The organism is Halorubrum laminariae, from assembly GCF_024494655.1.
Classification (GTDB): Archaea; Halobacteriota; Halobacteria; order Halobacteriales; family Haloferacaceae; genus Halorubrum; species Halorubrum laminariae.
The window spans coordinates 565723-609746 of the sequence record NZ_JANHDL010000001.1; the positions used below are offsets into that span (position 1 = coordinate 565723).

Genomic DNA, 44024 nt, shown 5'->3' on the forward strand with positions numbered 1-44024 from the left:
GAGGCGCATCCGGGCGCGAACTACGTTCGACGGCCCGACGGCCGCCGCCTGAAGGTGACCGAAAAGAACTGTGAGGAGCTCGCAGAGAAGGTCGAGGCCGACTGGGAAGTGAACCGCCACCTCGTTGACGGCGACATCGTGATCTTCAACCGGCAGCCCTCGCTGCACCGGATGTCCATCATGGCTCACGAGGTCGTGGTGATGCCGTACAAGACGTTCCGGCTCAACACCGTCGTCTGTCCGCCGTACAACGCCGACTTCGACGGCGACGAGATGAACATGCACGCACTCCAGAACGAGGAGGCCCGTGCCGAGGCGCGCGTCCTGATGCGCGTCCAAGAGCAGATCCTCTCGCCGCGATTCGGCGGGAACATCATCGGTGCGATTCAGGACCACATCTCCGGGACGTACCTGCTCACCCACACGAATCCCGAGTTCACGGAGACACAGGCGCTCGACCTGCTTCGAGCCACGCGCGTCGACGAACTACCCGAAGCAGACGGCGTCGACGACGACGGCAACGAGTTCTGGACGGGCCGGACGCTGTTCTCCGAACTGCTTCCCGAGGATCTTTCTCTCGACTTCAGTTCGTCGACCGGCGACAAGGTGACCATCGAGAACGGCCAGCTGATCGAGGGGACGATCGACGAGGACGCGGTCGGCGCGTTCGGCGGCGAGGTCGTCGACACGCTCACGAAGGAGTACGGCGAAACGCGCTCGCGCGTGTTCATCAACGAGATCGCGTCGCTAGCGATGCGCGCGATCATGCACTTCGGATTCTCGATCGGGATCGACGACGAGTCGATCCCGCCGGAGGCCGAAGAGCAAGTCGACGACGCGATCGGAAGCGCGTACGACCGCGTGCAGGAACTCATCTCGACGTACGAAGCCGGCGAACTGGAATCGCTGCCGGGACGCGGCGTCGACGAGACGCTGGAGATGAAGATCATGCAGACGCTCGGAAAGGCCCGCGACTCGGCCGGGGAGATCGCCGACCAGCACTTCGGCGACGACAACCCGGCGGTCGTGATGGCTCGCTCCGGCGCGCGTGGCTCGATGCTGAACCTCACGCAGATGGCCGGATCGGTCGGTCAGCAGGCGGTCCGGGGCGAACGGATCAACCGGGGATACGAGGACCGGACGCTCTCGCACTACAAGGAGAACGACCTCTCCGCGGAGGCGCACGGATTCGTGGAGAACTCCTATCGCGGCGGGCTCACGCCCGAGGAGTTCTTCTTCCACGCGATGGGGGGCCGCGAGGGACTCGTCGACACGGCGGTCCGGACCTCCAAGTCCGGCTACCTGCAGCGCCGCCTCATCAACGCGCTCTCGGAACTCGAAGCGCAGTACGACGGGACGGTGCGAGACACCTCGGGCCGGATCGTCCAGTTCGAATTCGGCGAGGACGGCACCTCGCCGGTGAAGGTGTCCTCCGGCGAGGGCGACGGTATCGATGTCGACGATATTGTCGACCGCGTCGTCGACGCGGAGTTCGACTCCGACGACGAGAAAGATCGGTTCCTCGGCGAGCGCGCGCCGCCGACGAACCTCTCGGAGCACGCGGGTCCGGGGCTGAACAAGGCCGCGGGCACGGGGGTGGAGTCCGATGACTGACTACGACCACGTCACCGACGACATGGAGGCGGTCGTGGAGGACACGGAACTGCCCGCGCGCCTCAAAAGCGAGGTGTACGAGGCGATCGACCGGAAGGCCGCAGAGGCCGGAGAGGTCACCATCGAACAGGCCGCAGACATCGCGACGGGCGTCGAGAACCGGTACCGGGAGACTCGGGTCGATCCGCTCGACCCCGTCGGGACCGTCTCCGCGCAGTCGATCGGCGAGCCCGGAACGCAGATGACGATGAACACGTTCCACTACGCCGGCGTCGCGGAGATTGACGTGACGCAGGGGCTCCCGCGGCTCATCGAGCTCGTGGACGCCCGGAAGACGCCGGACACGCCGATGATGACGGTCCACCTCGAAGGCGAGTACGCGACGGACCGACAGAAGGCTCACGAGGTCGTTTGGTCCATCGAGGCAACGCGGATCCTCGCGCTTGGCGACGTGTCGACAAACGTCGCCGACATGCTCGTGCGGATCGATCTCAACGACGACACCCTGCTTGAGCGGTGGCCGACCCACTCGGATCCCTCGGAGGTCGCCGCGATCATCGCGGAGACGATCGAGGACTCGCTCGGCGTCGACACCCGACAGTCGGGAACGGTGATCGAGTTCGGCCCGAACGAGCCGAGCTATCGGGAACTGCTCCAGCTCGTCGAGCGGCTCCGCGACATCGTGTTCAAGGGGATAGAGGAGATCGAGCGCGTCGTCATCCGCAAAGAGGAGATCGACGGCCGAGAGGAGTTCGTCCTCTATACCGAAGGATCGGCGTTCGGCGACACCCTTTCCATCGAGGGCGTCGACGCCTCGCGGACAACGTGTAACAACATCCACGAGGTGTACCGCAACCTCGGCGTCGAGGCAGCCCGCGAGACGATCATCGACGAGACGAAGAACACGCTCGAAGAGCAGGGGCTCGACGACGTGAACGTCCGTCACCTCATGCTCGTCGCCGACATCATGACGAACAACGGCGAAATCGAGTCGATCGGCCGCCACGGAATCTCCGGGTCGAAGGACTCGGTGCTCGCGCGTGCGGCGTTCGAGGTGACAGTGAATCACCTGCTCGATGCCGCGATCCACGGCGAGTACGACGAGCTCGACGGCGTCATCGAGAACGTCATCGCCGGCAAGCCGATTTCGCTCGGCACGGGGGACGTCGACCTCCGGATGGGCTCGCGCGTCGTTTCGGACGGCGGAACGCCGACCGACGAGTAATGCGCGTCGAGCTCTCCGACGAGGCGCGACGGTACATCGGTCGGTTCGACGAGCTGACTGGGATCGCGCCGATCGACTGCCTCGTGGAGAGCGACCGACTCGTGTTTCTGGTGCCGGCCGGCGAAATGGCCGCAGCGATCGGACAGGCCGGCGAGACGGTCGAAGAAGCTGAGCGGCGGCTCGACGCGTCGATCGGACTGGTCGAAGACGCCGACACGCCGGAGGCGTTCGTCGCGAACGCGCTCTCCCCGGCGGCGGTGAACGCGGTGACGATATCGGAGCAGAACGATCGAGTCGCGTACGTCGAGGTGGCGGAGGCGGACCGCGGCGTGGCCATCGGCGCAGACGGGGCCAACATCGAGACGGCCCGCCGACTGGCGAAGCGTCACTACGACATCGACGATGTGCAGTTGACCTGACGGTCGAACTCGTCGTCATCGAGGCGGAAACGACGCGTTCTCGCCGCTGCTTATCGGCTCAGCGATTCTGTGCGACCGTCCTTCGATCGTGAAACCGCCTCAGATCCGTCGAGAGGTACCGTTCGAACGATCTACGGGCGTTTCTCCAAGCCGAAAGACGACTCTTAAGTACCTCCGTTCGGAAGTAGACGTACGATGGCGAACGGCAAGTACGCGGCCCGTAAGCTCAAGCAGGACCGGCAGAAGCGCCGCTGGTCCGACTCCGAGTACGCTCGGCGCGAGCGCGGGCTCAAAAAGAAGTCCGACCCCCTCGAAGGTGCCCCGCAGGCGCGCGGGATCGTACTGGAGAAGGTTGGAATCGAGGCAAAGCAGCCGAACTCGGCGATCCGAAAGTGTGTCCGCGTTCAGCTCATCAAGAATGGGAAGCAGGTCACCGCGTTCTGTCCCGGTGACGGCGCTATCTCGTTCATCGACGAGCACGACGAGGTCACGATCGCTGGGATCGGCGGAGCCAAGGGTCGCGCGATGGGCGATCTCTCCGGTGTCAACTACAAAGTCGAGAAGGTCAACGGCGTGTCGATGATCGAACTCGTGCGCGGAAACGCGGAGAAGCCTGTCCGATGAGCGGAGAAGAATCCGAGGTGGCGTCCGAGGAGGACGTCGCCGCCGACGAGCCCGACCCGGACGCGCCTGCGTCGAGCGAGGCTGCCAACGAGAACGCCAAACTGTTCGGCGTGTGGGACGTCACCGAGATCGCCTACGAGGACCCCTCGACGAAGCGGTACATGACCGTGACGCCCATCGCGCACACGATGGGTCGACACGCGTCGAAGCAGTTCAAGAAGTCGGAGATCTCCTTGGTCGAGCGGCTGATCAACCGCCTGATGCAGACCGACGAGAACACGGGAAAGAAACAGCAGGCGACGCGGATCGTCCGCGACGCCTTCGACATCATTCACGAGCGCACCGAGGAGAATCCGGTCCAGATCCTCGTTAGCGCCGTCGAGAACGCCGCGCCCCGTGAGGAGACCGTCCGTCTGAAGTACGGCGGGATTTCGGTCCCGAAGGCGGTCGACGTCGCGCCCCAGCGCCGCGTCGATCAGGCGCTGCTTTTCATCTCCGACGGCGTCGCCAGCGCGACGTACAAGTCGAGCACCTCCGCCGCCGACGCGCTCGCGAACGAACTGGTCACCGCCGCCGACTACGACGCCGAGCGTTCGTACTCCATCTCGCAGAAGGAAGAGCGCGAACGCGTCGCCGCCGCGGCTCGCTGATCCCGGCGCTCGCGAACCGGCGGCCCGGATTTTTCTGACGAGGCGTTTGGTGAGCGGCGGTGCTCGGAAGCGACGGTGAGCGCACACTCGACTACCGAGAGCGGCTGCGCTCCGTGTCGATGCGAAAAATAAAATATGTCGCAGATCCGCGGGTGCTCAGTCGTCGGCCGGGGCAGCGTCGGAGCCGTCGGCGTGCTGCTGTTTGACCCACGAGAGCTTGCCGCCGGCGGCGAGGATCTCGCGCTCGCGTTCGGAGGCGTCGAGTTCGGCGGTGAACTCCCAGTCGTCGTTCACGCGCGCGGTGAACTCCGTCTGGCCGGAGTTGACACCTGCGGGCACGTCGTCGACGATCTCGATGTCGTCGCCCTGGTCGATCTGCTCGTACGTCTCCGCGTCGATCGCGAGCGGGACGATACCGAAGTTGAACAGGTTCGCCTTGTGGATGCGGGCGAAGCTCTGTGCGAAGACCGCCTCGATGCCGAGGAACATCGGACAGAGGGCCGCGTGCTCACGCGAGGATCCCTGTCCGTAGTTCTCGCCGGCCACGAGGACGCCGCCGTCGGCGTCGAGCGCGCGCTGCGCGAACGTGTCGTCGACGCGCGAGAGCGTGAACTCGGAGAGCTTCTCGATGTTCGATCGGAACTTCAGGATGTCCGCCGTCGCCGGGATGATGTGGTCGGTGGTGATGTTGTCCTCCATCTTGAGGAGGGCCTCGCCGCCGTCCACGTCGATCCCGTCTTTGAGCGGCACGTCGCCGATGTTCGGGCCCTTGACGAGGCCGTCGTCGATCGCCTCGTCGGGCGAGATGATGTCGGAGTCGGACTTCCCCATCCCGGGGCCGTACTTCGTCCCCATCTCCAGACCGGGTGCTTCGAGGTCGCCGAGCTCGTCGGCGAGGTCCCGTGGGTCGACGATCTCGCCGGTGATGGCCGCCGCGGTGGCGACCTCGGGCGAACAGAGGAAGACCGAGTCGTCTTCGATACCCGAGCGGCCCTCGAAGTTGCGGTTGAAAGTGCGCAGCGAGACGGAGTCAGAAGCGGGCACGTGGCCGATACCGATACACGCGCCACACGTCGCCTCGGAGAAGTTGACGCCGGCCGCCATCATCTCCGCGGTCCAGCCCTCGCGGGCCAGCATCTCGGAGGCCTGCTTGGAGCCGGGTGCGACGATCATCTCGGTCTGTTTCGCGACCTCGCGGCTCTCAAGCATCTTCGCGCTCGGGAGGATGTCTTCGTAGGCACCGTTCGTACAGGAGCCGACGATGACCTGCTCGACGTCGGTTCCCTCGTACTCGCTGACGGGGGCGACATTGTCGGGCATCGAGGGCGCGGCCACGAGCGGTTCGAGGTCGTTGAGGTCGACCTCGATCGTCTCCGCGTACTCGGCGTCCGCGTCGGGCGAGAGTTCGACGAACTCGCCTTCGCGGTCCTGACGCGCGAGCCAGTCTTTCGTCTTCTCGTCGGTGCCGAAGATCGAGGAGGTCGCGCCGAGCTCCGTTCCGAGGTTCGTGATCGTCGTCCGCTCGGGGATCGAGAGCTTCTCCGCGCCGGGGCCGGTGTACTCGAAGATTTTGCCGACGCCGCCCTTGACGGTCAGCTCGCCGAGCAGGTGGAGCGCGATGTCCTTGGCGGTCGCCCACTCGGGAAGTTCGCCTTCGAGGTGGACGTTGACGACCTCGGGCATCTCGACATAGTAGGGGCCGCCGCCCATCGCGACGGCGATGTCGAGGCCGCCCGCCCCGATTGCGAGCTCACCGAGCCCGCCGGGGGTCGGCGTGTGCGAGTCAGAGCCCAGAAGCGTCTTCCCGGGCGCAGCGAAGTTCTCCTTGTGGACTTGGTGACAGATGCCGTTACCGGGTCGAGAGAAGTACGCGCCGTAGGTGCCGGCCGCAGAGCGGAGGAAGCGGTGATCGTCCGTGTTCTTGAAGTCAAACTGATACGTCTGGTGGTCGCAGTACTGCGCGGCGAGTTCCGTCTGGATCTCGTCCATCTCCAGCGCCTCGAACTGGAGCCACACCATCGTCCCCGTGGTGTCTTGGGTCAGCACTTGGTCGATGTCGATGCCGATCTCCTCGCCGGGCGTCAGCTCGCCCTCGACGAGATGCTCATCGAGGATCTTCTCGGTAATTGTTTGTCCCATATCATCCGGAGTTGGCCTTCCCGTGGATATAAAACCCGCGAGTTTTCCGAAGATCGACCGTGTTAGATCGGTCGAGACAGCAATTTTCGGGCCGAAACGCGTATGATATCATACACCACGAGAAAAATAGGCGTAACGAGTGTATAAGGCTCATAAAGGCGAATATCTGCGTCTCAGCCCTCGACGCGGCGGTGGCGATCAGCGGCGTGTTCGACGGATCGAGAGGTCGATACGGTTTAGTCTCGCCCGCGGATTCGAGTGGGTATGTTCGACCCAGGTGCAGCAGTCGCGGCGGCGCTCGAAGCGGGTGACGCCGACCTCGGCGACGCACAGCGACAGCCGAACGGCGTCGACCTCACGCTCGGCGCGGTCTTCGAACAGGCCGAGTCGGGGTTCGTCGGCCGCGACGACAAGCGCGTCGGTGATCGCGAGGAACTCGCACCCGACAACGATCGCTACCGACTTGACGCGGGAACGTACGTGGTGCGGTACGGCGAACCGGTGCGGATCCCCGAGGACCGTATCGGGTTCGTTCTCCCGCGGTCGACGCTGCTTCGGAACTCGTGTACGCTCGACACCGCGGTGTGGGACGCGGGCTACGAGGGAATCGGCGAGGGGCGTCTCGACGTGGGACACGCGATCGAGATCGAGCCGGGGGCGCGGATCGCGCAGTTGGTGTTGGCGAAAGCGGATCACGATGGGACGTACGCCGGCGCGTATCAGGGCGAGAATCTCTGACGGGACGGCGAGTGCGGTCGGACACGACGAACGGTAGGAAACGGCAGCGTGGCTCGTCGTGTCGAAAGGAACGAACGGCGCGCCGATGCCGGGAAAAGTGGCACCGGCGCGCCGTTCAGTAGGTCCCCGCTGACGCTTCGGCCCTCCAAGCGAAGCGTCACCTGACGCAAGTGCGGGAGCGCACTTAACAGTGCCGGGGGCGGCAGCGTTGGTGGCAGAGATGGCAGCAAAGAAATCGGGATACCGACCCGTGCTCGCGGCCGCTACGGCGACGGCGTCTCCGGCGAGGAGACGTACGCGGCAAAGTCGGAGGTAGTGATGATTCCGATTGGCGTACTACCGTCGACGACGGGTACGTGATGGATTCCGTGCTCGACCATCGTCGCCGCGACGGCCGCGACGGAGTCCTGTGCGCTCGCCGTGATCGGGTCAGTGGTCATGTACCGCTCGACAGTCGTCTCGGCTTTCGGCTGGCTCTTGGCCACGATGTCGACGAAGTCGGTCGTCGTGAGAATCCCGGCGAGCGTTCCGTCGTCGTCGACCACGAGCGCCGAACTGACATCGTTGTCGAGCAGCACCGCCGCGGCGTCTTCGACGAGCGTGTCCGGGGAGACGGTGTGGAGGTCGGTTGTCATCAACCGCGCGACGAACACGTCTTCGATGTCGTCCATACCAGCAGATTCCGCCGTCGACGTATAAGGGTTCTCACGCCACGTGGTACCGCGCGGTCGGTTCGGAGAGTAGCGGTCGAGCCGGGTCGTCAGGCCTTATCCGAACCATGAGAGGCCCGACTGCCGGCGTGGCCTGCCGCCGTCCGGTTCAGCGACCCACGCGGTGCGCTCGTCACGGAGGCGTTTTGCGTCGATTGACGGCGGATCGGCCGAGTCGAACTCGGGACAGGTGTCACCGCAGTCGCGTCCCGGGTCGACGACGCGGTCGAAGTGACCACAGCGGGGGCGGCCGTCGTCGGTCGTCGTCGCGTGTACACAGCGGGGCGGGTCAGGCCGCCATCCTTTCCCGTAGGCGCGTTCGGCGAGCCGCCGGCGCTTTCGGGCCTTTGACGCGGGATCGACGAGCGCCACGTCCGTCCGGAGCGCGCGCTCGTCGCAGATTTCGACCCCCGGCGCGTCGGGGTCGAGCCGGCCGGATTCGCGGACCACCTCGCGGTCGCCGGTATCGGGATCAAACCGCCAGACACCGACGGTGTCCGGGATCCGGTTAAGGTGCGCGCGGGTGACGTACGAGGCAGTCGCGAGCACGACCTCGTCGAACAGTCCGAGGGCGACATCGTACCGCAGTTGGGCGGTCAGGTCGCCGGGCGTCGAGAGGTCAGGCTTGTTTTCGATCGCCGTCAGCGCGCCGAACCAGTCGTCGGGATACCGAGCGGTCGCGCGGACGACCGGCCGACCGTCGCGACGCTCGCGTTCGAGGTAGCCCGCTTCGACCGCGCGGTCGACAACCGCGGCGGCCCTGTCCGTCGGGAGGTCGAACGCCGCCGAGACGGGAACCGCCTCGCCGGGCCCGACGGACGCCTCGATGGCGGCGTCGGGAATCCGATCGGGGGTGATCGAGGCACGCTGATCAAATCCGGGACCGGGCGTGAGCACGCAGACGTCGACGATCCGCCCGCCGGGGTTCGTGACGCCGGCACCGAGCTGTCTCGCGACGACCGTATCGGGCGATTCGAGCGCGGCACACAGCGCCAGCTCGAATCGATATTCCATGCCTGTGCGAGGTTCGCCGTCGGCTAAAACGCATCGGGGGCGGGCGTCGGGGCTACGCACGTCGGCGGGCGAAACCGGTATTCCGCCCCGGTGCCAACGCCGAGTATGCGCCGGGTCACCCGGAATCTCGTCGTCGCCATCGCCTTGGTCGTCGTCGCGCTACTCGCGTTGGGCGCGCTCCCGAGTTACCTCGGCAGCGGCGACCCCTACTACCTCACCGCCGAGCCGATCGAGACCGACGAGCCGACGATCGACGTGACGAACGTCTCCGAGAGCCGGTACCCGTACCTCGTCGGCGCGCTCACGAGCGAGGACGGCCGCTCGGACGGCTACCAGACCGATCCGTACGGGATCAAGGAGCCGTTCACCCACAGCCCGTTCGACGAGATCGGATCGCTTGCACAGCAGCGGCCGGCGGCCGCGACTGAGGAGACGGCGCGCGTCCGCTACGAGGGCGAGACCTATCGAGTGGAGGTGGTCCGAGCGTGAGCGACGGAATCGGCGGGAGCAACGGAACCCGCGATAGCGACAGAACGAACGAGAGCGACGGGGCAGAGAGAACCGTCGGCGAGGAGTTCGAGGACATCCCGGCGTTCACGGACGGCCGTACGCACTCGCTTCCTGGCGAACCGGAGTGGCCGGTCAGGGAGGTCGTCGTCGAGTACGACGAGGGCTGGTTCGTCGGCGGCTACGACCGCGTCGAGCAGCCGGACGGGTCGGAGAAGAAGTACTACTGGGCGGAGCTGTCACCCGCGACCGTCGTGATCGCGGTCGCCGACGGCGACGTGCTGTTCGTCGAGCAGTACCGTCCGACGGTGCGGAACACCCAGTTGGAACTGCCCGCGGGGATCGTCGAACCCGGCGAGACGTACACCGAGGCTGGCGCGCGCGAACTCGCCGAGGAGACGGGATTCGCGCCCGACTCGACCGAGCTCCTGCAGGAGGTGTGGTGTTCGACCGGCGTGCTCCGTCACACGCGCGGCTACGTGGTCGCAGAGGGGCTCGATCCGGTCGACGTGGAAGCCGACAGCAACGAGTTCCTCGAACCGCGAGCGGTGCCGATAGAGGAGGCGCTGTCCGTCGCGCGCTCGACCCCGACGAACGACGCGACGCTTGAGGGATTGCTGCTGGCCGAGCGCGACGGGTATTTGTGATCATCTCACGTGGTATCGTTCCACTCGAAACGGAGCCCGCGTCTGGCTGACGAGCGTCTGACAGGGATAATCGATCGCAATGAGGCCGCCCACGCGAATCGCAAAACGGACTCGAGACGCTCCATACCGCTGATATATTCACTTTCACTGCGGTTGCGGACGTTTTAATACTAAGAGGACCCAACCGCCGTACGCCTCCCAGTGAAACAAGACCGGAGGCGGAGACACCCATGAGCGAACTGCGACAGGAAGCGGAAGCGATAGCGGAACAGTTCTCGGACCACCTCGACGTGGCCCCCGACGACGTCGAACAGCGGCTGGAGACGCTCGTCGACGAGTACCGCGTGCCGCTCGACGAGGCGAGCCGGAGCGTCACCAACAGCTACCTCGAAGACGCCGGCATGGAGCGCGACGAGATTAGCCGCGGCGGCAGCGAGGAGGTCCTCGTCAACGACATCGACGAGGACGAACAGTGGGTCGACTTGCGCGTGAAGTTGGTCGACCTCTGGGAGCCCAGAAGCGACTCCATCTCGCAGGTCGGTCTCGTCGGCGACGAGTCGGGCACGATCAAGTTCGTCGCCTTCGAGACCTCCGATCTCCCCGAACTGGAGGAGGGCGCGTGCTACGATCTTTCGAACGTCGTCACCGACGAGTACGAGGGCAGCTACTCGGTGAAGCTCAACCGGACGACCCAGATCACCGAGATAGACGAGGAGATCGAGGTCGGCGACAACGCCGACACCGTCGAGGGAGCCCTCGTCGACATCCAGTCCGGCTCCGGACTGATCAAGCGCTGTCCGGAGGACGACTGCACGCGCGTCCTCCAGAACGGCCGGTGCTCCGAACACGGCCAAGTCGACGGCGAGTTCGACCTCCGGATCAAGGGCGTCCTCGACGACGGCGAGACCGTCACCGAGGTCATTTTCGACCGCGAGGCCACGGAAGGCCTCACGGGCATGACCTTAGAGGAGGCCAAGGACATGGCGATGGACGCGCTCGATACGACGGTCGTCGCCGAGGAGATGTCCGACGACGTACTAGGTCGGTACTACCGCGTCACCGGCCCCACGTTCGGCCGGTACGTCCTCGTCGATGAGATGGAGAATCCCGGACGCGTGGATGCAGAGAGCGCGCTGATCGAAGCGAGGTCGATATAAATGAGTCAGTCAGCCCCAACCCGAGAGGTCGCCCGCCGCGTCTTCGCGAGCGAGTTCAACGACGCCGGCTTCACGTTCACCGAGTCCGACGACGAGCGCGCGCCCGTCTACGCGCTGCTTCCGACGGGGGAGTCCGCGAACCGCGTGTTCTTCGTCGGCACCCTCACCGAGAAAGAAGACGTCGGCGAGGACAGCGAGTACTGGCGCGGCCGCATCGTCGATCCGACGGGCACGTTCTTCGTGTACGCCGGCCAGTACCAGCCCGAGGCCGCCTCGAAGCTCCGCGAACTCGACGCGCCCGCCTACGTCGCAGTCGTGGGGAAGCCCCGGACGTACGAGACCGACGACGGCACGGTCCGCGTGTCGGTCCGTCCCGAGTCGATCACTGAGGTCGACGCCGACACCCGCGACCGGTGGGTTGTCGAGACCGCAAACCGGACGATCGAGCGCGTCACCGCCTTCGACGACGGGAACGAGTACGCGCGGATGGCCCGCGAGGAGTACGACTTCGACCCCGAGACGTACAAGGCAGCGGCGCTGTCGGCGCTCGAAGATCTCGACGAGAGCGGCGGTGACGAACTCGCCGGCGACGGTTCCGCGGGCGGCGACTCCGCGGTCGACGAGACGACCGAGACACCGGAGCTGTAACGCGGGACGCTCACCGGTCGCTCGGCCGGTCGGTCTGCCACCGGCCGAGCGACTGCGGCTACCGTCTGATCGAGCGGACGGACCCGTTTCGAGCCGATATCGGACTGATCCTGCGATCGTCTGACAAACGTTTAAGTATTTTGCGTGACCTATTGCCCGATAATGGGCAACAAGAACAAGACGATCTCGTTTCGCGTCAACGAGGACGCGTTCGAGACCCTCCGCGACATCGCCGAGGAGCGGGATATCTCGCTTTCGGCGGTCTTCCGGGACTACGTGGATACGCTCGTTGCCCACGACGGACAGGTCCGGGTCGTTCCGGAGGCAGAACTGGACAGCATGGGCGAGAGCGGGGAGTCGTTCCCGCCGAAGATCGAGGTTCCGAAGAGCTTCGTCCGTGAGCACGAGCGACTGGAGCTGGAGGCGGATCACCTCCGCGAGCAGTTGGAAGAGCACAAGCGCTACGTCAACTACCTCCGCGAGCAGTTGGAGGACGGAGACGACGAGGTGATCCAGCTGGAAGACCTCGACGGCGAGCCGGACGAGCCCTCCTTCCGGCTCGGCTGACTCGTCGCTGGTGGTGACGCCGCCGGCACAGGTGTCCCCGCCGACGGTCGGCAACCGAGTTTGACCGGTTTTCTCCGGGATTCAGTGGACGAACCCGCGTCGATCCGAGATATTTCTGTCCGTCTTCCGGTGCGTACGAAACCAATATTACCCGTGCGATGGAGGATTCGAGTATGAATCGGAGGGCTCGGCCGTGACCGTGTTCGACAGGCCGTACGACGATCCGGTCCGCGTGCTCGACGAGGACGGAACGGTCGTCGGTGACCTTCCCGAGGTCGACGAGGAGACGCTCGTCGAGGCGGTCCAGTACCGGTTCGGCGCGCATACGACCGCCGACAACCCCACGATCTACCGCGACGACAACGAAGTCGAGCGGTGGAGACGGAAGGACCCGATCCCGCGGCTTGAGGCGTTCCTCCGTTCGGAGGGGGTCCTCGACGACGAGCGCGTCGCCGAGATCGAATCTGCGGTCGAGACGCGGGTCGCGGACGCCATCGAGGCGGCGGAGTCGACGGCGCGGCCGCGGCCGCGCGAACTGTTCGAGCACGCGTACGCGGAGGTTCCAGCGGAGCTCGAACGACAGTACGACGAACTCGCCGCGCTCCGCGAATCGCGCGGCGACGCGGCGTTCTTGGAGGAGTAAATGACCGAGACACAGAACCTCACCCTAGTGCAGGCGGTGCGAGACGGACTATACACTGAGATGCGCGAGGACGACGACGTCCTCGTGTTGGGCCAAGACATCGGGAAGAACGGCGGCGTCTTCCGGGCCACCGAAGGACTGTTCGACGAGTTCGGCGGTGACCGCGTCGTCGACACCCCGCTCGCGGAGTCGGGGATCGTCGGCTGCGCGGTCGGCATGGCCGCGATGGGGCTCCGCCCGGTCCCGGAGATTCAGTTCTCCGGGTTCATGTATCCCGGATTCGACCAGATCGTCTCGCACGTCGCCCGGTTCCGCGCGCGCAGTCGCGGGCAGTTCACGGTTCCACTGACGCTGCGCGCGCCCTACGGCGGCGGCATCCGAGCGCCGGAACACCACTCCGAGTCGAAGGAGGCGTTCTACGCCCACGAGGCTGGCCTGAAGGTCATCATCCCGTCGACACCGCACGACGCGAAGGGACTGTTGGCGGCGTCGATCCGCGATCCCGACCCCGTGATATTCCTCGAACCGAAGCTCATCTACCGGGCGTTCCGCGAGGACGTGCCCGAGGAGCCGTACACCGTGCCGATCGGCGAGGCAGTCACGCGTCGCGAGGGCGACGACGTGGCCGTGTTCACCTACGGGGCGATGACCCGGCCGACGCTGGAGGCGGCCGAGACGCTCGCAGAGGAAGGGATCGACTGCGCGGTCGTCGATCTCCGGACCGTCTCCCCGCTCGATCGGGAGGCTATCATCGAGGCGTTCGAGACGACTGGTCGCGCGGTCGTCGTCCACGAGGCACCGAAGACAGGGGGACTCGCCGGCGAGATAACCGCGATCATCCAAGAGGAGTCGTTGTTGTATCAGGAAGCGCCGATCGGGCGTGTGACCGGCTTCGACGTGCCGTATCCGCTGTACGCGCTGGAGGACTACTACCTCCCGACGGCGGCGCGCATCGAGGACGGTATCAAGGAGGCGGTGGAGTTCTGACCATGTCCGTCAAGGAGTTCACGCTGCCGGACGTCGGCGAGGGCGTCACAGAGGGCGAACTCGTCAGCTGGCTCGTCGCGCCCGGCGACCGCGTCGAGGAGGACCAGCCGGTGGCGGAAGTCGAGACCGACAAGGCACTCGTGGAGGTGCCGTCGCGGTACGACGGCGTCGTCGAGGAACTGTTCGTCGACGAGGGCGAGGTCGTCCCCGTCGGCGACGTGATCATCTCGTTCCGCGTTGACGAGGAGGGAGCACCAGAGGACGGTCGCGAGTCGGCTGACGCGTCGAGTGAGGGGGGCGGATCCGAGTCCGGATCCGAGTCCGACTCCGAGGGCGAATCCGACTCCGACACCGGGGACGAGCCGGCTCCCGGCGTCGCCGCCGGCCGGACGTTCGCCCCGCCGTCGGCACGCCGGATCGCCCGCGAACTGGGCGTCGAGATCGGTGCGGTCGACGGAAGCGGTCCGGGGGGCCGAGTGAGCGAGGCAGACGTGCGGGCGCACGCCGAGGAAGATGGCACGAGCGACGATCGCGTGGACATCGGCGATCCCGACGACGCGCCGACGCCGCGGTCCGCTCCCGGCGACACGGACGACAGGAAGACTGCGGTGACGAAGCGGAGCGAGACGGGAGCCGAGACCGGGGGATCCACGCCGGAGCGCGCCGGCCGCGACACCACGCTTGCGACGCCGGCGACCCGGAAGGTCGCCCGAGAACTGGGCGTCGACATCGACGACGTGCCAACGGATCAAACCCGCGACGGCGAAGCGTTCGTCACCGAGGCCGCCGTGCAAACGTACGCCGACGCACTGGAGTTGAAAGGGGTAGCAGGCGACGCCGAGGCGAGTGCCGAAGCGAAACCGGCGTCGCCTCGATCCGTCGACCTCGACGCAACCGATTCGGCGACTGCGTCGGCGGCCGAGTTGGCTGGCGCGTCGTCGGACGCGACCGCGTCGGAGCCCGAGACGGTCGCCGCCGGATCGGAGACGGTCGGCGACAGTGAGGAGACGGACGGCAACGACGAGAAAACGATCCCGTACCGCGGCGTCCGTCGGACGATCGGCAAGCAGATGGAGCGGTCGAAGTACACCGCGCCGCACGTCACCCACCACGACACCGTCGCGGTCGATCGGCTCGTCGAGGCTCGCGAGCAGTTGAAGCCGACCGCCGAGGAGCGCGGCGTGCGACTCACTTACATGCCGTTCGTGATGAAGGCGATCGTGGCGGGGCTCAGAGAGTACCCCGTTCTCAACAGCGAGCTGCGCGAGGAGGACGAGGAGATCGTGTTGAAAGACGAGTACAACCTCGGAGTCGCCGTTGCGACCGACGCCGGGCTGATGGTCCCGGTCGTCGAGGACGTCGACGAGAAGGGACTCTTCGAGTTGGCCGACGAGGTCTCAGATCTGGCGGCCCGCGCCCGCGATCGGACGCTGAAGCCCGGCGAGATGAAGGGCGGTACCTTCTCTATCACCAACTTCGGCGCTATCGGGGGCGAGTACGCCACGCCGATCATCAACTACCCCGAGACCGCCATTTTGGGACTCGGGGCCATCGAGGAGCGGCCGGTCGTGCGCGACGGCGGCGGGAGCGACCGCGACGATAAGGGGGGCGGCAGCGAGGTCGTCGCCGCCCCGACGCTTCCGCTGTCGCTGTCGATCGACCACCGCGTCGTCGACGGCGCGGTCGCGGCCGAGTTCGCGAACACGGTCATGGAACACCTTGAACAGCCGCTGCTGTTATTGAACGAACAATGGTAGTCGGAGACGTCACGACGGGAACGGAGGTACTGGTCATCGGCGCGGGCCCCGGGGGCTACGTCGCCGCCATCCGCGCCGCACAGGAGGGACTCGACGCGACGCTCGTGGAGAAGGACGCCTACGGCGGTGCCTGCCTCAACCGAGGGTGTATCCCGTCGAAGGCGCTCATCACGGGGTCGGGACTGGCACACGAGGCCGGCAACGCGGAGTTCATGGGCGTCCACGCGGACCCCGCCGTCGACCTCGACAAGATGGTCGAATGGAAAGACGGCGTGGTCGATAGACTGACCGGCGGCGTCGAGAAGCTCTGTAAGGCCAACGGCGTGAACCTAGTCGAGGGGACCGCGTCGTTCGTCGACGATCACACCGTCCGCGTCGCGCACGGCGGCGACGGACAGGGCTCCGAGACGATCGAGTTCGAACACGCGATCGTCGCGACCGGGTCGCGCCCGATACAGATCCCTAGTTTCGAGTTCGCCGACGACCACGTCTGGAGTTCGGCAGACGCGCTCGACGCCGACGCAATACCCGACCGGCTCGGCGTCGTCGGCGGCGGCTACATCGGCATGGAGCTTGCGACGACGTTCGCGAAGCTCGGAGCCGACGTGACCGTGGTCGAGATGCTGGACGACGTGCTCGACCCCTACGAGGAGGACGTGAAGCGACTCGTCCGCACGCGCGCCGAGGAACTCGGCGTGGAGTTCCACTTCGGCGAGGGCGCGAGCGGGTGGTCAGAGGGCGGGGACGGTGGGTATCTGCTCCACACCGAGACGGAGGCCGGCGAGGAATCCTCGTACCCCGCGGACAAGATCCTCGTCGCCGTCGGCCGCCAGCCGGTGACCGACAGTCTCGATCTCGAAAACGCGGGTATCGAGATGAACGAGCGCGGGTTCATCGAGACGGACGACCGAACCCGCACCGCAGTCGAGCACATTCACGCGGTCGGGGACGTGGCGGGCGAGCCGATGCTCGCGCACGCGGCCTCGAACGAGGGGATCGTCGCCGCCGAGGTGATCGCGGGCGAGCCGGCGGCGCTCGACAGGCAGGCGGTTCCCGCCGCCGTCTTCACCGATCCCGAGATCGGCACGGTCGGGATGACCGAAGCGGAGGCCGCGGAGGCCGGCTTCGACCCCACGGTCGGCGAGATGCCGTTCAACGCCTCCGGCCGCGCCATGACGACGGGTCACACGGAGGGGTTCGTTCGGATCGTCGCCGACGAGGAGACCGGGTTCGTGCTCGGCGGCCAGATAGTCGGTCCCGAGGCATCCGAGTTGATCGCGGAGGTCGCGCTCGCGATCGAGATGGGCGCGACGCTGGAAGACGTGGCGGCGACGGTCCACACCCACCCGACGCTTGCGGAGGCGGTGATGGAGGCCGCGGAGAACGCCCGCGGACAGGCGATACATACCCTGAACCGCTAGCCCGGCGCTGCGGGCGTGGCGGACGCTACCCCGACGCCTCGTATCCGGCATCCTCGACCGCGCGAACGAGCGCGTCGGGGTCGGCGTCGCCCTCGACGGTCGCAGCACCGCGCTGGCGGTCCGCACGGGCGTCGATAATAGTTCGACTCATGACACGGGTCGGTAGACGACGGAAGATTTTGTGCGTTTTCTCTTCGGAATCGGACCTCAGATCGCTTCGCGAATTTCGATTCGAAAGTATCACCGGCAACGCTCTTGTGCCTGCCGGACTTTGGACCTGCAATGCGAGACCTTGACGAGACTGACGTAGAGATTCTCTCGCTTCTGGCCGCGAACGCTCGGCGGTCGTTCAGCGAGATCGGCGAGCGCGTGGGGCTGTCCGGGCCGGCGGTGTCGGACCGCGTCACGCGGCTGGAGGAGACGGGCGTCATCGAGGGGTTCACCGTCGACGTCGACCGGACGAAGCTCCGCGGGGGCGTCCCCGTCATGGTCGACGTCGACCTCGCGGCCGACGCCGGAGTGGGGGGTGAAACGGCGCTGGAGTCTGCCCGAGAGCGCCTCCGCGAGGCCGACGCCGTCGAACACGTGTTCGTCACCGTCGAGGGCGATATTCGGTTGTACGCCCGGATCGGAGGGAATAGCGTTCGGGAGTGGCTCGCGGGGACCTTCGAGGGGCTCCCTGTCGACGACTGGACGGTCACGCTCGTCGACGAGGTCGAGTGGACCCCCTCGATCGATGGCATCGAGTTCGCGCTGACCTGTGCGGAGTGTTCGAACACGGTCGACAGCGAAGGCGAGACGACTAGGATCGACGGCGAAGTGTACCACTTCTGTTGTTCGTCCTGTCTGTCGCGGTTCCGCGACCGCTACCAGCGGCTCGAAGAGGGCGCGTGACGCCCGCGGCAGTCCGCTTGGCCGCCGCCGGCGGGCGGTCCACGAGCGATCCGGGCGGACACCGCAGCGACGCGGCCGAATTTCGGTTCGGGTGCGCGCGCGAGCGAACCGGTCCGCGTTTCGGGCTGACCCGGCCTCGATGGGCGGTCGAAGCGGCCCCGATCGGCGGCGAGCCGACGGACACAGGCACAGATCGACAAGACATGCGTACAGCCGCGTTAACCGGGACACAAACCGGATTAAACCGCGTTAAGGGAGTTCGCTTTTTATGTGGTACCGACGGCACGACCCGAGTGGACATGAGCGACAGAACGATTGGAACGAAACCGATTGCGCTGCTTTTGGTCGCCGTCGTCGCGCTCGGCGCGACGGCCGGCGTCGCGGCCGCCGACGGCGAACTCGGCGTGACCGTCGACGACGTTGACGGCGAACCGACGGTGACGGTCACTGAGAACGACACGGCACTCGAGAACGCGACGGTGAACGTCACGGTCGCGGATCCGGCAAACGAATCGTACGCCGGAGCGGGCGAGTACACGACTGATGAGAACGGCACGGTGACGCTACCCGAACCCGAGGAGAACGTCACGGTCGACGTGACCGCGACCGCTGACAATCGGAGCGCGTCCACGACGGCCGATCTCGAAGCGTCGGCCGGGCTCGCACTCGACGTGGTGATCGACGACGGCGAGCCGGTCGTCTCGGTGACGGACGACGGCGACGCGGTCGAGAACGCCTCACTCAACGTCACCACGGCCGACGGGCAGAACGTCACCTACGTCGGCGAGGGCGACTACGAGACAGACGAGAACGGCACGGTGACGCTGCCCGCGCCCGAGGAGAACGTCACGGTCGACGTGACCGCGACCGTCGGAAACGACTCGATCGCGGCGACAGTCGACCTGACCGTCGAGTCGGCCGAGGAACCGGTGGCCGAAGAGCCGGCCGGAGATCGCCCGTTCGGGCAGTTGGTGCGCGACTTCATCGACCGTATCGGTGACCGCGAGGGCGGTATCGGTGCCGCCGTCTCGGACTTCGTGAGAGAGAACAACCCGGGGAACGCGCCGGATGACGCCGGCGCTCCCGATGACGCCGGTAACGAGAGCGACGACGACGCGGCCAACGCGAGCGACGGTCCCGGCAACGCGCCGGACCGCGCGGGTAACGGAAACGGAAACGGGAACGACGGCGATCAGGGACCGCCGGACAACGCTGGACCGAACGGTGACGACGACGGGAACGACGCGGACAGCGAGCGCGGCCCGCCGGACCAGGCAGGGCCCGACCGCGATGACGGCGACGACACCGAGGACAGCGAAGACGACGGATCCGACGGCGAGGAGGACGCGGACGAGGATGGTACAGACGAGAACGCGAGCGACAACGACGCAGACGATGACGGTTCAGACGCTGACGACGGCGGGTCCAGTGGCGGCCCCGGAAACGGAAACGGCCCCAGCAACGGTAACGGCGGAAACGGCAACGGTCCGCCGTAACCGAGACGCGAAGTAGCGAACGAACGGAGCCGCGATTGCGGACACGAAGAGCGGATTTTTTCATCGTCGTCGCTTGTCGGCAGGGTTTAGTGCGGCGTGAGCGAACTGAGGGTATGAGCGAAACCGCGTACTCACCGGTGTCACACCACCTCACGGACATCGAGTCGGCTCGGGAGGAGGGTCGCCGGAAGATGGACTGGGCGCTCCAACACATGCCGATCTTGAACGCGCTCCGCGAGGAGTTCGAGACGGCACAGCCGCTCGCGGGCGAGACGATCGCGATGGCGATGCACGTCGAGGCGAAGACCGCGAACCTCGTCGAACTGCTGGCGGACGGAGGGGCGGAAGTGGCGATCACCGGCTGCAACCCGCTCTCGACGCACGACGACGTGTCGGCCGCGCTCGACGCCCACGAGTCGATCACCTCCTACGCGGTGCGCGGAGTCGACGACGAGGCGTACTACGACGCGATGCACGCCTGTCTCGCCCACGAGCCGACGATCACCGTCGACGACGGGATGGACATGGTGAAGCTCGTCCACGAGGAGTACCCCGGGCTCATCGACTCGGTCGTCGGCGGGGCAGAGGAGACGACCACGGGCGTCGACCGGCTGCGCGCGATGGACGCCGACGGCGAGCTGAAGTACCCCGTCTTCGCCGTCAACGACACGCCGATGAAGCGGCTGTTCGACAACGTCCACGGTACGGGAGAGTCGTCGCTCGCGACCATCGCGATGACGACGAACCTCTCGTGGGCCGGCAAGAACGTCGTCGTCGGCGGGTACGGCCAGTGTGGAAAGGGCGTCGCGAAGAAGGCCTCGGGCCAGAACGCGAACGTCGTCGTCTGCGAGGTCGACCCCCGCAAGGCCCTCGAAGCCCACATGGAGGGATACGAGGTGCTCCCGATGGTCGAGGCCGCGAAGAAGGGAGACGTGTTCATCACGACCACCGGCAACCGCGACGTGATCACCCGCGAGCACTTCGAGGAGATGCAGGACGGCGTCCTCCTCGCGAACGCCGGCCACTTCGACGTGGAGGTGAACCTCGACGATCTCGCGGATCTCGCGGTCGACCGCTACGAGGTCCGCGACGGCGTCGAGGGGTACGAAATGGAAGACGGCCGCGTTCTGAACGTGATCGCGGAGGGGCGGCTCGTCAACCTCGCCGCACCCCTCGCGCTCGGCCATCCCGTCGAGGTGATGGACCAGAGCTTCGGGGTGCAGGCGGTCGTCGTCCGCGAACTCGCCGAAAACGGCGAGAGCTACGAGCCCGGCGTTCACGACGTGCCCGATGACCTCGACCGCGAAGTCGCCGAGATCAAACTCGCCGCGGAAGGCGTCGAACACGATACGCTCACCGACGAACAGCGCGAGTACATGAACAGCTGGGAGCACGGAACATAGTAGATTAGATTGTGCGGTGCAGCGGCGCGCGCCTCCGAGCGCCCCAGAGGGCGCGAGGAGCGCCGCGCGAGGGAAGTCGACCGGTTGGAGCGAAGCGGAGACCGGCCGACGAGGCTGGGGAGGTGTGAGGTGCTGTGCGGTCGCGGTCGGGTGGGATTCGAAGGGGCAGCCGTGAGGCGGGCGCAGGCGACGCAAGCACTGGAAGGAGCGAGCAACGCGAGCGACTGAAGCGCGCAGCGAGCGTGCACCCGCCTCACGGCTGGGGCTTCGGCAGTTCCGGCGGTGACGAGAGCAGTCACGCACAACCTCGCGGCTGGGGCTTTGGCCGTCTCGGTCGTGATGGGTCACACTGAGACGAGCGACGATCTGTCGTCTCCACAGCCCTCACACCCTTTTTGAGCGACGACCCCGTACGAGTCGTAGTGACAGTCACGAGCGTCCACAACCCCAGCCACCGCGAGGCCCTCTGGGAGATGGAGGACGCCTTCGAGCGCGGCGACCTGATAAGCGTCTTCGGGCGCTGCACGGTCGACTACGAGGGCAGAGCCTCCTCCGAACTTGGCTCGGGCGATCGGCTGGTCGTGTTGAAGCCCGACGGGGCTGCCCTCGTTCACACCGACGAGGGCCGCCAGCCGGTCAACTGGCAGCCGCCGGGGTCGGAACACCGCGCCGCGGTCCGCGAGGGACGACTCCGCGTCGTCTCGACCAGAACGAATCCCGCGGAAACGCTCACCGTCGCCTTCGAGGACGTGCACCAGCTCTCCGCACTAACGGTCACCGGCGGCCGCGACCTCGACCTGCACGGCAGCGAGGAGGATCTCCGGACCCGCATCCTCGAACGCCCCGACATCGTCGAGCCGGGATTCGAGCCGACGGAGACGGAACGTCCCTCGATCGCCGGACCGATGGACGTGTTCGGCGTCGACGCCGACGGCACGCCGGTCGTTGTCGAGTTGAAGCGACGGCGAGTCGGCCCGGACGCGGTCGGCCAGTTGGCGCGATACGTCCGGGGGCTGCGGGAGGAACTGGGCATCAACGACAGCGGTTTCGATGGTGACTCCGTCGGCGACGCCGATGGCGACGACGGAGAGACGCCCGCCGTCCGCGGCGTACTGGTCGCCCCCTCCGTCACCGACCGCGCCGCCGAGCGGCTGGCGGATCACGGGTTCGACCACGTCGCGCTCGATCCGACTGACGAGTGAGTCGCCCGCACACGCCGCGAGCGTGGCGAACGCGACGCCTCGCTATCGAAGGCTTTATCGCCGCAGCGAAGGCTACATCGGATAAGTAACCATGTCTGACAAACCCGCCTCCATGTACCGGACGATCGACAAGCCGTCGTACACCCGCCGCGAGTACATCACGGGTATCCCGGGCTCGAAGATCGCCCAGCACAACATGGGCGATCTGTCCACCGAGCCGGACGACTATCCGGTCCAGATCAGCCTTCGCGTCGAGGAGGAACTCCAGATCCGGCACGGCTCGCTGGAGAGCGCGCGCCTCTCGGCGAACCGCCACCTCATCAAGGAACTCGGCGAGGGCAACTACAAGATGACCCTCCGCAAGTTCCCCCATCAGGTCATTCGAGAGAACAAGCAGGCGACCGGCGCAGGCGCGGACCGCGTCTCAGACGGGATGCGACAGGCGTTCGGCAAGCCGGTCGGGACCGCCGCACGACTCGGTAAGGACGACATCGTCTTCACCGCCTACTGCGACGTCGACCAAGCCTCCGTCGTGAAAGAGGCGTTCCGCCGCGCGTACAACAAGCTCTCGCCGCCGTGCCGGATCACGGTCGAGCGCGGCGAGAAGCTGCTCGTCTCGTAGACGGCAACACACTTTTCGAGGCGTGGTTCGCGACCGGTATCGGCCTCGCCGTCTTCTCGCGGCGTCACGTGTCCGAGAGACGGCGAGCCGAACTCCTGAAATACCTCGCTCGCGTACCGACGGGCAGTGTCAAAGCAGTTGGCCGAGGTCGAGACGCTCTTTCTCCACGAGGCGCGGAGCGACTACACCGTCGTCGCCACCCGCGACGGGAGTCGCGTGCTCCGCGGGCGGCTCGAACTCAAGGAGACGTCGGCGGGACCCCGTCCGGGGAAGTTCCGCGTCGTTCGCGACGGCGAGGACCACCCCCGTAGCCCGGACGAGTTCGTCGACCTCGCGCGTGCGGCCGATCGGATTCGGATCTCAGAGCAGACCGCACCAGAGAGTCGCGAACGCTTGGAAGCGATGCTTGACGGCTATCAGCTGGAGTCGCTCACGGTTCGGACCTGTCGCCGGTGCGCGAACAACGGCCGATACGGACCGATCACGGCCGAGACCGCGATCGAGCACAACGACGAGCTGATCTGCCGAGACTGTGCTCGGCGGGAGTTGGAACGAGAACTGTCGTACAAAGGTGAGTTTACGGGCGCAGCCGAAGAGCGACTCGAAGAGCTGCTGTATGAGTCCGGCGACCTCGACCGGATCGTCAATCTCCTACAGGGCGGACTCGATCCGGACCTCACGAAGTACGACGAGGTGTCCGCGAACGTCGATGACATCTCGCCGGTGCAGACCGCCGACTTGGACCTTCATCCGGCCCTCTCGGATCTCGTGCAAGACCGGTTCGACGAACTGCTCCCGGTCCAGAGCCTCTCGGTGCGGAACGGGCTCTTGGAGGGTGACGACCAGCTCGTCGTGAGCGCGACTGCGACTGGGAAGACGCTCGTCGGAGAGCTAACGGGGATCGATCGGGCGCTGAACGGTGACGGGAAGTTGCTGTTTTTGGTTCCGCTCGTCGCGCTCGCAAACCAGAAACACGAGGACTTCGAGGATCGCTACGGCGACCTGCTCGACGTCTCGATTCGTGTGGGCTCCTCGCGAGTGAACGACGACGGCAACCGGTTCGACCCGAACGCGGACGTTATCGTCGGCACCTACGAGGGGATCGACCACGCGCTCCGGACCGGCAAGGACCTAGGCGACGTGGGGACGGTCGTCATCGACGAGGTTCACACGCTGAAGGAGGGAGAACGCGGCCACCGGCTCGACGGACTCATTTCCCGACTGAAGTACTACAGCGAGGATCGGATGGAGACGCACTCGGGATACGATGGGACGCAGTTCGTCTACCTCTCGGCAACGGTCGGAAACCCTGAGTGGCTCGCTGAGCGCCTCCGTGCCACGCTGATCGAGTTCGAGGAGCGACCCGTGCCAATCGAGCGTCACGTCACCTTCGCCGACAGTCGGGAAAAGGCCAATATCGCCGACAAGCTCGTCAAGCGGGAGTTCGACACGAAGTCGTCGAAGGGGTACCGCGGGCAGACGATCATCTTTACGAACTCCCGGCGGCGCTGTCACGAGATCAGCCGAAAGCTCCGATACGACTCCGCGCCGTATCACGCCGGGCTCGACTACAAGCGCCGGAAGACGGTCGAACGGCAGTTCGGGAATCAGGACCTGTCTGCGGTCGTCACCACCGCGGCGCTCGCCGCCGGCGTCGACTTCCCCGCCTCGCAGGTGATCTTCGACTCGCTTGCGATGGGGATCGAGTGGCTCTCAGTCCAAGAGTTCTCCCAGATGCTCGGGCGGGCGGGGCGACCGGACTACCACGACCGCGGGCGGGTGTATCTCCTCGTCGAACCCGACGGGATCTACCACAACTCGATGGAGCGCACCGAAGACGAGGTCGCCTTTACCCTGCTCAAAGGCGAGATGGAAGACGTTTCGACCCACTACGACGAGACGGCCGCCGTCGAAGAGACGCTCGCGAACGTTATCGTCGCCGGAAAGAAAGCCAAGCGACTCAACGACCGGATGATAGGCGATGTGCCGACGAAACACGCGATTGGGAAGCTACTGGAGTGGAACTTCATCGACGGGTTCGATCCGACGCCACTCGGTCGCGGGATCACGAGGCACTTTCTCGCACCCGACGAGGCCTTCTTCATCCTCGATGCGATCCGAAAGGGGACGGACCCGTACGACATCGTCGCCGACCTCGAACTACGCGACGACGAAGAATAAGTGAAGAGTAACGGAATCGGATGCGTGTCAATCGCCCACGTGGGTCGAGGCGCAACGAAACGTTTTAGCGGCCCATACAGGTAGATAGGGGTGCGGGACCGTGGGTTAGTGGTATACTCCGGGCCTTGGGTGCCCGTGACCCCGGTTCGAATCCGGGCGGTCCCACTCGTTTGCGAGAAACGAAGTGACGAGCGACGAGTCGCAACCACCCGGATTTGAAGCGGAGAACGGCGTAAGCCGATCGCTTGACCGTCTCGATCCGCTTGCCGCCTTTCGAAATCCTTTTGTCTCGAATCGGCGTTGGTCCGAGTGCGAGCCGCCTTAGCTCAGACTGGGAGAGCACTCGACTGAAGATCGAGCTGTCCCCCGTTCAAATCGGGGAGGCGGCATACCGATTCTACTCGGTTCTCATTCGCACGCAGGCAACGCCTTACGGCGATTTTCCTGCCGATTCCACGGTTAGATTTGACCATGATTCCACTCGCGCCCCGACGCCTTCTGGCGCTTCACTCATATTTGAGCCCCTGATCATATGTAACTACTGTCAAGGAGACTAATTGAGAATCGGTTACTGATTTGCGACAAAAAACTTCGCAACATTAACAGCTGCGTTTGCATCGGCGTGTTGGTTGTATTCACATTTATTACATTTGAAGTACACGCTCTGACGACTAGTTTCCTCGTCTTCACCACATCGAGAACATTCTTGACTCGTATAATATGGCTCAATTTTCATGACAGGAATGTCGTACACATCTGATTTTTCTTCGATAAATTCCTGTAGGCGGCTATAAGACCATTCGTTGAATCTTCTCTTCTCTGCTCTATATTTTCCCAATCGATGTATTTCAGATAGTTCTTCAAGAACAATCACAACACTTCCAGGTGCATTCCGAGCAAATTCAACAATAGAATTTGCCACCTCATAGTCTACTTGGCGTTTGTAGCGTTGCCGCCGCTTTCGGGCGTCGTCCATCTGATTCCAAACTCCTGCTTTCTTGAATTCCCTTATTCGCTTACTAAACTGGTTCATATAGTGTTCCACTTGATCACCACTGCGATTGTACCAATCAAGAACATGATCTTCATCACAATCATATAGAGCAGCATATGCTAACTGATTCCGTCCCCGATCGACTCCAACAATATACCTTGCTTCGTCAGGATCGAACGTTCTCTGATATTTGGTTGCTATCTGAAATCGAAGATGGGCTGTAAATTGACGGTCATTGATCTTTTGGAGTGTAGATGTTGACAGCCTTTGTACCTTCCCTGGTAGATCAGCAGAGTCTATGTCTCTAAAAGTGACTCCAGAGATACGTTGCCGACTAGATTTCTTATCAGGAACTGCTTCAGGTGATGGAAGATAATCAGTATGATAGGACTCTTCGCTAGTTTCAAGAGGTAGAGCAACCCGTCCTCGACCTGTTCTAATATTTAAATAAAAACAACCATCATCATGAAAAATATGGGTATATTTTCGTGGAACTGCGAGAGTATCAGCACGGTTCGCTTCAGGTGGAGAAGCATTCGTTTCTTTCCTAAATTCACGATAATTTTGATTTACAATCCGAATTGCGTACCCTACCTGTAACCTTGGGATTTGGATATCACCACGATCCGTAATCTGACCGCTAAGCTCACTTTGGTCAGAAATTGTGAAATCAAATGGGTCATGGTTTTGGAAATACTGACATGCCTCAGATCTCGCATACCGGTATTCTTTCATAGCACGGTTGAGTTTTCCTGTCTTTTTCGTAGTCAGTGTTGGTATATGGAATATAATAGTCCGTGTATACGTATCTCGTTCCTCTGGAGGCGGTTGCGCAAAAGCCCCGAACCGTTGAATGGAGGCTTGTTTATTAGACATGAGTAATAATAGCTGGGCAAACGATTTATGCTTCATGCCCCGAAATCAGTAAGTGGTGTATGATGCAGCGAGGGAACTCGTTGCTATAGTGTCTCGCGGTCAAAGTGCCGAAAAAGTCCTTTTTATGGGCACGAGACACGCGCCGCTCTCACACGGCGCTTAAGCATCCGCCATCCGCTGTAGTAAGCACCTAAAAGATGAGGCAGCGGGAAAAGGCATGTTCGTTACGTCCAAGAGGCGTAACGGCAGATACCGTGATGACGTCGTCCTGTGAGGGGCTGACAGACGCGAGCAAGCGATGTAAACACCTGCCACCGGTGTTGCACACTGGAATCTCATGAAAATGGAGATTATTGCTGGGGTGTTGTGAGTACCCGACAGCGTAGTCTACAAATGATTAGTAGAATATAATTCAGATCCATGATTGACAAATACAACTCAGTACCTCACGGAGGCGCTATAAGCGATTTGAGCAGGCGAGTCGCAGCGACCGAGCGAAGTGAGGTCGACCGTCTCGACGAGTTCAAATCGGGGAGCGGCATGTCTTTTCTGTGCGGACTACGTTCGACAGTGACAAGTAAACTATCCCGCCCTGCTTCGCTTACCTCATACGAGGTTCACTCGTTGAGGGTGGGGCTTCATCGAGTGTCAGGAATCCCGCGACGCCCGCGAGGGGGATCGGCGTGCCGACGAGAATCACGACCGCCACGCCCGAAGAACACTGCTGTCCATGTCGCGCCACGACGCGGCGAGGAACGCGACGAGTAGGACGCTCATGACGACGTGGGCGACGAAGAGAACGTGCGTCGAGACGATATCGAGGACCGTCACGGCGGCGACTGCCCACGCGGCGGGAACGAGTAGCGCCGGACCGTTCTCGCGTAGGGACCGGAACGTGACATCCTCCCCGGCGTAAACACCGGGGCTTCCCCTACGAGGGGAATCCGGTTTGGCAGGTTTCAGTCCGAGTACGCCGAGAGCGTCATCTGTCCGGTTCTCGGACTCGTCTCTCGGTGGACTGTGGCGGTGTCACGACCGCTCCCATCCTGTGGCGAGTCATTGCGTCCGGGTTCCCAACGGACGCTCTCTCCCCACGGGTCTACACGGTCGGCGATGTTCGCCGCCGCGTTGATGTCTGCTTGGAACTCCGATATGTGGCAGTCGTTGTGTGGACACACGAACTCCGCTTGCTGGTTCCGCCGACCGAGACGACCGCATGCGTGGCACGTCTTCGAGGTGTACGCCGCGTTGACGAACTCAACGTGAATCCCTGCCTCGGTCGCTTTGTCTTCGATTCGGCCCTGTAGCCGGGCGAACGCCCACGCATGAAGCCGTCTGTTCATGAACTTCCCGTAGTCGAGGTTTTCACGGATATACGACAGATCTTCGAGAACGATAACTGAGTTCTCGAAAGAGCGGGCGTATTCGATGGCCTGCCGAGACGCTTTCTCGACAATATCCGTCAGGGCGTTTTGGTAGTGGTCGAATCGTTCATCCACACGCCACTCGGCGGCGTCTTTCGACTGGAGCCGCCGGAGCGTGGTGAACATCTCCTTGCGGAGGTGTCGCGCTCGACTGCCGCTGACGAGCATCGGTTTCCGTGGTGCGTCGCGTTTGAGGGCACAGCCCGTAATCAACGCGCTCTCACCGACATCGAAACCGATGTACGTCGGATCGCTTACCTCAGTCGGTTCCTCGACTGGGTATTCAACGGTGACGTGTAACTCCCACGACGTGCGGTGTTGCTGGAGCCGCAACTCGCCTGCTGTCGCATCTCCGTCAAGCAGGTCGAACCACAGCGATTCTTGTGTGGGATTGATCTGAAGTGGAATCCAGAAGTTCGTCCCACGACCGGGTTGCGGGACCTCCCACACGAAACTGTATTCGCGCTCCTCAGAGTAATCGAACGTCGCGGCCCGGTTAACGAGTCGGAGCGGATGCTCGTCGTCTAACTCCTCAGCGTTGTACGTGTTGCGGAGTTTCGGCACGTAGGACTTGAGCGCGTCTTTGGCTTGGTACGGCAAATCGTAGGGTGTCACAATGTCGTTGACGGCAGACATTGTCTCCGCCCGATTGTCGAAGGCGTCGTGGAGTGCAGTTCGGTAGGTGTCCAAGAGTCGTTGTAGGCGTTGCTCTTTGCCCGTGGTGGGCGTGGCGAGCGTGGCCTGTAGCGTCTTCGTCACCGTGTCGGACACAGTGTTATAATAGTATTAGTCATATTTAACACCGTCGGTCACAAACCATAAGACGTGAAGAACATCAATATCGAGGTAGACGAGGAACAGTACGAGTCGCTAAAAGAGACGAAGAAGCGTCACGGCCTAATGTGGCGTGGGATGCTACTCCACGCACAGCGGGAGTTGGATTCCGGCATGGACACCGAGTAGCAGTCACTCAGTACTGTGTCGCATTCCCTCCCGGCCTGAAGGCCGGGATTCCCTGCTTGAATTAAGATGGAGCCGGTTCACGCCGGGCGAGAATACACGTTTGGATCGAACGCCCGGCTCGACGGCGAATCGTCGATTCGTTTTCACGACGGAACCGACGGATCGGCCGATCTGTCGCGATATCTGTCGAGAGACAGTCGCTATACGCTGGTATCGGTGTCGAGATGGAATCCTCATATCCGCCGATAGTCGTGGTAACTGTACACTCGCAACTGTTATGCCGCGAGCGGCCGTATTTTCATGTGCAATGGCGACCGGAAAGGTTGATTTCTTCAACGACACTGGCGGCTACGGATTTATCGAGACTGACGACGCAGACGACGACGTGTTCTTCCACATGGAAGACGTCGGCGGCCCCGACCTCGAAGAGGGACAAGAAGTCGAATTCGACATCGAGTCCTCCGACAAGGGCCCGCGCGCGTCCAACGTCGTTCGGCAGTAAGCCGATACCGATTAAGGCGGGTCGGTCCGGCTGACGCCGAACACGGCTCTGACACGCAATACTGAAACTTTCTGCCCGCGCTGCGGACCTCGTCCGTTGCGGGTCGTTATCTACGCTCCGAGCGACGGCGACACAATCTAGATGTGTTGGCCCCACAGCCCGCGCCCCTTCGTCACCTCGATGTCGCCCTCGACGCGGGCCTGACAGGCGAGGCGCACGTCGTGGCTCGGGTGGTGCGGAGGGAGCCAGAGTCGGGCTTTCTCCTTGCGGCCCGACTCGCTGACATCACCCTCGATTTTGACCGCGCACGTGCCACACGAGCCCATTCCGCGGCAGTTAAGTTTCTCAGATTTGCCGTTGTACACGGAGAGACCCGCCTCCGCCAGCACGTCGCGCAAGATGGCTCCCTTCTCGCACTCGATCTCCTCGCCTTGGTAGGATACGGTCGGCATAGACGGGTAGTGATACGAGAGCAACCCACAAAGAGTCTGTGTCGCGTCGACCGATCGACGGAACGGTTCGCGTCACCAGCCTGAACCGGGGGGAGGAAGACGGGGCGGTCGCTCGGCTCGGAACCGTGTGCCGATCGTCAGACACTGGACGGGGCGTTTTTTACTCTTCGGCACCGCAGAGGTGGCATAATGGGACTCAGGTGTCTGCTCGGACACGACTTCAGCGAACCCGAACTACAGCGCGACCGAGAGGAAGACGGAAACGAGGTCGTCACGACCGTCACCGAGGTGAAGACCTGCGCTCGGTGCGGCGAGACGCAAGTCGTCAGCGAAAACACCGAGGTCACGACGATGGAGCAGTTGGCCGAGGAAGCTGCCGTCGGTGCCGAGACGACCACGCCGGAGGCCAAGGCGGATGAGACGGCAGGTCCCGGTTCCGCGCCCGATGAGATCGCCGAATCGAAGCCCGCCGAGTCGAGCGGAACCGTCGCGCTCGCCGACACCGACGCGGCCGAAGAGGACGCAGTGATCATCGACGAAGGGCCGACCGACACGAGCGGCAGCGGCGAATCGACCGCCGATACGGTGGCGGAGACCGCGGGCGCGGACGACGCTGCCGACGACGCTACCGACGACGGGGGTGCAGAACTGCTCGACGAGGGGGAAAAGGAGGACGGCGACGGGTCACTCGGGGGCGACGGCGAGTACGCGGCGTACCCCGACACGGAAACCGCAGAGGCGTCGACGGCCGACGAGGGAGTAGAAGAGGCCGACGACGGAGTAATTCTCGACGAAGCGGGTGACGAAGACGGTGACAGGGAGCGAGGCGCGTGGCCGGCGGTCGACGAGACCCAAGCGGCGGGTGAAGAGCCGACACCGTGGCCCGAGCAACGAGGAGAAGACGAGGGGTTCAGCGCAGAGATCGACGAGGGTGACGCAGACGGGAGCGTCGAGTTCGGCGGCGGGCTCACTCCGGAGGCAGCCGAGACGGAAGCAGACGAGGACGTCGAGTACGTGACTGCCCCAGAACGAGATGAGACGAGCGGTGCGGGCAAAGCGGGCGGAGCAGACAGTAGGGACCGATCCGCGGCCGACGAGGGAATGCCGATCACCCGTGGCGCGAGTCCGAACCTCGGGACGGCGAGCGACGAGGTGACGACGGAGTACTACTGTCCCGAGTGCGAGATGACGCGGTCCGCCGATGGCAACTCCATGCGGGCGGGCGACATCTGTCCCGAGTGCAAGCGCGGCTACGTCGACGAGCGACCAATCTGACCGATCGACGTTCCGTGGAGAGGGGGCTCAACGGCGGCGAAATCCCGTGACGAAACTGGTTTACGCACCCCAATCGAACGGTGGCGATATGAAGGAGTACAAGATGCGACGCGGCGAGCATCTCGGAGACCGCATGCCCGATCTGAAGGGCTCGATCGAGGAGTACTTCGGCACGGTCAGTGGCACCGAAGAGTGGGAGGGTCACGAGCTGTACGTCGTCGAAGACCCCGACAATCCCGTGTTCGAGCGTATCGTCGCCGGCGCGGCCGAGTACGGGAGTAAGAAAGACAAGCTCGCGGTCCACTTCGAGGAGCGTCCCGCAGAAGACGTCATCGCCGAGGGGGACGCCGACGCCGCGGCCGACGCCGTCGACGCGAAAAACGAGTTTCTGCTGGAGGCCACCGGCCGCGACGCGAAGTCACGGCGCAAATCGCTGAAGCGCGAAGTCGAAGACGACGCGCCGGACTACTGATCCACCGCATTCTCGACGTGGACAATCGACGATCGGATCTGTGCTTTTCTCGTAGTAGTTGACGGCGACAGACGTGAGCGTGCGCCGGTCGGAGCGTCGAGGGGAGTGCGCCGGGCGGGTCAGCACGTCGAGAGTAGAACCGACACGTCTCATCGCTGGAGGCACTGACCACCGATCGACTATCAGGATCGATCGAATAAATTTATTCGGGACTGAGTTAAAATATACACCATTTAAGCCGATCGGGCTCCAAGGAGGCGTATGAGTATCGAAACGGTGGTTCTGGCGGTCGGGACCGAAGACGAGGAGCGGACAGAACGGCTCGCGCGCGAGGCCGTCTCCGTGGCCGAACCGGCGGATGCGGAGGTCGTGTTGACCCACGTGTTCGACGACGCGGAGTTCAAGCGCGTCCGGGCGAAACTCGGCGTCAACGAGGACAGCGAGGGGTCGACGCCGGACGCCGTCGCGGAACGGCACACCACGACGCGCGCACTCGCAAAGGCGCTCTCCGAAGCCGGCGTGCGCTACTCGGTTCGCGGGGCGGTCGGCGACCTCGCCGCGGAAGTCACAGAAACGGCGGGCAGAGTCGGCGCGGACCGGGTCGTCGTCGGTGGTCGCCAACGGTCGCCGACCGGAAAGGCCGTGTTCGGCAGCGTCGCACAGGACATCTTGCTCTCTGCGCCGTGTCCGGTGACGTTCGTTCGACAGACCGCGGCGTAGATCGGCGCGTCGAGACACCGCGAATCCGCAGAAGCGTCCCGCTTAAGTGATACCGGTTCGCCCGTTTAGCCGATGTACTACGTGGGCGTCGACCTCGGGGCGACGAACGTCCGGGCGGTCGTCGGCGACGAGTCGGCGACTGTGCTCGGGAGCGACTCGCAGGGAACGCCCCGCGGACCGAACGGTATCGCCGTGACCGAGGCGGTGTTGAGCGTCGTCCGCGGCGCGTGCGCGGACGCAAACGTCGATCCGACGACGGTGACGGCGGCCGGCATCGGCTCGATCGGTCCGCTCGACCTCGCCGCCGGCGTGGTCCAGGGTCCGGCGAACCTCCCGGACACCGTCGAGCGCATCCCGCTCGTCGGGCCGATCTCACAGCTTTTGGACACCGACGAGGTGTACCTCCACAACGACACGATCGCGGGCGTCATCGGGGAGCGGTTCCACGCCGACCGCAACCCGGACGACATGGTGTACCTCACGATATCGTCCGGTATCGGCGCGGGCGTCGCCGTCGACGGCAACGTGCTCTCCGGGTGGGACGGCAACGCCGGCGAAGTCGGCCACATGACCGTCGACCCCCACGGCTTCATGACCTGCGGCTGCGGGCTCGACGGCCACTGGGAAGGATACTGTTCGGGCAACAACATCCCGGAGTACGCGCGCGAACTGCACGAAGAAGATCCGGTCGAGACGGTGCTCCCGGTCGAGGACCCCGACTTCTCCGCGATCGACGTGTTCGAAGCCGCGGGCGAGGACACCTTCGCCGACCACGTGATCGACCAGATCGCCCACTGGAACGCCATGGGCATCGCGAACGTCATCCACGCGTACGCCCCTATCGTCGTGAGTGTCGGCGGTGCAGTCGCGCTCAACAACCCCGACCTCGTCCTGGGTCCCGTCCGAGAGAAGCTCGCGGATATGGTGTTCATCAACGTCCCCGAGATCAGGCTGACCGCGCTCGGCGACGAAGTCGTGGTCAAGGGTGCGCTCGCGAGCGCGCTCACGGCCGGCACCGGCGACCGCTCTCGAGTGGAGAACCCACCGTAGGTCGGCTCGCCGGCCCGGTTCGAGAACGCGTCAGTTCTCGAACTCCGTCAACTCCGGTTCGACTGCAGAATCGACCGCATCCCGCGTGCCGAGGTACGCGTCGCGGTACCGCCACACCTTCCGTAACAACACGTAGCCGAAGGCACCCTGAAACGCGAGGACGAATAGAAACAGACTCCCGACGGACGGGAGTCCGGTGATCGCAGATACCACCGTCGTGACGGGGCCGACAAGCGTGTTGTACAGCCCGTGAATGACTGCCGCGAGTATCAGTCCCTTCATGACGATCGGGCCGCGGTGTTCGGGATTGAACTTTGCGAGACCGAGGTAGTAGCCCGCAAAGGCCGAGTAGATGACGTGTCCCGGTCCCGCCAGTGCCCGAAGCGCAGCGATCCCGTCTCCTGCCCCCAGTGCTGCGAACCCGAGCGTGATCTCTGCGAGTTCGACGGACTGTCCGATGTACACGAGGTTCTCGATGACGGCGAAGCCGAGTCCGGCGATCGCGCCGTACACCGCCCCGTCGATGACTGCGTCGAACCGAGCGTCGGTGTACGCGTACAGCCGGACTGCGAGCAGCTTCACCGACTCCTCGATGGGACCGACGATAACGAAGAAGAACGCGACCATACCGAGAAATCCGAACCGCTGGAAGTACGGCTGTGCGAGGCTGTTGAGGATCGCCGCGAACGTGGCCGTGAGGATCGACAACAGAAACGTGGCGACGAGAAGCGAGAGCGGTTCACCGCTCGTGACATCCGAGGCGTAGACGTACGCGGCGAATCCGAGCGCCGGAACGGCGGAGAGTCCGACGAGCATCGCGACCGCCGGGTCAAAGACGAGACCCAGCCCGATCGACCCGAGCACCGTGAGCAGTCCGAGGAGCGCGACGAGGACCACGAATGCCTTGGCAGAGCGGGTGATGAGCCAGTGCAACGCGACGGAGAGGCCGTCGAGGGACGTTCGTTCCTCCCACGTTGCGATGTCGTAGAGGTCGCGATCGTCGTCGGCACGCGACTCAATCGGGTCCGACTTGGACGGCATACCGCCGGGTTCGATCCACAGATACTTAATCGGTGACGGAGGCGACAGCGTTGAAACCCGAGAGCGCGAAACGGGGGTATGCACTTCGACAGCCGGACCCAGCAAGCGCTTCGGGAGACGGGCCTCGACACCGACGCGATCGCGACGGCGTCCGACCGGGTCGCCGAACTGGTCGCCGAGGACGCCGATCGGCTTCGGGCGTTTTTCGACGGAGATGGCCTGTACTACTCGAATATGGAGCTGGCACACAGCACCGAGTCGATCCAAGACCACCCGACGGCCGCTGTCGACCTGTTCACCCACGGGAGCGATCTCCGAGGGTACCTGTCGCTTGACGGGTGGGGCGTCCCGATCGAGGGCGGGCGAGTGCTTCGGGACGCGGGCGACGAAGAAGGGGGCGAGAGCAGAGGCGGAGCGGACGAGAACGGAGGCGGAGCGGGCAACGCTCGACCAGTTCTCGTCGAACTGTCGCTCGGAGAGACGGTCCACGATCGGGTCAAGTTTGCCCGCGACCGCGAGGTGTTGTGACGGTGAACGCGCGCGTTCGCGGCATCTACACGACGGCGCTCACCCACCTGCTGTTGCGGGCGGGTCACGAGGTCGTCGACGCGTCCACACCGATACGCCGGCGGTTCGACGCCGCGTTCCCGACCGCGCCGCCCGACGTTCGCGTGTCGACGTCGGCGGACAGACAGGGCGTCGGCGCGGACGGCGATCCGAACGCGGTCGAGCGCGTTCGAGATCTGTTCACCGGGGTCGGCCGCGACGCGTTCGGGTGGGCCGATCCGACGCCGCCGGGCGCGGTGCTCGACGGAGAGGTGACGGAGGCGCTGGGTGGAGGCGCAGTCGTGCGGCTCCGAGTGGGCGAGATCGGTGCGAAGGGTGACGAGGGCGGAGCGGGAGACAACGGAACGGGCGATCCGGCGAGCGTCGAGGGGTACCTCCCGTACGGGAACGTCGACGCCCGCGTCGAGACCGGCGATCCGGTCCGCGTTCAGGTCATCGCATCCGCGGCACCGTGGATGGATCGGCGTCCGGAACTCGACGGCTCGATCCGCGTCACCGGGGATCTCGTCGCGCTCGAACCGGGATCGGGAACCCGCGTCGATGTCAGAAATGACGAGGCCGCGCGCGAGCTGTCCGGGATGCTCGACCTGCTCGGGCTGGAGCCGCCGGACGGCTGGCGGGCGGTGTGGAAGTCACCCGCGGTCGACGCGGAGACGGACGAGTTAGAGGCCGGGCTCCGGCGTGCCGTCAACGCGGCCGAGGAGATGGACGCCGCCGTCAACGCGGCCGGCGGTGTCGGCGTCCTCGACGACCCGAGCCAGTGTCGTGATCGACCGATCGCGACGCCGAACGACGCATTCTGGGTCTGGTTCGGACGCGAGAGCCGGTTCGCGCTCGACGACGCGCGGCGTGAGGTGACCGCGACGATGCCGGGACATCACCGCGTGAAGGCGGGTACCGCAGACGCCTCGGCGGGCGTCGACCTCGCCGAGGCGCTCTGTGACCCGGACCCTGACGCGCCGTTTCCGTTCGCCGTCGTGACGGAAACGTTCGGCCCAACCGACGGCGACACGCTCCGGATCGACCACGGGAAGCCCGACGGTCGGTGCATCACGCTCGGCGAGGCGACGGTGACCGGGGTCGAAGCCGGCGGCTCTGTCACCGTCGAGCGCGAGATGACGGGCGGCGGCACCTACGACGGACTTGGCGTGGCTCGCGAGGCCGGCGACATCGCCGAAACGACACTGAAGGAGGGCCGGTGGTGGTACCCGACCACGTACCGCGGTCGCGATGGGACCGTCCGCGGCACGTACGTCAACGTCTGTACCCCGGTCGAAGTGTTCCCGGACGCGGCCCGCTACGTCGACCTCCACGTGGACGTGATAAAACACCACGACGGCACCGTCGAACGCGTCGACGACGAGGAACTCCGCCAGTCTGTCGCAGACGGCGACACGCCGGAGCCCGTCGCCGAGAAGGCACGGGACGTGGCGGCGGCGCTCGAAAACGCCCTGTAGCCGAACCGGATCAAGCTAGCGGAACGGCCGGTCGTTGGCCGAACGAGCGGTGACGACGGAGATTAAAAGTGGTTCGCGGGGTCGGTCTCGTGTTGGAGTTCGCCGCCGCGGCCGCCCTCGACCGTGGACGCGCCCTGATCGCCGGACGAGGCCGTCCGAACGGTCACGTCCGTCACCTCGTCGAAGTCCATGATCAGGTCGCGACGGATGTTGTCGGCAGTTATGTTCGAGATGCCGCAGCCGGAACAGGTGCCGCCGAGTTCGACGACGACCTCGCCGGTCTCGGCGTCGGCCTCACGCACGACGCTGGTGCCGCCATGCATCTGAATGATCGGCATCTGACCGACCATCCACCGCTCGACCCGCTCGGCGAGGCTCTCGTCGCTCATTACCCCATCTTAGGACCCGAGGATATGGAAGCTTGCGGTTTGCGAGCACGCCGAACGAGCGAAACGAACTGTGTCATCGTCGATCCGACGGGTTAGCTCGGCCGATACCAGAACAGCTCACTCGTCACGGTCATCGGTGGCGTCCGACCCGCTTGGAAGGTGCGTCGGGTCCGGCGGTCCGTCGTCGTGTAGCGAGTCGTCGCGTTCCAGCAGGTATAAGAGCGGCCCCAGAACGGCCAACACGAGCACGCCCGGGATCGGAGCGTCAGGGACGAGTAGCGCGGTGGCGACGCTCGCGCCAGACGAGAGAATGACGAGCGCGGCCCACAGCGACGGTGAGCCAATGTCGACGCCGACCCGCGTCGCGTCGCGGTAGACGAGAACGGCCACAGTCGTGGCAAGCGCAGCAGCGACTCCCCCGCCGATGAGGGTGATGAGAGTCATACGTATCCTTCACGCGAGGCGAAAAAAGGGTATCGCGCCGGACAGAAGAGGCCGTCCCGCGAGAGTCGCAGGACGGGTCGAACTGCGAGCAAGCGGCTCGACAAGGCGGTCGCGGGCGGTTAGGGTGCCTCGCCAGTCTCGATGCTGAAGGAGTCGCGGGGGTACGCAACGCACGTCAGCGTGTAGCCGTCGTCGATCTCGGGGTCTTCGAGCATCTGCTGGTTGTCGTGTTCGACGAAGTCCTCGGACGGACCGTCCGTGATGCGGCCGGCACAGGAGACGCACTGCCCCTGACGGCAGGCGTACGGCAGGTCCCAGCCCTGGTCTTCGCCCTGTTCGAGGATCGGCTGGTCGTTCGAGAGCTCGACCGTTTCGCCCTGCTTGACGAACTCGACCTCGAAGTACTCGACCTCGTCTTCGGGGATGTCACCGGGACCGGAGCTCGTCGTGCTCCCGTCTTCGAGTTCTCCCTCCTCTCCTTCTGCGCCGGCGGGGATCGCACCGCCGCCGCCACCGCCACCGATCGCGCGGTTGCCCGGCTCGGGGAAGTCGGTCTCGGGAACGGCCGACGCCCGGCGTTCCAGAACCGTGTCCGAGATGTCCGTCGTCGGTTCCCACCCCGTCCCCTTCAGCGAGCTGACGAGGACCACGGTCAGCGTCGCGATCCCCGCGATAACGATCGCGAGCGGATTCGCGAGCGACGTGATCGCCAGTGGGTTGAGCATACGAACCGATATGTAGAGGTGGCATAAGGCCGTTTTGATCGGTCCAACGGGGTGAGAGCCGGTGTGGAACGGACCATTTATCGGCCGAGCGGTCGACAGAGCGTCCATGCAAGTGAAATCTCGACATCACCTCCGGAGCGATGACATCGACGCGATCCGCGAGGCGGTCGCAGACCACCTCGGAGTCGACATCGACGGAGACACCTTCGAACTCGTCGAGTTCGTCGACGCGGACTACGAACTCGTGTTGGTCGACGGCGAGCCGGCCGTCTTCTACGTCGACGACGACGAGCCCTTCCTCACGGTTCGAGGAGCGAACGACTACGAACCGGAGACGGGCGTCGTCACGGTCGACGCCGGTGCGATCTCGTTCGTCTCCGACGGTGCCGACGTGATGCGACCGGGGATCGTCGAGGCCGACGACGCGATCCGCGAGGGGGATCTGGTCGTGATCGCAGAGGAGACCCACGCCAAGATTCTCGCAGTCGGCCGCGCGATGGTCGACGGCGACGAGATGGTCGGCGACAGCGGCAAAGTCGTCTCCTCGATCCACCACGTCGGCGACGAGCTGTACGAGTTCTCAGCGTAAGCGAACGTCACGGAACCGTTGACGGGAGTTCATCGAGACGGGGTGGCCCCGGCTGAGAGCACGTCGGACCTTTTAATCGGTCGCCCGATGACTGCGATGGTAATGACCGGGATTCGAGTCGTGAGCTACAACGTCCGCTACGCGAACCGCAACGATCACCACGACGCGTGGCACGAACGACGCGACGCCGTCGCCCGTCTCATCCGGTTTCATCACCCTGACATCCTCGCCGTTCAGGAGCCGGTCGCAGACCAGCGTCGCGACCTCCGCGAACGGCTCCCGGAGTACGCGCTCGTCGGCCGGGGGCGCGACGCCGACGGCGACGGTGAGGGATGCCCGATCGGTGTTCGCACGGATCGATTTCAGATCGCCGACCACGGGACGTTTTGGCTCTCGACAACCCCGGAGTCGCCGTCGACGGACTGGGGGGCTACACACCCGCGGGTCGCGACGTGGGCGCGCGTGCAACCAGTCCGCGGTAGCAACAGCGGGAGGGAAACCGACGACAGCGATCGGAACGTGAACGATGACAGCGAACGACGCTCGTTTCTCATCGCCAATACGCACTTCGATCACGTGAGCGACCGCGCCCGCAGAGAGTCCGCACGGCTGCTCCGGCGACAGCTCCCGGAGATCGCCGCAAACTCGGGTGAGACCGCCTCCGATGACGAGACCGAGCGATCGCTACCGATCGTACTCGCGGGAGATCTCAACTGCACACCAGAATCTTCCCCACACCGAATACTCACCGGAGACGACGTTACCGACGGAATCGACACGGTCGAGAACGCGGATCCGAGTGACACGCCAAGATCGCTCCGCGACGCCGCCACAGCCGCTGATCTCCGACACGGACCGACGACCAGCCTGACCGATTTCGCCCGACTGATCGACGGACGGCGGATCGACCACGTGCTCGTGTCGCCCGCCATCGAAGTCAAGTCGTTCGCGACGCTGACCGACCGCGACGACCGCGGACGGTACCCCTCGGACCACCTACCGGTGCTCGTGAAGCTGACGCTACCGGCGGACCGCTGATCGGGTCACAGCCGCGACGAACCACTCACTCAGTGGAGTCCGACCCGATCGCGTACTTCGCCGTTACCGCCTCGTAGCCGCGCTTTGCCGCCTCGTATGTCTCTCGAAGGGACGTTATCGGCGTCTCCGTGGCGTCGACGCGGAGGTCGTTGTAGTACGGAGCGACCGCCTCCGTCTTGGTGGTCGTGACGAGCAGCGCCGCGGACTGAATCGAGAGGTTCTGCCGTCGGTCGCCGCCCGCGTCGTGGCCGGCCGCAATGGCGTCTATCAGCCGCGCCGCGAGCGGAGCGTCGCCGTGTGCGCTCGACTCGTAGGCGGCCGCGGCGTCCTCGACGACGCCCGCATCGGTCACCAGATTTCCCGCGACAGTGAAGTTCTCACCGACGACGTGACCACTCCAGTCTCGACACTCGTCGCCGGTGAATGCGAAGACGCCGTCAGCGCCGACACCGTGGACCTGACGCGTCTCTCGATCGTCATCCGCGTTCAACAGCGACCGAAGCGCGTCGTCGATCGCGAGTCCATCCGCGAGGTACGCGATCCCCTTCCGGCCGAGATCAGAGTCGGCGAACGACTGGATCGCCACCGTACCGTCAACCGAGGCGAACGGACACACCGTGCCGACGCCCGGAATCCGAGCCGTCGCCGCCACGCCGTACCTGATCTGCCCGCTTCCGCTGTCGTCGGTGTATCGCTCGCGAACGCAGATGCTGAACGTCACATTCGTGTTGAACCGTCTGCCGACAAAAGGGCGCGGCTCAGACGCGCTCGTCCGGAACCCACCTCAGACGCCGACGCCCGAGTCGGCGTCCGGGAGGTCGTACTTGTTGACAGGGAGTCCGAGCTCTTCGAGTGCAGCCTCCATGTGTCGGTCCTGTGCGAAGTCCGCGCCGTCTTCCTCGCGGATCCGCTGTGCCGTCGCGAGAACCTCCCCTTTTCGGTCGTCCGGTATCTCGTACTTGTCAGACGACAGCTCGATGACGAGCCCGTTGTTGTCCTGAGTATAAATCGAGTGGAATATCCCGCGGTCGAACACGTTGTATCCCTTGCCGGCCTCCGAGAGTGCCTCCATGATCTCCTCGTACTCGTCGGGGTCGACGCTGAAACAGAGGTGGTGAACGGCACCGGTTCCGGCCCGTTGACCGCGGGCTGACGAACGGTCGTCACTCACGAAGAACGTCAAGATTCGCCCGTCACCCGTGTCAAAAAACAGGTGCGTCTGTGAGGGATCGTCGAGGTTCGGCTGTCGTAACACGAGCGGCATGCCGAGCAGATCGCGGTAGAACGCGATTGTGTCCGCTTCGTTGCTCCCCCAGACCGTCACGTGATCAGTGCCTGTGGTGTGAAACGGTGCGTCGGGAAGGTCAGTCGTGACCGGTGTCGAATGGTCGTCGCTCATACCACTAGTACGAGGTCAACACGTAAAAATACGAACGGGATAGTAGGGTGATCGACTGACACCGGTGTTATCGCCTTGAACCGACACCGCACGCGATGTAAAATCGGGTCAGTGTCTCAATACCGCGAGGGCACGAACGCCGTCGCAGCGAGCAACAGCGTCGAGAGGATACTGAGGACAATGACCCGAGTGAGTCCGTTGTTGTACCGCTGGTGCTGGTCGCGCTGTTCGACCTGCGCCTCGTAGGCAGCGATGTCAGTCGACAGGGACAGCGTCGACGCGTCGGGATAATTGGCGATGAACTCGGTCTCTCCGATAGTGATCATCGACTCCTGCCCAACGTCTATCGTCTCCGTCTGTGTTCCCTCCCAGACGACGACCGCCTGATCGGGTGTGACCTCGTCGACTGTCACGGTCTGTCCGTCGTACTCGATCTCGTCACCGGTCGAGAGAGACCGCTCGTCGGGTTCCGGGAAGTATTCGTCTGCCGGCACCAGCGTCGTTTCGCCATCTTCGGTGACCGCGACGTATTCGCCGTCCTCGCGGGTGTCCGTCTCGTTGTCGGCATTGTCGTCGCTCTCGAGGATCGCCTGCCGGTCAAGCACCTCGACGAGCGTGAACCCGCTCGGATCCTCGCCGGTGATCTCGACACGCCACTCGGTGTCGTCGATCGTCACCGTCGACTCGTTGGCCCACGTTTCGGACATCTGCGTCTGATACTCGCGTTCAAGCGTGCCGGATATTACCGTCGTGGCCGAGCCGCCGTGGTCACCACCGCCTTCTTCCGTCTCGGAGATGGCGGCGACCGTGTACGTCTGACCGTCTACATCGATCGTATCACCCTCAGACACCTCGAAATCCGGGTTTTCGAGCGCTATTTCTGGACTCTCAGCCGTCGCGGTGAGGACACCAGCCACGCCCGCGATGAGAAGGAAGAGCGCGGCATACACGGCCACAGCGCGTCGTTGCATAGTTGGAGCATGGGTCACCCGGTGTATAACGGTTACTAACGCGAGCGCGATCGCTGCACCGAGCGACAGCGCGACCGGCCGAGCAGCCCACAGTGTCGAGGCAGATCAGCGTCGAATAGCGACCGAGTCGAGAGGCGAACACGTCGAAGGGCCGCTACCGGGACAGTACAATTTTACTTGTAGAGCGCAGACACCCGCCGATGGCAGATCCCGATAGGGACACACCCCCAGAGGTCCTCGACAGCAAGCGTGACGCGACGCGCTATCAGGTGTTAGTGGAGATCGCCGCACGACAACCCGCAGTGAGCCAACACGAAATCGCAGAGACAATCGGCGTGACCTCACAGGCAGTCAGCGATTACGTCCGAGACCTCGTGGAACATGACTACGTGGACAAGCGCGGTCGGGGCCGGTACGAAGTGACGAAAGAGGGGGTCGACTGGCTCATCTCACGAACAGACAGTCTCGAAGCGTATCTCGAACGCGTCACCTCCGACGTACTGGGAAGCGTCGAAGTCGACGCGGCCGTCGCACTCGATCCCGTCGAAGAAGGGACGGAGGTCGGATTGGTGATGCGCGACGGCGTCCTCCACGCCGACCCCGACGGCGGCGCGGCGCGAGCCGTGGCCATCACGAGCGGAGACCGCGGCGAAGCCGTCGGTGTGACCGACTTCGAGGGCGTCGTGGACTACGAGACCGGATACATCACCGTCGTGCGCGTGCCGCAAGTCACCGACAGAACCGCAGTCGACCCCGACCGCCTCGCCGAGTGGCACGCAGCAGGCGGTCTCGTCGCCACCGCCGGAACCGAGGCGTACGCTCTCGTCACGCGTGCCGACATCAAGCCGGACATCCGGTTCGGCACTATCGAAGGCGTGACGGAAGCCGCCGTCCGCGGCGTCGACATCCTCCTCGTCGTCGGCCCCGACCAGCTCTCGCCTCACACCGCCAAGTTTCGTGAGGCGAACGTCCCCCACGAAGTGCTCGACGCTTCCGACCTGTGATCTGACGTACACACTGACGCGGGTTCTCCCTTTCTGTTCTGCTACTAACCCCATCCGGCGAGATTCCGCCATTGTCTCCGAAAAAGTAAGCCAAGGGCCGGATTTGAACCGGCGTTGGGCGGCTCTGCAGGCCGCTGCGTCTGACCAGACTCTGCCACCTTGGCGCTATCGAATGTACCGCAGTCGAGCGTTTAAGCCTAGCGGTCGGCGTTCTGCGTACGTTGGCGTTTCGTCGCGTGGATTGGCAGCATGTGAACGTCGCTCTCTGTATAAAAATACGAAAAGCCCAGAGACACGCGTCTCTGGGCTGTGGGTGGTTGAGACCTAGTGTGGGTCTCGGTAGTGGATGTGGGAGGTATGCTCCCGTATGAGTGGGTAGGCGGCGAACCGCGGTTCCCAGAGGATCG

Annotated in this window: 45 protein-coding genes, 3 tRNA genes and 2 pseudogenes (1 of these 50 running past the window's edge); 34 read left to right on the forward strand and 16 right to left on the reverse strand. The window is 64.4% G+C overall.

Translation table 11 applies throughout. From position 1 onward, the window contains the following. The 5 genes from NO887_RS02740 to NO887_RS02760 all read left to right on the forward strand — a co-directional run. On the forward strand, positions 1–1614 hold the 3' portion of the coding sequence (locus NO887_RS02740; RefSeq protein ID WP_256416965.1) for a DNA-directed RNA polymerase subunit A'. Its footprint begins 1314 nt before the window's first position; the window shows 1614 of its 2928 coding nt (coding positions 1315–2928); the start codon falls outside the window, past its left edge; it ends in the stop codon at positions 1612–1614. Further along, positions 1607–2839 carry a DNA-directed RNA polymerase subunit A'' gene (gene rpoA2, locus NO887_RS02745; protein WP_256416966.1) on the forward strand — a complete coding sequence of 411 codons (1233 nt, stop codon included), beginning with the start codon at positions 1607–1609 and terminating at the stop codon, positions 2837–2839. The genes NO887_RS02740 and rpoA2 overlap by 8 nt, the downstream gene beginning before the upstream one ends. Then, a complete protein-coding gene (locus NO887_RS02750) occupies positions 2839–3258 on the forward strand; it encodes a NusA-like transcription termination signal-binding factor (protein WP_256416967.1) in 420 nt (139 codons plus the stop codon). The genes rpoA2 and NO887_RS02750 overlap by 1 nt, the downstream gene beginning before the upstream one ends. A 195-nt stretch (positions 3259–3453) precedes the next feature. Then, positions 3454–3882 (forward strand): 30S ribosomal protein S12, encoded by a 429-nt coding sequence (locus NO887_RS02755; protein ID WP_004048726.1) that lies wholly within the window; start codon positions 3454–3456, stop codon positions 3880–3882. Beyond that, positions 3879–4532: a 30S ribosomal protein S7 gene (locus tag NO887_RS02760; RefSeq protein ID WP_256416968.1), complete on the forward strand. Its 654-nt coding sequence runs from the start codon at positions 3879–3881 to the stop codon at positions 4530–4532. Before NO887_RS02755 ends, NO887_RS02760 begins: the two co-directional genes overlap by 4 nt. Positions 4533–4688: 156 nt before the next feature. Here the strand turns inward: NO887_RS02760 and NO887_RS02765 are convergent, their stop codons facing one another. Further along, positions 4689–6671 (reverse strand): aconitate hydratase, encoded by a 1983-nt coding sequence (locus NO887_RS02765; RefSeq protein ID WP_256416969.1) that lies wholly within the window; start codon positions 6669–6671, stop codon positions 4689–4691. Positions 6672–6935: 264 nt separating this feature from the next. Here NO887_RS02765 and NO887_RS02770 point away from each other — a divergent pair, with 264 nt between their 5' ends. Beyond that, positions 6936–7409: a deoxyuridine 5'-triphosphate nucleotidohydrolase gene (locus tag NO887_RS02770; protein WP_256416970.1), complete on the forward strand. Its 474-nt coding sequence runs from the start codon at positions 6936–6938 to the stop codon at positions 7407–7409. A 263-nt stretch (positions 7410–7672) separates the two neighbouring features. On the opposite strand, the gene NO887_RS02775 is transcribed toward NO887_RS02770, so the two are convergent. Both NO887_RS02775 and NO887_RS02780 read right to left on the reverse strand, forming a co-directional pair. Next, a complete protein-coding gene (locus NO887_RS02775) occupies positions 7673–8080 on the reverse strand; it encodes a CBS domain-containing protein (RefSeq protein WP_256416971.1) in 408 nt (135 codons plus the stop codon). Between the two features lie 96 nt (positions 8081–8176). After that, positions 8177–9133, reverse strand: coding sequence for a DUF5787 family protein (locus NO887_RS02780; protein ID WP_256416972.1), 957 nt, complete (start codon positions 9131–9133; stop codon positions 8177–8179). Between the two features lie 105 nt (positions 9134–9238). On the opposite strand from NO887_RS02780, the gene NO887_RS02785 reads away from it, so the two are divergent. The 9 genes and pseudogenes from NO887_RS02785 to lpdA all read left to right on the forward strand — a co-directional run bounded on the left by NO887_RS02785 (position 9239) and on the right by lpdA (position 17467). Next, the gene (locus tag NO887_RS02785; RefSeq protein WP_256416973.1) at positions 9239–9622 is read left to right on the forward strand and encodes a hypothetical protein; all 384 of its coding nucleotides are present in this window, start codon (positions 9239–9241) and stop codon (positions 9620–9622) included. 95 nt (positions 9623–9717) lie between these two features. Continuing rightward, positions 9718–10287 carry an NUDIX hydrolase gene (locus tag NO887_RS02790; RefSeq protein ID WP_256417025.1) on the forward strand — a complete coding sequence of 190 codons (570 nt, stop codon included), beginning with the start codon at positions 9718–9720 and terminating at the stop codon, positions 10285–10287. A gap of 230 nt (positions 10288–10517) precedes the next feature. Then, the gene (locus NO887_RS02795; RefSeq protein WP_256416974.1) at positions 10518–11444 is read left to right on the forward strand and encodes a replication factor A; all 927 of its coding nucleotides are present in this window, start codon (positions 10518–10520) and stop codon (positions 11442–11444) included. Beyond that, positions 11445–12092, forward strand: a complete 648-nt coding sequence (locus NO887_RS02800; protein WP_256416975.1) for an RPA family protein — start codon at positions 11445–11447, stop codon at positions 12090–12092. Positions 12093–12254: 162 nt separating this feature from the next. Continuing rightward, positions 12255–12659: a DUF8146 domain-containing protein gene (locus NO887_RS02805; protein WP_256416976.1), complete on the forward strand. Its 405-nt coding sequence runs from the start codon at positions 12255–12257 to the stop codon at positions 12657–12659. A gap of 286 nt (positions 12660–12945) precedes the next feature. Beyond that, a pseudogene (locus NO887_RS02810) lies at positions 12946–13302 on the forward strand (thiamine pyrophosphate-dependent enzyme); the annotation flags it as partial. Next, positions 13303–14289 carry an alpha-ketoacid dehydrogenase subunit beta gene (locus NO887_RS02815; RefSeq protein ID WP_256416977.1) on the forward strand — a complete coding sequence of 329 codons (987 nt, stop codon included), beginning with the start codon at positions 13303–13305 and terminating at the stop codon, positions 14287–14289. It abuts the pseudogene before it with no gap. A gap of 2 nt (positions 14290–14291) precedes the next feature. Continuing rightward, positions 14292–16046: a 2-oxo acid dehydrogenase subunit E2 gene (locus tag NO887_RS02820; protein ID WP_256416978.1), complete on the forward strand. Its 1755-nt coding sequence runs from the start codon at positions 14292–14294 to the stop codon at positions 16044–16046. Next, positions 16040–17467 (forward strand): dihydrolipoyl dehydrogenase, encoded by a 1428-nt coding sequence (lpdA, locus tag NO887_RS02825; protein WP_256416979.1) that lies wholly within the window; start codon positions 16040–16042, stop codon positions 17465–17467. Before NO887_RS02820 ends, lpdA begins: the two co-directional genes overlap by 7 nt. 25 nt (positions 17468–17492) lie before the next feature. Here the strand turns inward: lpdA and NO887_RS02830 are convergent, their stop codons facing one another. Further along, positions 17493–17618, reverse strand: a complete 126-nt coding sequence (locus NO887_RS02830) for a hypothetical protein (RefSeq protein WP_379812097.1) — start codon at positions 17616–17618, stop codon at positions 17493–17495. Between the two features lie 131 nt (positions 17619–17749). Here NO887_RS02830 and NO887_RS02835 point away from each other — a divergent pair, with 131 nt between their 5' ends. From NO887_RS02835 to NO887_RS02870, 8 genes are all read left to right on the forward strand, one after another. Then, a complete protein-coding gene (locus NO887_RS02835) occupies positions 17750–18361 on the forward strand; it encodes an AsnC family transcriptional regulator (RefSeq protein ID WP_256416980.1) in 612 nt (203 codons plus the stop codon). A gap of 299 nt (positions 18362–18660) precedes the next feature. After that, positions 18661–19857 carry a hypothetical protein gene (locus NO887_RS02840; RefSeq protein ID WP_256416981.1) on the forward strand — a complete coding sequence of 399 codons (1197 nt, stop codon included), beginning with the start codon at positions 18661–18663 and terminating at the stop codon, positions 19855–19857. Between the two features lie 113 nt (positions 19858–19970). Next, complete coding sequence (locus tag NO887_RS02845; protein WP_256416982.1) at positions 19971–21260, forward strand: adenosylhomocysteinase; 1290 nt, start codon at positions 19971–19973, stop codon at positions 21258–21260. A gap of 422 nt (positions 21261–21682) precedes the next feature. Then, positions 21683–22462 carry an endonuclease NucS gene (nucS, locus tag NO887_RS02850; RefSeq protein WP_256416983.1) on the forward strand — a complete coding sequence of 260 codons (780 nt, stop codon included), beginning with the start codon at positions 21683–21685 and terminating at the stop codon, positions 22460–22462. A 91-nt stretch (positions 22463–22553) separates the two neighbouring features. Next, a complete protein-coding gene (locus NO887_RS02855; protein ID WP_256416984.1) occupies positions 22554–23084 on the forward strand; it encodes a 50S ribosomal protein L16 in 531 nt (176 codons plus the stop codon). Positions 23085–23210: 126 nt separating this feature from the next. Continuing rightward, entirely contained in the window at positions 23211–25265 is a 2055-nt protein-coding gene (locus NO887_RS02860; RefSeq protein WP_256416985.1) for a DEAD/DEAH box helicase, read from the forward strand. A 94-nt stretch (positions 25266–25359) separates the two neighbouring features. Continuing rightward, positions 25360–25430: transfer RNA gene (locus tag NO887_RS02865), tRNA-Pro, on the forward strand. A gap of 150 nt (positions 25431–25580) precedes the next feature. Next, positions 25581–25654 (forward strand) — tRNA-Phe (locus tag NO887_RS02870). A gap of 179 nt (positions 25655–25833) precedes the next feature. Here the strand turns inward: NO887_RS02870 and NO887_RS02875 are convergent. The 3 genes and pseudogenes from NO887_RS02875 to NO887_RS02885 form a co-directional block, all read right to left on the reverse strand. Next, positions 25834–27135: a transposase gene (locus NO887_RS02875; RefSeq protein WP_256416986.1), complete on the reverse strand. Its 1302-nt coding sequence runs from the start codon at positions 27133–27135 to the stop codon at positions 25834–25836. A gap of 625 nt (positions 27136–27760) precedes the next feature. Beyond that, positions 27761–28098: pseudogene (locus NO887_RS02880) on the reverse strand (hypothetical protein); the annotation flags it as partial. Continuing rightward, positions 28095–29330 carry a transposase gene (locus NO887_RS02885; RefSeq protein WP_256416987.1) on the reverse strand — a complete coding sequence of 412 codons (1236 nt, stop codon included), beginning with the start codon at positions 29328–29330 and terminating at the stop codon, positions 28095–28097. The gene NO887_RS02885 and the pseudogene NO887_RS02880, both read right to left, overlap by 4 nt. Before the next feature lie 54 nt (positions 29331–29384). Between NO887_RS02885 and NO887_RS02890 the strand changes: the two genes are divergently transcribed. Next, entirely contained in the window at positions 29385–29522 is a 138-nt protein-coding gene (locus NO887_RS02890) for a hypothetical protein (protein ID WP_256416988.1), read from the forward strand. A 307-nt stretch (positions 29523–29829) separates the two neighbouring features. Then, positions 29830–30024: a cold-shock protein gene (locus NO887_RS02895; RefSeq protein WP_256416989.1), complete on the forward strand. Its 195-nt coding sequence runs from the start codon at positions 29830–29832 to the stop codon at positions 30022–30024. A gap of 137 nt (positions 30025–30161) precedes the next feature. Here NO887_RS02895 and NO887_RS02900 read toward each other — a convergent pair whose 3' ends face one another. After that, entirely contained in the window at positions 30162–30476 is a 315-nt protein-coding gene (locus NO887_RS02900; RefSeq protein ID WP_256416990.1) for a 2Fe-2S iron-sulfur cluster-binding protein, read from the reverse strand. A 189-nt stretch (positions 30477–30665) separates the two neighbouring features. Between NO887_RS02900 and NO887_RS02905 the strand changes: the two genes are divergently transcribed. The 4 genes from NO887_RS02905 (at position 30666) to NO887_RS02920 (ending at position 33993) form a co-directional block, all read left to right on the forward strand. After that, positions 30666–31751: a DUF7093 family protein gene (locus NO887_RS02905; protein ID WP_256416991.1), complete on the forward strand. Its 1086-nt coding sequence runs from the start codon at positions 30666–30668 to the stop codon at positions 31749–31751. 88 nt (positions 31752–31839) lie between these two features. Continuing rightward, positions 31840–32223: a DUF5611 family protein gene (locus tag NO887_RS02910; protein WP_256416992.1), complete on the forward strand. Its 384-nt coding sequence runs from the start codon at positions 31840–31842 to the stop codon at positions 32221–32223. 261 nt (positions 32224–32484) lie between these two features. Next, positions 32485–32943, forward strand: a complete 459-nt coding sequence (locus NO887_RS02915) for a universal stress protein (protein WP_256416993.1) — start codon at positions 32485–32487, stop codon at positions 32941–32943. Between the two features lie 72 nt (positions 32944–33015). Next, complete coding sequence (locus tag NO887_RS02920; protein ID WP_256416994.1) at positions 33016–33993, forward strand: ROK family protein; 978 nt, start codon at positions 33016–33018, stop codon at positions 33991–33993. Between the two features lie 30 nt (positions 33994–34023). Here NO887_RS02920 and NO887_RS02925 read toward each other — a convergent pair whose 3' ends face one another. Then, positions 34024–35034 (reverse strand): PrsW family intramembrane metalloprotease, encoded by a 1011-nt coding sequence (locus tag NO887_RS02925; RefSeq protein ID WP_256416995.1) that lies wholly within the window; start codon positions 35032–35034, stop codon positions 34024–34026. Between the two features lie 78 nt (positions 35035–35112). On the opposite strand from NO887_RS02925, the gene NO887_RS02930 reads away from it, so the two are divergent. Together NO887_RS02930 and NO887_RS02935 are read left to right on the forward strand one after the other, a co-directional pair. After that, the gene (locus NO887_RS02930) at positions 35113–35562 is read left to right on the forward strand and encodes a DUF7532 family protein (protein ID WP_256416996.1); all 450 of its coding nucleotides are present in this window, start codon (positions 35113–35115) and stop codon (positions 35560–35562) included. A gap of 2 nt (positions 35563–35564) precedes the next feature. After that, positions 35565–37058 (forward strand): ribonuclease FAU-1 family protein, encoded by a 1494-nt coding sequence (locus tag NO887_RS02935; protein WP_256417026.1) that lies wholly within the window; start codon positions 35565–35567, stop codon positions 37056–37058. 62 nt (positions 37059–37120) lie between these two features. Here NO887_RS02935 and NO887_RS02940 read toward each other — a convergent pair whose 3' ends face one another. The 3 genes from NO887_RS02940 to NO887_RS02950 form a co-directional block, all read right to left on the reverse strand. Next, the gene (locus NO887_RS02940) at positions 37121–37447 is read right to left on the reverse strand and encodes a NifU family protein (RefSeq protein ID WP_256416997.1); all 327 of its coding nucleotides are present in this window, start codon (positions 37445–37447) and stop codon (positions 37121–37123) included. Between the two features lie 117 nt (positions 37448–37564). After that, positions 37565–37891, reverse strand: a complete 327-nt coding sequence (locus tag NO887_RS02945; RefSeq protein ID WP_256416998.1) for a hypothetical protein — start codon at positions 37889–37891, stop codon at positions 37565–37567. Positions 37892–38010: 119 nt separating this feature from the next. Next, positions 38011–38616, reverse strand: a complete 606-nt coding sequence (locus NO887_RS02950; RefSeq protein WP_256416999.1) for a 2Fe-2S iron-sulfur cluster-binding protein — start codon at positions 38614–38616, stop codon at positions 38011–38013. A gap of 106 nt (positions 38617–38722) precedes the next feature. Here NO887_RS02950 and NO887_RS02955 point away from each other — a divergent pair, with 106 nt between their 5' ends. Continuing rightward, on the forward strand, positions 38723–39205 hold the full coding sequence (locus tag NO887_RS02955) for an RNA-binding protein (protein WP_256417000.1): 483 nt from the start codon (positions 38723–38725) through the stop codon (positions 39203–39205). A gap of 102 nt (positions 39206–39307) precedes the next feature. After that, complete coding sequence (locus tag NO887_RS02960; RefSeq protein WP_256417001.1) at positions 39308–40243, forward strand: endonuclease/exonuclease/phosphatase family protein; 936 nt, start codon at positions 39308–39310, stop codon at positions 40241–40243. A gap of 25 nt (positions 40244–40268) precedes the next feature. Here the strand turns inward: NO887_RS02960 and NO887_RS02965 are convergent, their stop codons facing one another. The 3 genes from NO887_RS02965 to NO887_RS02975 form a co-directional block, all read right to left on the reverse strand. Further along, positions 40269–40964: a DUF1028 domain-containing protein gene (locus tag NO887_RS02965; protein WP_256417002.1), complete on the reverse strand. Its 696-nt coding sequence runs from the start codon at positions 40962–40964 to the stop codon at positions 40269–40271. A gap of 63 nt (positions 40965–41027) precedes the next feature. Next, positions 41028–41642 carry a VOC family protein gene (locus tag NO887_RS02970; RefSeq protein WP_256417003.1) on the reverse strand — a complete coding sequence of 205 codons (615 nt, stop codon included), beginning with the start codon at positions 41640–41642 and terminating at the stop codon, positions 41028–41030. A gap of 116 nt (positions 41643–41758) precedes the next feature. Continuing rightward, positions 41759–42598 carry a hypothetical protein gene (locus tag NO887_RS02975; protein WP_256417027.1) on the reverse strand — a complete coding sequence of 280 codons (840 nt, stop codon included), beginning with the start codon at positions 42596–42598 and terminating at the stop codon, positions 41759–41761. 215 nt (positions 42599–42813) lie between these two features. On the opposite strand from NO887_RS02975, the gene NO887_RS02980 reads away from it, so the two are divergent. After that, positions 42814–43617: a DUF7839 domain-containing protein gene (locus NO887_RS02980; RefSeq protein WP_256417004.1), complete on the forward strand. Its 804-nt coding sequence runs from the start codon at positions 42814–42816 to the stop codon at positions 43615–43617. 88 nt (positions 43618–43705) lie between these two features. On the opposite strand, the gene NO887_RS02985 is transcribed toward NO887_RS02980, so the two are convergent. Continuing rightward, positions 43706–43781: transfer RNA gene (locus NO887_RS02985), tRNA-Cys, on the reverse strand. Between the last annotated feature and the right edge of the window lie 243 nt (positions 43782–44024).

Excerpts from the sequence above, each read along its gene's own strand:
- rpoA2 (WP_256416966.1), top strand. The coding sequence starts at position 1,607 with ATGACTGACTACGACCACGTCACCGACGACATGGAGGCGGTCGTGGAG.
- NO887_RS02750 (WP_256416967.1), top strand. The coding sequence starts at position 2,839 with ATGCGCGTCGAGCTCTCCGACGAGGCGCGACGGTACATCGGTCGGTTC.
- NO887_RS02755 (WP_004048726.1), top strand. The coding sequence starts at position 3,454 with ATGGCGAACGGCAAGTACGCGGCCCGTAAGCTCAAGCAGGACCGGCAG.
- NO887_RS02760 (WP_256416968.1), top strand. The coding sequence starts at position 3,879 with ATGAGCGGAGAAGAATCCGAGGTGGCGTCCGAGGAGGACGTCGCCGCC.
- NO887_RS02765 (WP_256416969.1), bottom strand. The coding sequence starts at position 6,671 with ATGGGACAAACAATTACCGAGAAGATCCTCGATGAGCATCTCGTCGAG.
- NO887_RS02770 (WP_256416970.1), top strand. The coding sequence starts at position 6,936 with ATGTTCGACCCAGGTGCAGCAGTCGCGGCGGCGCTCGAAGCGGGTGAC.
- NO887_RS02775 (WP_256416971.1), bottom strand. The coding sequence starts at position 8,080 with ATGGACGACATCGAAGACGTGTTCGTCGCGCGGTTGATGACAACCGAC.
- NO887_RS02780 (WP_256416972.1), bottom strand. The coding sequence starts at position 9,133 with ATGGAATATCGATTCGAGCTGGCGCTGTGTGCCGCGCTCGAATCGCCC.
- NO887_RS02785 (WP_256416973.1), top strand. The coding sequence starts at position 9,239 with ATGCGCCGGGTCACCCGGAATCTCGTCGTCGCCATCGCCTTGGTCGTC.
- NO887_RS02795 (WP_256416974.1), top strand. The coding sequence starts at position 10,518 with ATGAGCGAACTGCGACAGGAAGCGGAAGCGATAGCGGAACAGTTCTCG.
- NO887_RS02800 (WP_256416975.1), top strand. The coding sequence starts at position 11,445 with ATGAGTCAGTCAGCCCCAACCCGAGAGGTCGCCCGCCGCGTCTTCGCG.
- NO887_RS02805 (WP_256416976.1), top strand. The coding sequence starts at position 12,255 with ATGGGCAACAAGAACAAGACGATCTCGTTTCGCGTCAACGAGGACGCG.
- NO887_RS02815 (WP_256416977.1), top strand. The coding sequence starts at position 13,303 with ATGACCGAGACACAGAACCTCACCCTAGTGCAGGCGGTGCGAGACGGA.
- NO887_RS02820 (WP_256416978.1), top strand. The coding sequence starts at position 14,292 with ATGTCCGTCAAGGAGTTCACGCTGCCGGACGTCGGCGAGGGCGTCACA.
- lpdA (WP_256416979.1), top strand. The coding sequence starts at position 16,040 with ATGGTAGTCGGAGACGTCACGACGGGAACGGAGGTACTGGTCATCGGC.
- NO887_RS02830 (WP_379812097.1), bottom strand. The coding sequence starts at position 17,618 with ATGAGTCGAACTATTATCGACGCCCGTGCGGACCGCCAGCGCGGTGCT.
- NO887_RS02835 (WP_256416980.1), top strand. The coding sequence starts at position 17,750 with ATGCGAGACCTTGACGAGACTGACGTAGAGATTCTCTCGCTTCTGGCC.
- NO887_RS02840 (WP_256416981.1), top strand. The coding sequence starts at position 18,661 with ATGAGCGACAGAACGATTGGAACGAAACCGATTGCGCTGCTTTTGGTC.
- NO887_RS02845 (WP_256416982.1), top strand. The coding sequence starts at position 19,971 with ATGAGCGAAACCGCGTACTCACCGGTGTCACACCACCTCACGGACATC.
- NO887_RS02855 (WP_256416984.1), top strand. The coding sequence starts at position 22,554 with ATGTCTGACAAACCCGCCTCCATGTACCGGACGATCGACAAGCCGTCG.
- NO887_RS02875 (WP_256416986.1), bottom strand. The coding sequence starts at position 27,135 with ATGTCTAATAAACAAGCCTCCATTCAACGGTTCGGGGCTTTTGCGCAA.
- NO887_RS02895 (WP_256416989.1), top strand. The coding sequence starts at position 29,830 with ATGGCGACCGGAAAGGTTGATTTCTTCAACGACACTGGCGGCTACGGA.
- NO887_RS02900 (WP_256416990.1), bottom strand. The coding sequence starts at position 30,476 with ATGCCGACCGTATCCTACCAAGGCGAGGAGATCGAGTGCGAGAAGGGA.
- NO887_RS02905 (WP_256416991.1), top strand. The coding sequence starts at position 30,666 with ATGGGACTCAGGTGTCTGCTCGGACACGACTTCAGCGAACCCGAACTA.
- NO887_RS02910 (WP_256416992.1), top strand. The coding sequence starts at position 31,840 with ATGAAGGAGTACAAGATGCGACGCGGCGAGCATCTCGGAGACCGCATG.
- NO887_RS02915 (WP_256416993.1), top strand. The coding sequence starts at position 32,485 with ATGAGTATCGAAACGGTGGTTCTGGCGGTCGGGACCGAAGACGAGGAG.
- NO887_RS02920 (WP_256416994.1), top strand. The coding sequence starts at position 33,016 with ATGTACTACGTGGGCGTCGACCTCGGGGCGACGAACGTCCGGGCGGTC.
- NO887_RS02925 (WP_256416995.1), bottom strand. The coding sequence starts at position 35,034 with ATGCCGTCCAAGTCGGACCCGATTGAGTCGCGTGCCGACGACGATCGC.
- NO887_RS02930 (WP_256416996.1), top strand. The coding sequence starts at position 35,113 with ATGCACTTCGACAGCCGGACCCAGCAAGCGCTTCGGGAGACGGGCCTC.
- NO887_RS02940 (WP_256416997.1), bottom strand. The coding sequence starts at position 37,447 with ATGAGCGACGAGAGCCTCGCCGAGCGGGTCGAGCGGTGGATGGTCGGT.
- NO887_RS02945 (WP_256416998.1), bottom strand. The coding sequence starts at position 37,891 with ATGACTCTCATCACCCTCATCGGCGGGGGAGTCGCTGCTGCGCTTGCC.
- NO887_RS02950 (WP_256416999.1), bottom strand. The coding sequence starts at position 38,616 with ATGCTCAACCCACTGGCGATCACGTCGCTCGCGAATCCGCTCGCGATC.
- NO887_RS02955 (WP_256417000.1), top strand. The coding sequence starts at position 38,723 with ATGCAAGTGAAATCTCGACATCACCTCCGGAGCGATGACATCGACGCG.
- NO887_RS02960 (WP_256417001.1), top strand. The coding sequence starts at position 39,308 with ATGACCGGGATTCGAGTCGTGAGCTACAACGTCCGCTACGCGAACCGC.
- NO887_RS02970 (WP_256417003.1), bottom strand. The coding sequence starts at position 41,642 with ATGAGCGACGACCATTCGACACCGGTCACGACTGACCTTCCCGACGCA.
- NO887_RS02980 (WP_256417004.1), top strand. The coding sequence starts at position 42,814 with ATGGCAGATCCCGATAGGGACACACCCCCAGAGGTCCTCGACAGCAAG.